We start from the raw sequence: 57,671 nt of genomic DNA, 5'->3' as shown, positions 1-57,671 counted from the left end.
TTGTAGGTGGACTTAAATATAAAAGGCAAAGCTTTAACGTTTACGATGCAAGGCATAATTCAGCTTTATTAATATTTGCTGTTGTCGTGGCCTTTGTTATTCCAGAGATCTTTTCAATGAAGATGGACGCTGGCAAGACGTATCAATTAAGTATAGGTGTTTCTATTATTATGATTATCATGTACATTGCTGCATTACTATTTAAGTTAGTTACGCACCGTGGTGTATATCAACATAAAAGTGACGAAGTAGCGCATGAAGAAGAGCCAGAGTGGTCGAAAGGGAAGGCACTCCTTATTTTAGCGATAGCAACACTGGCGGTAGCTTATGTATCAGAGGCGCTCGTGCATACTTTTGAAACTGTTGCAAAATCATTTGGTTGGTCAGAATTATTTATAGGGGTTATTATCGTTGCAATTGTTGGAAATGCAGCGGAACATGCATCTGCAATTATTATGGCTTATAAAAATAAAGTAAATATTGCAGTCGAAATTGCAATAGGTTCTACATTACAAATCGCCATGTTTGTTGCTCCTGTACTAGTATTGCTATCTATGTTCTTCGCGCAGAGGATGCCTTTAGTATTTACCATACCAGAACTTGTATCTATGATTACAGCCGTTTTCTTAACGATTGCGATTTCAAATGATGGAGATACAAACTGGTTTGAAGGCGGCACTTTACTAGCGGCGTATGTCATTATGGGAATTGGTTTTTATTTATTATGAAAAATAGGCATAACAATTGTGCTCAGAGAAAACAATAAACAAAGTAGTATATATACCTTTACATAGGAAGGAGCCAGACAGGTGAAACGAGTATACAGCATATGTCTTTCAACTATGGTCTCGTTTATTTTATTATTTCCTAACATGAGTTTTGCAAAGACAACAGTAGGAACAAAAATGCCTTCATCTGTTTTAAATATTTCAAAAGACAATACATTTCCAAATGATGCGCAAGATTTGCCACGTTTACAGCCAAGTAAGTTTGCTCAAGAACTATTGAAAACAGCTAATATTAAAATTGAAAATCCAGACTTAATTCGGATGTTTAATGAAACGACAATTTCAAATGCGCCGCTTGCAGTAGGGTACCGGGCAAAAATTTATTTAGGTCAATGGGCTTTACATTATGAATCAGTAGACACATCGATTAATTGGGAATATAAACAAGTGAATCGAAATGTGTATGATAATCGCGGAGGAGACCGTTTATATCCACTTCGCTATAAGCAAGAAACACAAAAGACGGTTGAAGGCGATTTAACAGCAGATATGAAAGATGCTGCAGATGTGAAAAAAATGATGCTTCTCAAAGCGCTTGAAAAAGTACAATTGCCCCTTTCGTTTAAAACAACTATTGGTTATGGTACTGGACATGAGCGTGTGTATAATATTAGTCCGAGTCAACTCGGATATTTATACGCTTATACACCAGCAGTAAATGAAAAGGGAAAAGTAACATTTGGAGAAGTGTATCTTGTATTAAAGGGAAATCAAAAAAGACTTGTTGTGAAAAATATTACTTCTCAAGGAATTGGAGCGGCGATTCCAATTCATGATCATTTATTTTTTAAATTCATTTCTTCTTCCCACTCGCAATAACATAAAAAAACGTCAGCTTATAAGCTGACGTTTTTTTATAATGTAATGTTTGCTGTTTTTGATAAGAAATCTTCTGTCGGATAGTAGCTGTTTTTTACAAGAACATTTGGTCCAAGACATTTTACTGCAGGACAGTGACAGCTTAATGATTTTGCTGTTTTTGAAGCACTCCATTTGTCATATGCTTCTTGTAATGTGTTTGTTTGTATGTTTCCTAGAAGTGGAACATCACCAAAGTCCGTCACAATAATATTTCCATCGAAAATATTTACATTTAAACGAGAACGGCCATCTGGATCGTTACGAACGGTTACATTTTTGCTCTCTTGTAATTTTTTAAATGTGGCAATGTCTCGCTCGTCATCGCTACAAGCATAGAAAGGTAAAGTTCCAAATAACATCCATACATTTTCATCGCGAATTTCTAGTAAATGCTCAATCGCATCACGAATTTCAGCTTTTGTTAAAATCTCTAGATTACTCGCGAAGTCACTTGGATACATTGGGTGAACTTCATGACGTTTACAGCCCATCTCTTCGACGATTTGGCGGTGAATATGTTCAATATGTGGTAGAGTTCTTTTGTTTAACATTGTTTCGGCAGATACAAGTACACCTGCATCTGATAGAGCCTTACTATTTGTAATCATTCTTTCGAATAATTTTGCACGTTGTTCGTAAGTAGGTTTACGCTCCATCATTGCAAATCCGCCTTCAACGAAGTCATCAATTGTTCCCCAGTTATGAGAGATATGCAACACGTCTAAATAAGGAATAATTTGTTCGTAACGTGCTAAATCTATAGTTAAGTTAGAGTTGATTTGAGTGCGAACGCCTCGTTCATGGGCGTATTTTAAGAGTGGTGTTACATAGTTGTCGACGGATTTTTTTGAAAGCATAGGTTCTCCGCCAGTAATACTTAAAGAACGTAAATGAGGAATCTCATCTAATCGTTTTAATAAAAGATCCATCGGAAGCGGATTTGGGTCTTTCGGCTGTAACGTGTAACCAACAGCGCAATGCTCACAGCGCATATTGCATAACGTCGTCGTTGTAAATTCAACATTTGTTAATAGTAGTTTGCCGTACTCTTCAAGGTCCATATACGCTTCCCATGGATCGTAAGAAGGAGTAATCGGCTTCATTTTTTGTGATATCGTCATATGAAATACTCCTTTGACTATTGAAATAACAATTTGTCCATTCTCTATAATAGAAGAATATGTGCTTTTTATAAAGTGAAACTTTTTAGCATGAAAAGAGAGAGGGCTTACATTATAGTGGATGACTGTGACAAAATTGGTGAAATTTCATGCCCATAGCAATCATTTTTGCGGTATAATAAAAGCAACTCGAATTAAAAGGAGAGTGCCTTCATGGGAAAAGCAATTCAAGATAAAGATACACAATTAGTATATTTAAAAGAGCGTTTAAATATGTTCATTGAAGTAATTGATACAATTGAACCTGAAGAAGTAGAATTAGAAGATGTAGATCGTCTTCTTGCAATGTTAGATGAATTAGAATTAAAATGTGAGCAATTTAAAAAAGACGAATAATATATTAAAAAGGCTGCCAATTCCAATTTGGTAGCCTTTTTCTGTGCGGATAATAGAAGGACGATAGAAAAAGAGGTATAATCAAGTTGTGAAAAATTTCATTTATGCTTTAATAGCGTGAAACAAATAAAAAGCTAAAGAGCATAACAATGGAATTTTCAGCTCATAACGTTTTGGTAGCGTTCACAATTGAGGGGGAAGTAACAATGGAAAAGCTTCAAGAAAGCATGTATCAACTAATTGTTGAAACGTCAACGAACTTACCGAAAGATGTTCGTCGTGCGATTCAACAAGCGAAAGAGCGAGAAAATGCAGGGACTCGTTCTGCGATGGCACTTGGCACAATTACAAATAATATTAAAATGGCTGATGATAACATCTCACCGATTTGCCAAGATACAGGGATGCCAACGTTTAAAATTTATACACCAGTTGGTGTGAATCAATTAAAGTTGAAGGAAGCTATCTATAATGCGCTTGAGCGGGCGACAAAAGATGGTAAACTTCGTCCAAATTCTGTTGACTCTCTTTTTGGAGACAATAGTGGAAATAATTTAGGACCAGGTACACCGGTTATTAAGTTTGAACAATGGGAAAAAGATTATATTGATGCACGTTTAATCCTAAAAGGTGGTGGCTGTGAGAATAAAAATATTCAATATAGCTTACCGTGTGAACTAGAAGGACTTGGACGAGCTGGCCGTGATTTAGAAGGAATTCGTAAATGCCTTCTTCATGCAGTATACCAAGCACAAGGTCAAGGATGTAGTGCTGGTGTAATTGGTGTTGGTATCGGGGGAGACCGCACATCAGGTTATGAATTAGCAAAAAATCAATTATTCCGTACATTAGATGATGTCAATCCAGTACCAGAGTTACAACAACTTGAAGAGTACGTATTAGAAAATGCGAATAAGCTTGGCATTGGTACGATGGGATTTGGTGGAGAAACAACTTTACTGGGCTGTAAAATTGGCGTGTATAACCGCCTGCCAGCTAGCTTCTACGTATCTGTGGCGTATAATTGCTGGGCATATCGCCGCCTAGGTGTAACAATCCATCCTGAAACAGGTGAAATTATGGATTGGTTATATCAAGAAGGTGAAGATACACTTCAGCATGAAGCACAAGAAAAAACAGAGCAACGTGAGATTGTATTACAAGCACCAATTACAGAAGAGCAAATTCGTGGACTTCGCGTTGGTGATGTTGTAACAATTAATGGCATGATGTATACAGGTCGTGACGCAATCCATAAGCATTTAATGGATAATGATTGTCCAGTAGATTTAAACGGACAAATTATTTACCACTGTGGTCCAGTTGTTGTGAAAGATGACAATGACAATTGGCAAATTAAAGCGGCAGGTCCAACGACAAGTATTCGTGAAGAACCGTACCAAGGCGATATTATGAAGAAATTTGGTATTCGCGCTGTTATTGGAAAAGGCGGTATGGGTGCGAAAACATTAGCGGCTTTAGAAGAACACGGTGGCGTGTACTTAAACGCAATCGGCGGTGCCGCGCAATATTATGCTGAATGTATTAAAGAAGTGGAAGATGTTGATTTCTTACAATTTGGTATTCCAGAAGCAATGTGGCATTTACGCATTGAAGGTTTTAAAGCAGTTGTAACGATGGACTCTCATGGTAATAGTTTACATGCAGATGTTGATAAAACATCACTTGAAAAATTAGCGAGCTTTAAAGAGCCGGTATTTAAATAAACAAAAATGCATCTCGAATCTTTCGAGATGCATTTTTTGGTATATATAGAAAAACATGCACAGCATGAAAGTAAGTAAGGAAACAGAAACTACAGGTACGATTATATATGGAAAGGAGACTATTTATGAAATATAAATGGTTATATATCGGTCTCATTTTTTCAATTATGATGGCACTTGTTCCAGTTTCAACATTGGCTTATACAAATACTCCACATAACTGGGGAATCCCGCGTCCTAAAAATGAAACAGTACCAGATGCAGGAAAGTTATATACGGATTTACTGCAAAAAAATGGCGGGTTTTATTTAGGAGATACGAAGAAAAAAGATATTTATTTAACATTTGATAATGGATATGAGAATGGATACACAGGGAAAATTTTAGATGTATTAAAAGAGAAAAAAGTACCAGCAACTTTCTTTGTAACGGGGCATTACATTAAAACACAAAAAGATTTATTGTTAAGAATGAAGGATGAAGGACACATTATTGGAAATCATTCTTGGAGTCATCCTGATTTTACAGCGGTAAATGATGAGAAGCTTCGTGAAGAATTAACGAGTGTAACGGAAGAAATTAAAAAAGTAACTGGGCAAAAAGAAGTGAAATATGTACGTCCTCCGCGCGGCGTATTTAGTGAAAGAACGTTAGCTCTTACGAAAGAAATGGGCTACTATAATGTATTTTGGTCACTTGCATTTTTGGATTGGAAAGTGGATCAGCAAAGAGGATGGCAATATGCGCATAATAATGTTATGACGATGATTCACCCAGGATCTATTTTATTACTTCATGCAATATCAAAAGATAATGCAGAAGCACTTGCGAAAATCATTGATGATTTGCGCGAGAAAGGGTATCATTTTAAAAGTCTAGATGACTTAGTAAAAAGCAATCAACCGTAAGCATGTATGCTTACGGTTTTCTCATGCTATAATGATGTGTAAAAAGGATGGGGAAACGTATGTGGAGCGAACATGTTACGTTAGAGTATCCGTATCATTTTGAAGAAGTATTAAAACGTTTATCTTTTGATCCTCTTAACGTCATTCAATTAGATGAGAAAGTCATTTATATCCCGCTTTGCATAGAAGAGGAACAGGTTGTTGTTCGCTTACAAGGGATTGGTACTGTTCAAAATCCACAGTTTTGGATTTCTAGTCAGACAGGAGATCCGGAGAAAGTCATGAAACGAATGAGGGCCATTTTTCATTGGAATGAACCGTTTCAAGATATACAAAATCATTTTTTAAACACATCATTACGTCCACTATTTGAAACATATGCTTATACTCCAATTATTTTAGAATTTGATTATTTTGCTTGTCTTCTTCGCTGTATCATTCACCAACAAATAAATTTGAAATTTGCTACTGTGTTAACAGAACAATTTGTGAAACGGTATGGAACAGAGAAGAACGGTGTATTCTTTTTCCCCACTCCGGAAATAGTAGCAAATATTTCAATAGAAGAATTGAGAGAGCAGAAGTTTAGTCAGCGAAAGGCTGAATATATAGTAGGATTAGGTCGAAGTATTGTCAGTGGTACATTAAATTTAGCGAGTATAGAAACTGGGACGGAAGAAGAAGTTTCAGCACAATTGTTGCCAATTAGGGGAATTGGTGCATGGACAGTGCAAAACTTTTTAATGTTTGGGATTGGACGGAAAAATATGTTTCCGAAAGCGGACATTGGGATTCAGCGTGCAGTGCAAGGTATATTTCAATTAGATGATAAACCTGATGATGCATTTTTAGAAAAAGTGAAACAAGAGTGTGAACCATACTGCAGTTATGCAGCGTTATATTTATGGAAAAGTATAGAGTAGAGGTGTAATAATGATACAAAAGCAACATGAGAGTAAGTTGGAAGTTGGTCAAACGTTTCCTGTGACAATTAAACGTCTTGGGATTAACGGAGAAGGCGTTGGTTATTTTAAGAGACAAGTTGTTTTCATTCCAGGGGCATTACCAGGAGAAGAAGTTGTTGCAGAAACAACGAAAATTCAGCGTGGCTTCGCTGAAGCGAAAGTGAAAAAAGTTCGTAAAGCTTCACCGCATCGTGTGAAAGCACCGTGTCCAGTATATGAGGAGTGTGGCGGTTGTCAGCTGCAACATTTAGATTATAAAGAACAATTGAATCAAAAGCGTGATATCGTTGTACAAGCATTTGAGAAGTACATGAAAAACAGTATGGAAGAGAAAATTCGTCCAACGCTTGGCATGGAAAATCCATGGCATTACCGTAATAAGAGTCAATTACAAGTGGGGCGTAAAGACGAAAAGGTTATTACAGGGCTATATAAACAAAACTCACATCAGTTAATTGATATTGCTCACTGTATGATTCAACATAAAGCAACGAATGAAGCGACAAAAGTTGTAAGACGTATTTTAGAAAAATTAAATGTTTCTATTTACAATGAGAAAAAACAAAAAGGTTTAGTACGCACAATTGTAACACGTACTGCAGTTCAAACAGGGGAAGTACAAGTTACACTTATTACAACAAAAGAAGAATTACCAAATAAAGAACAATTTGTTGCAGAAGTACAAAAACAGATGCCAGCGGTTAAATCAATTATGCAAAATGTAAACTGGCGTAAAACATCTGTTATTTTTGGAGATAAAACATTTAAATTAGCTGGAAAAGAAGTAATTCAAGAAACACTTGGCGATTTATCATTTGAATTATCAGCACGTGCATTCTTCCAGTTGAATCCAGAACAAACAATTGTTTTATATGATGAAGCGAAAAAAGCAGCTGCGTTAACAGGCGATGAGAAAATTGTAGATGCGTATTGTGGTGTTGGTACAATCGGACTTTGGCTTGCGAACGATGCAGCGGAAGTACGTGGTATGGATGTAATTCCAGAAGCGATTGCAGATGCAAGAAAAAATGCGAAGCGTCACGGATTTACAAATACGAAATATGAAGCAGGTAAAGCTGAACAATGGTTACCGAAATGGGTAAAAGAAGGATGGCGTCCAGATGTAATTGTTGTCGATCCACCACGTACAGGTTGCGATGATAAATTACTGGAAACGATTTTAAAGGTGAAACCGAAACAAGTTGTGTACGTGTCTTGTAATCCTTCTTCATTAGCACGTGATGTACAAGCATTAATGAAGAGTTATGAAGTGGAGTATGTGCAACCAGTTGATATGTTCCCGCATACTGCGCATGTAGAAAATGTAGTTAGATTAAAGTTGAAATAAGAAGGATTAAAAATGTTGATGTAGTTAACTACATCAACATTTTTTGTTATGCTGGCAGCTAAATCACGTTACGTAATCAATATACATACTTTCTGTATGAAGTATATGAAATTATTTTCTGCATTTGAAAAGAATTTGTAAAAATATACAGTATTCAGATTGTATAGACCACTTTGTATTAATAAATTACAATATGGATGTAACATAGCAATTTTGCTATAGAAAATAAGCTGAAAGGGAGAAGATTTATGAAAAAATGGTTGGCATTGTTTGTTTTTGGGATGGTTTCTTTATTTGCAACTTCTGCACATGCGGAATCATATGAAACAACAAAAACATTAAAAGTATATGAAAGTCGTAGTTTTAATTCGCCTGTGAAAAAAGAACTGCAGCCAGGAGAAAGGGTTTATGTTACAAATCAACATCCTAGTGGATGGTGGAAGATAAGTGGTGGATTTATCGCACCAGAGGGCGCTAAAGTAGAAATTAATCGAACTTTTGAAGCTTTTGATTGGATTAATATGGACAGTGCGAAGTACGTATTTGGTCCTCAAACTGTTATTGCACGTGATGGTACACTAAGAGGTGAAATTTTGATTGATACATATTTGGGGCAGAAGTGGACAAGTGTAAATGGAATGCCACAAATAATGAAGCAGAATTTTGCAGCATACAGTAGCCCTGAAGCTAAAAATCCAGATGCTTGGTTCGCTCCACAAACGGTTAATATTTTGCAGACAAAAGAAAACGGTTGGTCTTTAATTAACACGTATTTAGGGCCAAAGTGGATTGTTCGTTATCCACACGTGGAACATATTAATCGTGATTTTTATGCATACAATGAACCTAAGTACATGCATCACGGTGTGAAATTCTCAGCCCAATCTGTAAGAGTACTTCAACAAGGAGAAAATGGTTGGAAGAAAATTAAGGTTGAGGTTGGAGAAAAATGGATTGCACCACAAGGATCTTATTACCATGTCCCAAATGTATTTACGGCATTTGATCAACCTTTCGGTAGAGCAATCGGTACTTTTGCACCACAAACTGTATTTGTAGTTGAAGAATCTACAACATCATTTGGTTGGTTAAAAATTAGAACATACTTAGGAGATTCCTGGATTCGAACGAATCGTAATTAGTAAATAGATTACTTTATTCCTTTTAGAATGAAGTAACAATATGTTATAGTTCCCTCATATGGAAAAGCTGTATGAGGGATTATATTTTTAGCCCATTAAGACAAGGAGAATACGATGAATAATTATAAATTAACGATTCAGTACGATGGTGCACGTTTTAAAGGATGGCAACGTCTTGGTAATAACGATAATACGATTCAAGGAAAAATCGAAAGTGTCATATCTGAAATGATCGGAAAAGAAATTGAAATTATCGGTTGTAGTAGAACAGACGCTGGTGTACATGCTTTGAATCAAGTTGCTAACTTTCAAAGTGATGAGAAGTTAGTGGAACATAAAGTGAAAAAATATTTAAATCAATATTTACCTAATGATATTAGCATTACGAATGTGGAAGAAGTACATGATCGTTTCCATGCTCGTTACAATTCTAAAGCAAAAACATATCTGTATAAAATTTGGAATGAAGAGCATACAAATCCATTTATGCGTAAATACAGCATGCATGTGAATAAAAAATTAAATGTGAAAAGCATGAAAGCAGCTGCAAAACATTTAGTTGGTTCACATGACTTTACTGCTTTTTCAAATGCGAAATCAAAGAAAAAATCTATGGTTCGAGAAGTATATACACTTGATGTGATGGAAGAGGCAGGATTTGTACAAATTAGAGTAAGTGGGAACGGATTCCTTCATAACATGGTAAGAAAAATTGTTGGGGCATTAATTGAAGTTGGATTAGGACAATTAGATGCTGAAGCAATTCCAAACATTTTAGAAGAAAAGCAGCGCAATCAAATTAATTGTCTTGCTGAGGCAAGTGGGTTGTATTTAGAGAATGTTGAGTTTTAATGGCAAATAAAAAAATCGGGCTAAGTAGCTCGATTTTTTTAGTATTACGAAGATTTCTCGTTTTTTATATGTAGCTTCAAATTCCAAAAAGCAGCAAGCATAATAGCTGCAAAGGAGCCCGAAATTGTTCCTAATAGCTTTGCATAAGGAGAGCTGCTTACATCGGAATTAATGAATAACATCATACAGAGCATGGCAGGGAAAAAGTATAAGTATTGTAATAACTTTAATTTTTTATCATTACTCATATATATAGCCCCTTTCTAGCATGTTATATGTTCATTGTAACATATTTTACCAAATTATTTTTTGCATTTGGAGAAATGTTCATTTCATATGTGTAAATGCAGTTTTTTAATTCGATATTGTAAATTTTGTCTACTTAATCCTAAAAATTTTGCAGCTTGTGAGATGTTACCGTGATTCTCTTTAAGAATTTGATTGATGTAGTTTTTTTCCATTTTTTCTATTGTGTGTTTTAAAGTTTTAGGTGCATCAGTATTGTGATTAGTTAGTGTATGCTGTATGTTGAATTCTTTTTTTATTTGTTCGCGAAAGCGAGTAGGAAGATGAAAAGCTGTAATGATGGTTTCATCTTCTATCAAGTTCATGGAACCTTCAATTATATGTTCCAATTCCCGTACGTTTCCAGGCCAATCGTATGCATAGAAAAATTCACTTACATTTACATCTACATCGGTTACGTTGAGCACGAATTGAGTATTATATTTTTTAATAAAGTGCTGAACAAGAGCTGGAATATCTTCTTTTCTTTCCCGTAAAGGCGGAAGACATAAAGTAACGACGCTTAATCGGTAATATAAGTCTTCTCTTAATCGATCATGTGCGATGGCTTCGAAGGGATCTTCATTAATAGTTGCTATAATACGAACATCAATTTCTTTTTCGTGTGTACCTCCGATTCTTCTTATTGTTTTTTCTTGTATAGCCCGTAGCAACTTAGCTTGAAGAATTGGGCTTAATGAATTGATTTCATCTAATAACAAAGTTCCTCCGTTTGATTCTTCGAATAAACCTGGTTTATCTATTGCTCCTGTAAAGGCACCTCGATTTGTACCAAATAATAGGCTTTCCATTAAGGTATCAGGTATAGCGGCACAGTTTTGTGAAATAAAAGGTTTTGTTGAACGCTGACTTTCATTATGGATGCTTTGTGCAAATAGTTCCTTACCAGTACCTGTTTCTCCTACGAGAAGTATGGAGGAAGATGTACGAATTACTCTTTTTCCTTCTGTAATAATGGATTGAATTGCTTCAGAATCACCAATTATGTGATCAAAGGTAAATTTAGTGCTTTGTTTTCGAGAAGGGCCTATTCTTATTGTTTGCTTTAAGTGACTGATCTCTTTTGATATTTCAATGGCACCTTTAATTTTTCCATTTTCTATTATAGGGAAAGTATCGTTAATCGTTGTAATTTCTTGTCCTTTATTGTTAAAATACGTTTGTTTTATATTTTTCTTTGTTTTTCCAAATTTTAATGCCTCTATAAGAGTACTATTTTTATTTTCTTCAAATGCAAATACCTCTAAAGGACTTTTATATAGCACATCTAAGCGATCCATTGATTCAATTTCCATCATTTTGCGGTTATAGACAATCGTTTTACTTTCCTCATTAATAATATGAATCCCGATATCGAGTTCATTGAGTAAAGTTTCATATAGCATATTCATTTCAATGATCTGTTTAAAATTAATGTCTTCTGTACGCATAGATTATCTTCTCCTCATTTCACCCTATGAAGACTGACTTTTTATAATTTTATTAAAATTCTTATAAAACCGCAAAATTTTTTTGCTATTTTCCTTTTAAAACTTCTCAAATGATAGAAAAATTTTGCGGTTGTGCACGCTTTTTTGTGTGAAACTCTCATTTAATATATGAATCAGAGACTTGGTACGTATTTTGCATAAATAATATTCGAAATCTCTAGAGGGGAGAATATGAATTTTTATAGGATATACAACGTTGCGGTGTCAATTAATAAGAGGGGGAATTTATAAAGTGAAGACAGTTATAGAAGGTGTGTATAGTCCTTGTTATGGAAAAGTAGAGAAGTTATTTGTTACGGAAAGTTCTTACGTATACGAGTGGGAGAAATTAGCGTTAATTGAAACAATAGATAAACAGAAAGTAGAAATTAAGATAGGGATCAGTGGTTATATTGAATCATTAGAAGTAGTAGAAGGACAAGCTATTGCTGATCAAAAGTTATTAATAACAGTAAGGGATGACCTTTTAGTAACAGGCAGTGATTAATGTAAGTGACGTGTAATTTTGCTCTTTTAACTCATTATTTTTACGGTGAATAATTTTAAAAACGCTTACATTAAATGGGTTGGCAAAGTGAAAAGGGGGATTTATATGATGGATCAAAACCAAGGATTAAAAAGAGAATTGAAAAGCAGGCACATATTTATGATTGCACTCGGTGGAGTTATTGGTACAGGACTTTTTTTAGGGTCAGGTTATACGATTCATGAAGCTGGACCTGGAGGAGCAATTGTAGCGTATCTTGTCGGTGGATTTGTAATGTATTTAACGATGCTCTGTTTAGGAGAATTAGCTGTTGCGATGCCTGACGCAGGGTCTTATCAAACGTATGCGACAAAGCACATTTCCCCTGCAGCGGGTTATGTAGTGGGATGGATGTCGTGGTTAAACTGGTCTGCTACGATAGGCATTGAATTAATTGCAGTTAGTATTTTGATGAAACGCTGGTTTCCCGATGTACCGTCATGGATTTGGTGTGTAGTGTTCGCAGTACTGCTCTTTGCTATTAATGCGTTATCTTCAAGAAGTTTTGCGGAAGTGGAATTTTGGTTTGCAAGTATTAAAGTAATTACAATTATTGCATTTATTATTTTGGGCGGGGCAGCAATGTTTGGTTTTCTAGATATGAAAGGAAATGAACCAGCGCCAATGTTCTCTAGCTTTACTGATTATGGTGGATTGTTTCCAAATGGATTATCAGCCATTTTAATTACAATGATTGCAGTTAATTTTTCTTTCCAAGGAACAGAATTAGTTGGTATTGCAGCAGGTGAGAGTGAAAATCCAGAGAAAACGATCCCGAAGGCAATTAACAATACAGTTTGGCGTATACTTGTTTTCTTTGTACTATCTATTTTTATTCTTGCTGGACTATTCCCTTGGCAGCAAGCAGGAGTAATAGAAAGTCCATTCGTAGTTGTATTTGATAAAATTGGTATTCCTTATGCAGCAGATATTATAAATTTCGTTATTATTACAGCAGTACTATCCGTTGCGAATTCAGGATTATATGCAACTTCGCGTATGCTATGGTCTATGTCTAATCAAGGAATGATTAGTCCAATTTTTGGCAAGTTATCTAAAAACGGTGTTCCTATTTATGCATTAATCGTAAGCACAATTGTAGGGTGTCTCTCACTACTATCAGGTATTTATGCGGAAGATACAGTTTATTTATGGCTGCTTTCTATCGCTGGGTTCGGAGCGATACTAGTTTGGGCATCTATTGCTTTATCAAATTTATTAGCTAGAAGGTCATACATGAAGCGGGGCGGGGATGTTAAGGACTTGAAATTTAAAACACCATTGTATCCATTTGTACCACTTCTTGCGTTAGTATTAAATTTAACAGTAATCGTTGGCATGGCCTTTATTCCAGAACAAAGAATGGCATTGTATTGTGGTATTCCATTTATGATTGTTTGTTTACTGTTTTATCGTGCTACAAGAAATAAGGGAAGTAATGTGGAGCATATTGAAAAGACAAATACAACGGAAGTAGAGAATTTATAATAGTGATTAATTAGGAGACTGTAAAATTGTAAACAGTCTCTTTTTTTGTGAAAATAAAGCTGGAAACATACTATGTATGCAAAGGGGAATTAGCGATGAATCCAGAAGTTTCGCAGTTGTTAAAACAAATAGATTCAAGGAAAGAGGAATTACTAGAACTTACAAAAACTTTAATTCGTTTTGAAACACCAGCACCACCAGCGAGAAATACAAATGAAGCGCAAGAATTTATTGCAGAGTTTTTAAGAAAACGAAATTTTAGTATTGATAAATGGGATGTATATCGGAATGATCCGAACGTTGTTGGAGTAAAAAAAGGAATAAAAAGTGACTCATATAAAAGTCTTATTATTAATGGGCATATGGATGTAGCTGAAGTTTCAGCAGATGAGGCGTGGGAAACAAATCCATTTAATCCATTTATAAAAGATGGCCGGTTAGTTGGACGTGGCGCAGCAGATATGAAAGGTGGGTTGGCTGGAGCGCTATTTGCCATTCAACTTTTACAAGAAGCTGGTATTGAATTACCTGGAGATTTAACTTTTCAATCAGTAATTGGAGAAGAAGTTGGAGAAGCAGGTACACTTCAATGCTGCAAAAGGGGTTACGATGCTGATTTTGCAGTCGTAGTGGATACGAGTGATTTACATATGCAAGGGCAAGGCGGTGTCATTACTGGATGGATTACAGTGAAAAGTCCGCAAACGTTTCATGATGCAACGCGTAGACAAATGATCCATGCTGGAGGACGTTTATTTGGAGCGAGTGCGATTGAAAAAATGATGAAAATTGTGCAAAGCTTACAAGAATTAGAGCGCCACTGGGCAGTCATGAAAACATATGAAGGCTATCCATCTGGAACAACAACAATTAATCCAGCTGTTATTGAGGGAGGAAGGCATGCGGCGTTCATTGCGGATGAGTGCCGATTGTGGATAACAGTGCACTTCTATCCGAATGAAACACATGAACAAATAATAAACGAAATTGAAGAGTATATTGGAAAGGTGGCAGCTGCCGATCCATGGTTAAGTGAAAATCCGCCACAATTTAAGTGGGGCGGAGAATCAATGATTGTAGATCGTGGTGAAATTTTTCCTTCTTTAGAAATAGATAGTGAACATACAGCTGTAAAAACGCTTAGCTCAGTACATGAATCAATTCTTTCTAAAAACGCAATTTTAGATATGTCTGCAACGGTAACGGATGGTGGTTGGTTTAGTGAATTTCATATTCCGGCTGTTATTTACGGACCAGGCACATTAGAGGAAGCTCATTCAATAAATGAGAAAGTAGAAGTAGAGCAGTTAATTGAATTTACAAAAGTAATAACAGCATTTATATATGAATGGTGTCATATGAAAAAATAGATTAGTATGTTGAAATAGTACAGGTATGTATACTTGTACTATTTTTTAGTGAACTATTTCAGAGTTAAATAGAAACAACTGAAATAGTTCTTTATTTTGCTATGTCTTTCGTTTCATTTCAAGTAATTTCTCTTTTGCTAATTCAACGGCAATCGCATCATCTAAATAGCCAATTGGAAAGAGATAGTCGGGAATAATATCTGTCGATAAAATGAAATAAAGTAATGCGCTCCCAAGAACTGCACGTTCTTCTTTTGAAATGGTTTCATTGCAAAATTGTTGATACATATCTGTTAATTGTTCAATAAAAGGACCAGCACTATCAATTTGCTCTAATTTGCTTGCGAAACTGTCACGAATACGATTTTCGCCTTCTGTTGTCTGGGCATAGCGTTCGTAATTTTCGAGTTCTTGTTTTACGCGAGTTGTAGTGTAATCGAAATCGAATAAGTTAGAGGATTGTAAAGTTTGCTGAATGGTATCAAGAGATGTGTACATATCCGTTTTTTCTTTATTTATGTGAGGAGAATCAGGGTACATTTCATCAAATAACAATTGGGGTGGAACTTGAAGACATTCTGCAAATTTTTGTAGATGTTTTTGTTTCGGCGGTTGTTTGCCATTAATAATTCTTGAGACCGTTGCAGGATCAATATTTGTAAGTATTCCTAGTTGGCGCATAGATAGGGCGCGTTCTTTTAAAAGTTTTTTTATTAATTTACCAAGCCGATCATTCGGGTTTTCATTAGCCATAGTGTAGGCACTCCTTTTTTAGTGTTGAAAAAATGTTGAGCATTTATTACAAGTATATGAAACAGACAGGCACAGTTGCTCAACATTTTCATAATATGCATTGAAAAGTGAGAAAAAGGGGTGACTATTTATGAGTACGGCAGGCTTATTTTCAATTTTTTTAATCGGGATCGCTTCTAATTTAGATAATGCAGGTGTTGGAATTGCGTATGGCATTCGTAAAATTCGTATTTCGTGGTTTAACAATTTTATCATCGCATTCTTTGGATTTTTATTTACTTTATTAGCGGGATTTTTTGGGAACTGGATTGCGTTATTTATTTCAGAGTTTACAGCAAACTTGATTGGAGCAATCGTTTTAGGGATAATCGGGGTGTTTATTTTATGCCAGCCTTTCTTGAGTCAAAAAAATACAGCAGGTTCTAAAGATGATAATGTACTTATGGGAATTTTACGTGATCCAGAAAAAGCAGATTTCGATGGATCTAAAACAATTAGTTTTTCTGAAGCACTTGTTTTAGGGGTTGCATTGTCTATTAATAATATCGCAGGTGGGTTCGATGCTGGAGTAACAAATTTAAACCTTTGGCTTACAGCGACTATTTCTGGGGTGTTTAGTTTTATTTGCATAAGTGGTTTTGGGTATGTAGGAAAACGATATTTAGCAGAATACTTAGGGAAATGGGCGACGGTTATTGCAGGAGTGTTATTAATTCTTATTGGGATCGATCAGTTGTTGTAAGGAGAGTAGAAAACAAGGTTCGAGTATTTCCTTGGAAATACAGCAAGGGATTGCATATATCGACGTACTTTTCTCCATACTAATACGGATTTCTTTTAAGAAAGGGGGATTTGTATGGGACGCGGGAAAGCATTTGATCATAAGAAAAAAGGGCATGATCATCAACCACCTAAAGGTGCGTTCATTCATAAAGATGTAAATGAACATACTTTGGAAGAGGAAGAGCTACCAGTAAATATTGAGGCGTATAAAAATAGTTTAAAAAAACATTAAAAGCACCTACATAGGTGCTTTTTTTACCGTATATCTTCAATTAATTGTTCGGATTCTTCATGCATACTGTACTCACTTAATACTTGAATGCAAAGCCACTTTAATTCTTCGATCGTATGCTCAAGTTCTTCAGGAAGCACATGGTGAATGTCTTCAAGTCCCATTCCGAAATGAATAAGTTCAAGTACTTGATCATCGATGTTCCGGTCCATTAATAGTTCAAGTACTTCTAAATTGAATATGTATCGGTGAGCTTCGTCGAGTGAAACAACTTTTAGCTTTAAGCTTTCTACAATACTCAATATAAAAAGAAGAATTGTTTTTTCAAGAACAGGTTGTTTTCCCATTTGAAATATTAGTTTCATCTTTCACACCTCCACATATAGCGCTAGGTTGTACTATATTATTCGGGAGGGGGGAGCAAATATGCATAATAAAGAGAAACTTTCAATACCGTTTTTGTATGGATATTGATAACAGATCAAATAAAAAAATCCCGCTATACTAGCAGGATAACTTTCCATTAAAAAATACTCCAGCCTTCTTGAGCAGAAAGAAGTTCAAGAATTTTAAAACCAGCGATACTATTTCCGTTTGCATCTAAAGCTGGCCCGAAAATACCGATTCCCATTTCACCTTTTACGCAGCCGAAAATGCCACCGGCTACACCACTTTTTGCAGGGATACCAACACGGATTGCAAATTCACCAGATTCGTTATACATACCACATGTGACCATAAATGTTTTGCAAATTTTTGTAATATGTTTAGGGATAATCTGTTTCTTTTTATATGGATCATATCCATCCATTGCAAAAATTAAGCCAATACGTGCTAAATCAATACAGTTTACTTCAACTGCACATTGACGAGTGTATAAATCCATAAGTTCTTCGATGTCACAATCGATAATTCCGTTTTGTTTCATATAGTAACAAAGTGAACGATTTAAGTAAGCTGTCTCTAATTCTGAATTGGCAACTTTAGAAGAATAATTAATAGTAGGATTATCTGTTATTTCACGTACAAAATGAAGGATACGCTCCATTTTTTCCTCGTTATCTTTTCCTGCTAACATGCTTGTAATAGCTAATGCTCCTGCATTAATCATTGGATTAAGGGGTTTGGACGGACTTGTCGTTTCTAACTTAATAATAGAATTAAATGGGTCACCCGTTGGTTCCATTCCAACTTTAGAAAATACATATTCTTCGCCACGGTCTAAAAGGGCAAGGGCAAGTGTAATTACTTTGGAAATACTTTGAAGAGTAAATAGTGTTTGTGAGTTGCCTGCATGGATATATTCTGATTCTTTATGGAAAATGGCAATCCCTAAATCGTCTGGATTTGCATTTCCTAGTTCGGGGATATAAGTAGCAAGTTTTCCTTTTTTTGTATATGGTTTTACTTGTTCTAACAACTGTTGTAAGTTGTTTGTTTCAATGCACTGCATAGTACCAACGCTCCTATTTCGAATTAACTAAGTTTACTTTTCCCGATATGCTCGGAAATAAATAATAACATGAAAAAGTGGAATGATAAAACGAAAGTTACATGTTCTATAGTAGGTCGTTCGTTTCGCGTCCTCTGTATTAAAAAAGGAGAATTTCCCTTTTATATAACAGTTTGGAAATAGGAGATTTATCCATAAAAAATCCAAAAATAAAAACTACACATCTATACAACTATATGTTATTATGGTTATGTAAATAGAAAGCGTTTTCTAAGGCGTACTTATAATGATAACGATTTCATAAATTGAATTAGGGGGAATTAAAATGTTGCAGTTTTTACAACGTATTGGTAAAGCTTTAATGCTTCCGATCGCAGTACTACCAGCAGCAGGATTATTGCTTCGTCTAGGACAAGAAGACGTATTAAACATTCCTGTTATGGCACAGGCCGGTGCAGCAATTTTTGATAATTTAGCACTTATTTTTGCAATTGGTGTTGCAATCGGCTTATCTGTTGACGGTAGTGGTGCAGCTGGTCTTGCAGGTGCAATTGGTTATTTAGTTATGAAGAATACAACTAATGCTTTAAGTGTTACTTACTCAACAGCAGAATTAAATGATAAATTAAAAAGTGTTCAAGATTTAGTCGGTTCAGTAGATCCAACTAAATTAGCAGATACGATGAATAAAGTTTCTAAAGCAGCAGCTTTGACACCAAAAATAAATATGGCTATACTCGGTGGTATTATTGCCGGGGTTATCGCTGGATTACTATACAACAAATTCCATAAGATTAAACTACCAGAATGGTTAGGATTCTTCGCTGGAAAACGTTTCGTACCGATCATTACGTCTATTGTAATGCTTCTTTTAGGATTATTATTTGGTCAAATTTGGCCAACAATCCAAACTGGTATTGATGCAGTGTCACACGGTATTGTAAACCTAGGTTCAATCGGTGCAGGGTTATTCGGATTATTAAACCGTTTATTAATTCCAATCGGTTTACATCACGTAATGAACACTTATTTCTGGTTTGTACTTGGTGACTTTACAAATGCAGCTGGTGATCTTGTTCATGGTGATATTGCTCGTTTCTTTGCAAAAGATCCATCAGCAGGTATGTTTATGACTGGTTTCTTCCCAGTTATGATGTTTGGTTTACCAGCAGCGTGTTTCGCAATGATTGCGGCTGCTAAACCAGAAAAACGCAAAGCAGTTACTGGTATGTTAGCTGGTTTAGCATTAACTTCATTCTTAACTGGTATTACAGAGCCAATCGAATTCTCATTCATGTTCTTATCACCAGTATTATATGGTGTGCATGCAGTATTAACAGGTCTTTCTTTATTCATAACAACATCACTTGGCATTCGTGATGGTTTCACATTTAGCGCAGGTGCTATTGATTATGTTATTAACTTTGGTATTGCAACAAAACCTGTATTATTAGCAGGTATCGGTTTAATTTATGCAGCAATTTACTTTGCAGTATTCTACTTCTTAATTAAGAAGTTCAACTTAAAAACTCCAGGTCGTGAAGATGACGATGAGTTAGTTGAAGATGTGGATGCACCAGTTGCAGGTTCAATTGGTGAAACTTACGTAGCAGCTCTAGGTGGAAAAGAAAACTTAACAGTTATTGATAACTGTGCAACACGTCTACGCTTACAAGTAAAAGATGCTAGTCAAGTAAACGAAGCAGCATTAAAACGTGCCGGTGCAAAAGGCGTTATGAAATTAAGTGACACAAGTGTACAAGTTATCGTAGGTACAAATGTTGAATCTGTTGCCGATGATATGAAAAAACACGTATAAATAATGAGATAAGAGGATGTCCAAAAAGATTGATAACATCAATTTTTTACAGGATATCCTCTTTTTTTTTAATAATTTAAAGGGAATCTTACTTTTGTAAATTTTCTTTTTCTTTTTTGTACATATGGGTTGGTAATATCTGCAGTGCGTGATAAAGTAGGGATGATATAGAATGGATTATCCATAATCTACTAAAATAAATCTTTAGTAGAGGAATTAAATTATTGGTGAGTAAGGGGAAAAAAGCAATTATGGATCAGGAAAAAAATAATGCGAATGGGAAAGCACATCGGCCGATTGTATACATAAAAAGGACAATCATTCTCGTCTTACTATTATCACTTGTATATTTCATGTATACAAAAATTGTTGAGCATAATAAGAAAGAAGAAACTTTAAAAGCGGCAGCAGAAATGAAGAAACAAGAAGAGCTAAAAAAGAAAGAAGAAGAAAAAAAGAAGCAAGAAGAACAAAAACAAAAAGAGCAGGAAGAACAAGTGAAGCAAGCGCAAGCTGCGGAACAGCCTACTGAAGGACCACCTCAAGAAATTAATGAAAACGCTCAATTGGACCAGTATTTACAAAACGCAGGATTTAGCGGGACAGCTGTTATTGTGAAGAACGGAAAAGTTCTTCTGAATAAAGGGTACGGTATGGCAAATAAAGAGCAGCAAGTACCCAATAATTCAGAGACGACTTTTTATATTGGTTCTATTTCAAAGGCGTTTGTAGCAACCGCTATTATGCAGTTGAAAGATCAAAAAAAATTACAAGTAGAAGATACTGTTGCGAAGTATATTCCAGATTTTCCACAAGGTAATAGTATTCAGCTAAAACATCTATTAACACATACATCAGGGATTCCAGAATATGAGCAGGGAAAAGAAGATATTTCTCATGAAGAACTGATAAAGCGAATAGGAAATCAAAAGCGTATTGGTGGTCCAGGAGAGAAGTGGAAGTATTCCGATTCGAACTACTCTATACTTGCATACATTGCCGAGAAGGTAAGTGGACAGCCGCTCGAAGAATATATTAAACAACATATTTTTGCTACTGTGGGTATGAAACATTCTGGTTTTGGCACAGAATTAGAACAAACAAGATTCCCATCAACGGGTTATAAAATAGTAAATAACAATATGACAACACCTAATATTCCGAGCATGTCACAACTATATGGTTGTGGTGATATATATACGAGTGCACATGATTTATATTTATTTAACGAAGCACTCTTCTCTGGAAAGTTAATTTCAAAAGAGAGCTATGATCAAATGTTTACAGGCGGAAAAAAAGATTACGGATTTGGATGGTACGTAGACCCAGGAAGTTATTCGAATCACGGTGTAATGCCAGGATGGAATTGCTTAAATGGATTTAGTAAAAGCGGAAGTGTGTATGTCGTTTTATTATCTAACATCCAAAACAACATTAAATCGTTTGGTAAAGTGAATAACGACATTTATACAATGTTGCGGAATATTGAAGTGTAAGAAACTATCCTTTTGGATAGTTTTTTTTATGCCCTTAAACAAATATTTCTTTTAGAAAATGTATGTCTTACCTATCACAAAAATATCTGTTTTGTATACATTAAGATGTATGGATGTAAAATTTTTTAATCTAAAAATAATAGGAGGAGAAGTGTATGTGTCTGTTCGGAAAATATTGGCATAAGTTATCAAGATTATTTAATAGACAATTAGGCTATTTTTTAGATGACAAATTATTGCCTGCTGTGGAACGACTTTTATTTTCGCAAAACTTTGCAAGGTTTATTCAAAGAAACTCTAAGCAAGCTACGGAAGAATTTATAAAATCAAGCCAATTTCAATCTATTATTTGTAATATTTTAAAAGAATGCAATACATCACCTTTTAAAGAAATTGCAAAGCAGTATTTAGGTAAAAACGTAGAAATTACGGTGACGGTTGGACAATTAACAGGCGTTATTGTAGCAGTTGGTGATGATTTCTTAACATTGCAAGAAGGAATAGGAACTGAAGTTTTATTACCATTTACAAGCATTATATCAATTAAAGAAGTGTAAGAAAGGAGAGTTATATATGTTATTTACTGATGAATTACGTAACCATGTTGGTGAGCTAGTGCAAGTTGTGACAGCTGTAGAAATTGTTACAGGCATTCTTTTATCTGTGACAGATGGGGCGATAATTGTGCGTACTTCTCCTTCTTATGGACCACCGGAAGATGTAATTGTGCGTACTCCTATTATTGCTTATGTTCGATTGGAAGGGTAAGCGTGATACAAGTATGAGAGTATCAGTTGTTATTCCAGCGCACAATGAAGCGAGTACTTTATCGCAAGTTTTAGTAGAAGTGGAGAAGCTCGAGCCTTACGAAATTATCGTGGTAGATAATGGGTCAACAGATGGGACGAAAAAAATAGCGTTACAACATCATTGTCACATGATTTATTATAAACATTCTCTTGGCAATGATGTTGGACGGGCTATTGGAGCTAGAGAAGCAAAAGGTGAAATTGTCTTGTTTTTAGATGGTGATATTGTTATTGATAGTAAAGAGTTACAACGTTTCGTGAAAGGGATTCAACAAGGGCATCAAATTGTTGTGAATAATTTAACATGGTCGGTTTATTTAAAGATGAGACCACATTATACGACAGTTGGAAAGTTCATGTTGAATCGTTATTTGAATAAAAAGGAGCTTGTTGTTGGATCTTTAATCGCAATTCCACATGCGATGAACAGGAAAGTTATCGAGAAACTTGGGTGGTGGAATTTAGCAGATCCAGCACTATTTCAAGCGATGGCGATGTCTAGAGGAGTAGATATTGTTGATACGGCTTCGGTCGATGTAATTCACACAAATAAGGTTCGTCCTGTGCATACGGGAACATCACCTGGTTCTCCTTATCCGAAAGCGACTAGCCGTATTATGGGTGATCATTTACGTGCTTTACAATACGTAATCGAAACATATGGTAAACGCGGCGGTTTTTCGGAGGGAAACAGGGATAGAGAGTTTATAGGGAACTATAAACCCGTTGTATTAAAGAAGGAAAAAGCGAAATATAGTGCGATTATACCAGTGTCAGAAGAAAAAATGACGATAAGATCTGTTATACAAGAAGTGAAAAAAGCAGGGGTAGATGAAATTATTGTTGTCGCGAATGGCGCAGATTTTGAGACTGTTAAACACGCAAAGCTAGAAAATGTTATTGTTGTTGAATTTACGAAGGCGCTTGGACATAATGTAGCACGAGCGATAGGTGCCATGCATGCTACGGCAGATATTTGTTTATTCGTTGATGGTGATTTTGTTATTCCAGCAAAAAAACTCACTCCATTTTTGCAAGCTGTTGAAGATGGAAGTGACGTGGTTTTAAATGATTTACAATGCTTATTAGATATGTTTCATCCTGCAGATCCAATTAGTATGGGGAAATATTTTGTGAATTTAGTAGCGAAAAGACCGGATTTATGGAATAACTCATTAACGGCAGTACCACATGCTATGCATAAAAGGGTAATAGAGAAAATAGGATATGACTCGCTTGTTATTCCGCCATTAGCCCAAATGAAAGCTATTTTGGAGGTTTTTTCTATTACAGCAGTAGAATTTGTAGATGTTATAAAAACCAATCGGGTACGCCCGGAGCAACATGGGTTTGTAAATGGACGTATTCCGGCATTTGACCGTATTTTCGGTGATCAACTTGAGGCGATTGCTTATCTATTACAATATACAGACGAACGTGGGAGTTTTACGGATGGAGATCGCGATAGAGACATTATTCAACAATTGAGAAAGGAAGAAAAGAATACAGATGAATGCTAGTAGTAAAGTAGCTATTATTGGATTAGGGTATGTTGGTCTTCCTTTAGCAGTCCATTTTGCAGAAAGAGGATATACCGTACTAGGATTAGATAAAGATACTAGAAAAATAGAATCGATTATAAAAGGAGAAAGTTATATTCCAGATGTTTCTTCTAAAGTGTTACAAAGTTTATTGACTAAAAATAAATTAATAGTAAATACACCAGATAAAGGTATTACTGATTTCCAAAATAGTGATTATGTTATTGTTACTGTTCCAACTCCAATTAATGAACGAAGAGAACCAGATTTAAGTGCCCTCATTTCAGCTTCGCATTATATACAACAAAATCTCCAAAAAGGACAAACCTTCATTTTTGAAAGTTCCACATACCCAGGCACACTTGAGGAAGTTATTATTCCTATTATTTCTCAAGCCGGCAAAAAGGTAGGAGAAGATTTCTATATTGGATATTCTCCTGAGAGAATTGATCCAGCAAATAGTCAATATTCAGTTCAAGCTATTCCAAAAGTTATTAGTGGACAAACAGAAAAGTGCAAACAAAAAGTACAGGATTTATATAGTAGCATTTTTGACGTAGTTGTACCTGTTAGCTCTCCGAAAGTAGCAGAGATGTGTAAGCTATTTGAAAATATTCAGCGCTTAGTTAACATTTCTTTAGTAAATGAGTTAAACACACTATGTGAAAGTTTAGGGATTGATTTTTATGAGGTTATTGAAGCGGCATCTACAAAACCGTTTGGATTTACTCCGTATTGGCCAGGACCAGGGATAGGGGGGCACTGTATTCCCGTAGATCCTTTATATTTTCAATGGAGAATAAAAAAGAATGGGGCAATTAGTCAATTAATTGAGGCGGCACATGTAATTAATGAAGAAATGCCAGAGAAAATTGTCCGGAAAGTAAAGGGCATGGTGCAATCACCCGGACTAGTTTTAATTGTAGGAATCGCGTATAAGAAAGATGTAAATGATTTGAGGGAATCACCGGCTTTGCCAATTATTCAATTACTAATAAAAGAAGGATACAAGATAAAATACCATGATTCATATATTTCTTCTGCAGAAATTGGAGATAAGGTGTATCAATCCGTTGCCTTGGATGAACAAACAGTTAAAGAGGCAGGTTGTATTTTAATTTTAACTGATCATTCTAATATCGATTGGAAGCTTTTTAAAGGAATGAACCGAGTAATAGATACAAGGGGAATTATAAAGAAGGTGAGTGTATGAGTAAGAAATGTTTAATTACAGGTGGGGCCGGATTTATTGGATCTCATTTAGCTGAAGAGTTGGTGAGAAGGGGTTATGAAGTCACGATTGTGGATAACTTCTATAAAGGGAAAAATAAGTATCATAATGAGCTAATGAGAGAGATGCGGGTTATTCCAATAAGTGTTTTAGACAAAAATTCTATTTATGAGTTAGTAAATCAACATGATGTAGTGTTTCATTTAGCAGCAATTTTAGGTGTTAAAACGACAATGGAAAAAAGTATAGAGCTCATTGAAACGAATTTTGATGGAACGAGAAACATTTTACAAGCAGCATTAAAAGGAAAGAAGAAAGTAGTTTTTGCATCTACTTCCGAAGTATATGGCAAGGGCAAACCGCCTTTCTCAGAAGAAGGGGACCGATTGTACGGGGCAACTTCTAAAATACGTTGGAGTTATGCAGTGTGTAAAACATTAGAAGAAACATTATGTTTAGGCTACGCATTAGAAGGTTTACCGGTAACAATTGTTCGTTATTTTAATATTTATGGTCCAAGAGCGAAAGATGGTCCGTATGCAGGGGTAATCCCGCGATTTATCAGTGCGGCCCTGCAAGGAGAAGATATTCTCGTATATGGAGATGGAAAGCAGACACGTTGCTTTACGTATGTAAGTGATGCGGTAGAGGCAACGATTCGAGCAATGGATGAGAAGGTAAATGGTGAGATTATTAATATAGGTTCCGAGAACGAAAAGAGTATAAAAGAAGTAGCAGAAACAATTAAAAAACTAACGAAATCTTCTTCAAAAATTATACAAGTTCCTTTTGAGGAAGTATATCCACATGGCTTTGAAGAAATTCCAAATAGAAGGCCGAACGTAACGAAGTTAAGAGAGCTTGTTCAATTTCAAGCGACAGTAACGTGGGAACAAGGATTGAAAGAAACTATTAAGTGGTTTCATGAAGAAAACAATGGCTAAGTCGCTATCAGTTATTATTCCTGCAAGTAATGAAGTGGATACAATTTCAGACGTTATTCAATCGGTAAAACCGTTAAATCCAGTAGAGATTATTGTAATAGCAAATGGTTGTAATGATGGTACAGAAGAGGTTGCTAATCGGTTAGGATGTAAAGTAATCAGGCATACAGAACTATTAGGAAACGATGTTGGACGTGCAGTTGGCGCAAAATATGCGATAGGTGATGTATTACTATTTATAGATGGGGACTTTGCTATTCCAACTTCAAAATTACAATTGTTTCTTAATCCGATTTTACATGATCAGACTGACATCGTTTTAAATAATTTGGACGCATTGTTTTTAAAGAAACAAAAACCCCATTCTGTTACAGTGTGGCGTCAAATATTAAATGCAATGTTAGAGCGTGAAGAATTAAAAATAGATTCTTTATTATCTGTACCTCATGCGTTGACGAAAGAAGTCGTCCAGAGTATTGGATACGAATGTTTAGTTAATCCTATTGTAGCTCATTTACGTATAGCACAAAGTAAATGGAGAATTAGCCGTCATTGTGCTATTGATGTTATTACGCCGAATAAATTTCGACCGGTTGAACATGCTGCATATGGCACGAGCCTTTCTCAATCTGAAAGAAGAATGATAGGTGATCATATAGAAGCTGTTGCGGAACGGATAGTAAGCAGTGATACACGCGGGGGATATTATGATGGAAATAGGAAAAGGAATAGCGTCTATCATACTTTAAATTTCGAAGATTTTTATCAAGGATGGGGCGTTACATCCAATTTGTATAAAGGAAAGCAACTATCGGTTGTTATTCCTGTACAAGATGAAGAGAAAACAATTGGAAACGTTATAGAAGAGCTTCGTAAAATTGAACCTTTTGAAATCATCGTCGTCGTAAATGGTTCGTCAGATAAAACAGCAACGATTGCAAAAGACAAGGGCGCAACGACAATTGTATATAAAGAAGCCCTTGGAAACGATGTAGGGCGTTCACTTGGAACTTATTTTGCAAAAGGAGAAATTGTGTTATTTATAGATGGTGATTTTGTTATTCCAGCTAGGGAGCTATATCCTTTTGCAAAAGCTATTGCAGATGGAAAGGACGTCGCATTAAATGATTTAAATCATTATTTAGATCTAAGAGTACCACTTCATCTTGTAACTGCGTTTAAGTATGCACTAAATTTAGCTTGTGATAGAAAGGATTTAGGGGTAGGATCACTTATTGCGGTACCTAATGCATTTAGCCACAAGTGTTTGAAAGCAATTGGGTATAAATCTTTATTGTCACCTTGTGTAGCACAAGTGAAGGCTCTTCTTTCTGGATTTGAAATTGCGTGTGTATATCGTGTTGAGGTTGATAAGATGAACCGTATTCGTCCCAGTGAACATTTTGCAAAAATAGGTCATCCTCCAGCTGTACTTCGAATTATAGGTGATCATATAGAGGGACTAGAGCAAATAATTGCATTAACAGACAATCGTGGCGGATTCTATGATGGCAATAGAAAAAGAGATGTTTTATAGAAGTAACAAAAAAGTGTACAACATGTGTACACTTTTTTGTTCTGTTATAAAAACTATAACAGATTAGGAGATAAGAGTATTACAGCTCTACAATGGGTATTGTTCTTATATTACAAAATAGGACTCGTATATAAGAATACCAAAAAAATACAATTAAGGAAAGGGTTAATTTTAAAGACTTTTAAATGAAGTTACCACTATATATATAGTGGTTTGCTCAACTTTTCACAAACATGTCACAACTATTTCGTTCACTTTCTTAAAAAAGTAGTATTCTAAGTGTGTAAGCTGTTATATAAAAAATCTTAGTCCTGTACTAATCAAAAATGGAGGAGATTAGGATGACTCAAGTATTAGAAAATGTTAAAAACGCATGGGAAAACTTTAAAGGTGAAAAATGGAAAGCAGAGATTGATGTTCGCGATTTCATTTTAAATAATGTAAACGTTTTCGAAGGAGACGAATCTTTCTTAGCAGAAGCAACTGAAGCAACGAAACAACTTTGGGATCAAGTAATGGATTTAACAACAAAAGAACGTGAAAACGGTGGCGTTCTTGATATGGATACAAAAATTGTTTCTTCTATTACATCACATGACCCAGGATACTTAAATAAAGATATTGAAAAGGTAGTCGGTTTCCAAACTGATAAACCATTTAAACGTTCTTTACAACCATATGGTGGTATTCGTATGGCGGAGCAAGCTTGTGAATCTTATGGATACGAAATGGACAAAGAACTTAGTCGTATTTTTAGAGATTGGAGAAAAACTCATAACCAAGGTGTATTCGATGCCTATACACCAGAAATGAGAAATGCACGTAAATCAGGCGTTATTACTGGTCTTCCAGATGCATACGGTCGTGGACGCATTATCGGTGACTATCGACGCGTAGCATTATATGGTATTGATCATTTAATTGAAGCGAAAAAAGCTGATTTGAATTTAACTGGTGGTGTAATGAGCGAAGATACAATGCGTTTACGCGAAGAATTATCTGAGCAAATGCGTGCACTTCAAGAACTAAAACAAATGGCTGCTTCTCATGGTTTCGATATTTCTAAACCAGCAACAAATGCACAAGAAGCGTTCCAATGGTTATACTTCGCATATCTTGCGGCGATTAAAGAGCAAAACGGAGCTGCAATGAGTCTTGGACGTACTTCTACATTCTTAGATATTTACATTGAAAGAGATTTAGCAAATGGTACTTTAACAGAAGAAGAAGTACAAGAAATTGTAGATCACTTCATTATGAAATTACGTCTTGTGAAATTCGCAAGAACACCTGATTATAATGAATTATTCTCTGGTGACCCAACTTGGGTAACTGAATCTATCGGTGGTATTGCATTAGATGGTCGTCCATTAGTAACAAAGAACTCATTCCGTTTCTTGCATACATTAGATAATTTAGGACCAGCTCCAGAACCGAATTTAACAGTTCTTTGGTCTAAACAATTACCAGAGAACTTTAAAAACTACTGTGCGAAAATGTCCATCAAAACATCAGCAATTCAATATGAAAATGATGACATTATGCGTGCTGATTACGGCGATGATTACGGAATTGCTTGTTGTGTATCTGCAATGAGAATCGGTAAGCAAATGCAGTTCTTCGGAGCTCGTGCAAACTTAGCGAAAGCATTATTATATGCGATTAACGGTGGTAAAGATGAAAAATCAAAAGCACAAGTTGGTCCTGAGTACGCACCAATTACTTCTGAAGTATTAAATTACGAAGAAGTTATGCATAAGTTTGATATGACAATGGAATGGTTAGCGGGTCTATATTTAAACACACTAAATGTTATCCATTACATGCATGATAAATATAGCTATGAACGTATTGAAATGGCACTTCATGATACGAATGTTCTTCGTACAATGGCAACAGGTATCGCGGGTCTATCTGTAGTAGCAGACTCATTAAGTGCAATTAAATACGCACAAGTAAAACCAATCCGTGATGAAAACGGTATTGCAGTGGACTTCGAAATTGAAGGAGACTTCCCTAAATACGGTAACAATGATGATCGTGTAGATGAAATCGCTGTAAATCTCGTGAAAACATTTATGAATAAACTTCGTAAACATAAAACATATCGTAATTCCGTTCATACAATGTCAATTTTAACTATTACATCTAACGTTGTATACGGTAAGAAAACTGGTAACACTCCAGATGGACGCCGTACTGGAGAACCATTTGCACCAGGTGCAAATCCAATGCACGGACGTGATACAAAAGGTGCATTAGCTTCATTATTATCTGTAGCTAAATTACCATATGAAGATGCACAAGATGGTATTTCTAATACATTCTCTATTATTCCAAAAGCACTTGGTAAAGAAGATGATGTACAAGTACGTAACTTAGTATCTATGCTTGATGGCTATGCAGTAAAAGAAGGCCATCACTTAAATATTAACGTATTTAATCGTGAAACATTAATGGATGCAATGGAACATCCTGAGAAATATCCACAATTAACAATTCGCGTATCTGGTTACGCTGTAAACTTTATTAAATTAACTCGTGAACAACAAATTGATGTAATTAACCGTACAATGCATGAAAGCATGTAAATGAAAAAAGTGTCCCTTCGCTCTTAATATATAGCGAAGGGAGGCTGTTTCAATAAAGGAGGAAGTAACATGGTAAAAGGAAGAATACATTCTGTAGAGTCTTGTGGTACTGTTGATGGCCCAGGGATTCGTTATGTCATATTTACACAAGGGTGTTTATTACGTTGTCAATATTGTCATAATGCTGATACTTGGGAAATCGGTAAAGGTAAAGAAATAACAGTTGAAGAAGTGATGCAGGATGTGACATGTTACCTTCCATTTATTGAAGCCTCCGGAGGCGGTATAACAGTTAGCGGTGGAGAGCCATTATTACAGCTAGACTTTTTAATTGAGTTGTTTAAAAAGTGTAAAGAGGCTGGTATCCATACAACAATCGACTCTTCTGGTGGTTGTTATTCTGAGGAACCAGAATTCCAAAGTAAGCTAGATATTTTAATGGATTATACAGATTTAGTTTTATTGGATTTGAAACATATCGATTCCAAAAAGCATCGTAAATTAACAGGGAAACCAAATGAACATATTTTACAATTCGCTCGTTATTTATCGAATAAGGATAAACCGATTTGGGTACGACACGTATTAGTTCCTGGTGTTACGGATAATGAAGAGGATCTACAAAAACTATCTAGCTTTATTCAAAGTCTGTCTAATGTTCAAAAAGTTGAAGTGTTACCATATCACAAGCTTGGTGTATATAAATGGGAGGCGCTTGGACATAAGTATCCACTCGCAAATGTAGAACCACCTACTGAGAAAAATGTAGAACATGCTAAACATATTTTACAAGCGGTCTAATCCAAATATTGGATTAGGCTTTTTGCTTTCTTTACAATAAAATCTAGAGTATATATTGATAAAAGAGTATACTGAAAGTAGAATATCCATAATTTTGTACGGAATAAGTGGAGAAATTTACATAATTGTAAAGGGAAATCAAAATAGTAAAAAGAATTAAGAAGTAAAAGAGTGAGTATCATGGAATAGAGAACATTTGTAAGTTATTGCGAAAGCTCTTATAGGAAAGTATAATGTAAAGATATGAGCACAGATAGGATTAAGGGGTCAATCTTATATGCTTTGCATATCCACGACAGGTACATAGCTGAAAAGGGAATTATTAGAATCTGTTTATGTAATTTTTAAGGAAAATGTTTTTCCTATTGTCGTATATGCAATATGGAGAAACAAAAAGCTAGGAGTGGATTTGTTTGATAAAAAACCCCAAGGTTTTAATATTAACTGCACATTACGGTAATGGTCATGTGCAAGTAGCAAAAACATTAGAACAAACATTTCGCCAAAAAGGAATTGAAGATGTTATTGTATGCGACTTGTTTGGAGAATCACATCCATTTATAACTGACATTACAAAATATCTATATTTAAAAAGTTATACAATAGGAAAAGAATTATATCGTTTGTTTTATTACGGGGTAGAAAAAATTTATGATAAGAAAATAGCATCTTGGTATGCGAACTTTGGAAGAAAACGTTTGAAAACACTGTTACAGGTGGAGAAACCAGATATTGTAATTAATACATTTCCAATTATCGCTGTACCAGAATTGAAGAAACAAACAGGGATTTCAATTCCTGTCTATAACGTATTAACTGATTTTTGCGTGCACAAAATATGGATTCATCGAGAAGTAGATCGTTATTTTGTTGCAACGGATCACGTGAAAGAATTGATGGTTGATATCGGTGTACCTGCGGAACAAATTGTTGAAACAGGAATTCCAATTCGGAGTAGTTTTGAGTTAAAGGTAAATCCAGACATCATATATAATAAATATCAGTTATGTAAGAATAAAAAGATTTTACTAATTGTAGCAGGTGCTCATGGGGTATTAGGAAATGTAAAAGAACTATGCCAATCATTTATGTCAGTGCCTAATTTACAAGTAGTTGTCGTTTGTGGGAAAAATGAAGCTTTAAAACAGGATTTATTAAGTTTACAGAATCAAAATTCCGATGCATTAAAAGTGTTTGGGTATGTTGAAAATATTGATGAATTATTCCGAGTTACTTCGTGTATGATTACGAAGCCAGGCGGAATAACATTAAGTGAAGCAGCAGCGTTGCAAGTACCTGTCATTTTATATAAACCTGTTCCAGGACAAGAAAATGAAAATGCGATGTACTTTGAAAAAAAAGGAGCAGCAGTTGTCATTCGCGATGATAGTGAGGTTTTTGCAAAAACAGAGGCATTATTACAAGATGATGTGAAGCTTCTTCAAATGAAAGAAGCAATGAAAAGCATCTATCTTCCAGAGCCAGCTGGTCATATTGTAGATGCAATTTTGGCAGAAAATCATGCAGAACCGCGGCATATACCTATTAAATCACCTGCTCTTGCACAATCTTTTACTTAATATGAAACCCTCTTTGTATATGTAAAGAGGGTTCTTTATTATTTTCAAAGAAAATTCAGCTAGTTATCCACAAAAGGATTGCGCTTTCATTAAACAGTAAAGTCGGAATATTAACAACTATATCCACATTGTCCACAATTTTTAGAAAAATATCCACAATTAAAACAGCTGATATATACTTTAATATAGAAAAATATTAAATGTTTTTGAAAATTACTAACAATTTCGTTGGTTTTGTGGATAAAGTTGTCCACAGCAAAAAGGACCCTTATGTATAAGGGTCCTTTTTGCTTACTTCTATCAGTCGAGAAAATTATGTAATGAAAATGAATAATTAGGGGGGAAACTTCTAATTATTCATTTTCACTTTAAATGCTTTTCGAGCGATATCCTGCTGCACGATCTGCTTTTTGAAATTCTCGTTGATAGAGAACTTCTTGTGTACTAGATAATGTATTTTTTGCTTTATCACGTTTCTTTTTATCCATTACAAATCACCTCGTGTCTTAAAGTTACTATTTATCGTTTCCAAAGACATGAGGGGATATACGCATATGGAAAATGTTAATGATTGATTATCATTTCAGAAAATTTAGATTATGCTTCTTTTAATTGATGAGCATCTTGGAAGGTTGTATCTCGCATTGTAGCAAGTGTGTATTGATCTTTTGGAATTTCATATAAGTTATATACTTCTTCGTTTGCGTTAATTTCATCATATACGGCTTTTCTTGTTTCGTTTGCTAGATTTACATATTGCAGTTTTTCTGCAGCTTTAATAGAACGAATATTTATTTTACGAATACGCATGAAGATTGTTTCAATATCTAATTCATAGAAAAGTTCACTAAAAAATGAATCTTTTGCTAATTTATTATAGCCTTTTCCATGATATGGTTTGCCGAGCCATGTCCCGAGAAACCCAGCTTTTTCTTGCACATCAAATAAAGTAATTGTTCCGATGGGGTTACCCCATTCATCTAAAATTGTGCGTGAAATTAATTCACCACGCTCTTCAGCTTCAATTGTTTGTTTCGTTAAGAATAAATATTCTTCATAAGAATAAGCCTTTTGACGCACAAAAGGGAAGACAGCTGGATCCACCATTAACTCGTATAGAACGTGGCTGTCGTGTAAGTCGCGTTTTTTCAACATACTAACTCCTCCTCACACGAGGGTAGCATGACGAAAAAACACCCCACCCTCGAAATTTTTATATCAATCTTTAAAAAATTTCGGGGTGGGAATCGAACCCACTAGAACCAGTTTCTAACGCTGGTGGCGCACCATTTGCCTTCCCCATTCATCAATTTGAAAATGATAATCACGACACAAATTGATTATGGTTTCATTCAGTTTATAATCGTATAATACTTTATCTAGTCAAAAAAATAAACTAGTTTTTTTTATTTTTTTTGTAAATTATTTTTCCATCAATCATAGTTAGTACAGGCTTGGCTAAATAATGAAAAGGATGATGAGTCCATAACACGAGATCGGCGTCTTTTCCAACCTCGATACTTCCAATTCTATCCTCTAAACGCAAATTTCGCGCTGGGAATATGGTGATTCCTTCTAGTGCTGTTTTCTCATCTAACCCTTCTCTTACTGCAACAGCAGCACAAATATTTAAATATTGAATGGGTGTATAAGGATGGTCTGTCGTTATAGAAACTTCCACACCATTTTTGGATAATATATGGTAAGTATCCCATGTCTTGTTTTTTAGTTCGATTTTAGAACGGCGTGTCAGAGTGGGACCAACTGAAACCTTCAAATTGTGTTTCGAAAGCTCTTCAACAAGAAAGTGTCCTTCTGTACAATGTTCAATACGTAGATCGAGGTTGAATTCCGTTGCAAAGCGTAGCGCAGAACTAATATCATCTGCTCGGTGAGCGTGGATACGTACGGGTATTTCACGACGTAATGCTTTTAAAATAGGAAGCATTCGAAAATCAGCTTCGTGCCCGTAGTGTTGTGCTTCATAGAATGATTCCCGTAGTAACCCCATAATCCCCATACGTGTTATGGATTCTTTCGTTCCATTACTATGGACCTTTTTAGGATTTTCTCCAAAGGCAATCTTTAAACCAGCAGGTTCTTGAATAATCATATGATCAATACAAGTTCCAGCTGTTTTTATTACACAAGTAGTACCCCCGATAATATTTTGACTACCAGGCATAACGTGAACGGTTGTAATTCCATTTTGCACAGCGTCTTGAAAGGCAATATCGAAAGGGTGGATACCATCTAAAGAACGAATATGTGGTGTTGAAACTTCAGATGTTTCATTGGCATCATTTCCAGCCCAACCAGTACCTTCATCATAGAGACCAAGGTGAGTATGGACATCAATAAAGCCAGGTAAGAGATGGAGTGCCCGTGCATCTATAACGGTCATATCTTGAGTAGGTTGAATAAAAGGTTTGACCTCGGTAATTCGCTCTTCTGTAACGAGTACATCGCCTTGAAACTTTGGAGATGTAATAGGGTATACAATGGCTTGTTTGAGCAATATTTTCATAGGTACCTCATTTCTGTTACTTTATAATGCTAATGGAAGTTAAGGGAAAGTAACTGAAAGGTTATTTGTATGGTAATGCTTCGGATCCTAGAAAATGAAAGTTTTAAAAGGGCCCATGTAAAATTTTGTTTTAGAAGTACTACATTGTATGCGAAAGTATATTTTGTAATGCATGGTCTATTGCCGGAAATGTGTATTGGTATCCATGTTTAATTGCTTTACTAGGTAATACATGTTGCCCTTCTAGTACAAGTATGCTCATCTCACCTAATAAGGCGTGAAGCATAAATGAAGGGACAGGCAGCCAATGTGGTTTTCTCGTTGCGGCAGCGATGGTTTTTCCAAATTCCTTCATTCTTATAGGTGTTGGTGCTGTCATATTAAGAGGGCCATCAATTTCTTTTTTGTGTATGATGAAATCCATCATACGAACGACATCGTCTATATGAATCCATGATAACCATTGCTTCCCAGAACCAATGGTGCCGCCGATATAGAATTGATAGGGAAGTAACATCTTTGGCAAGGCTCCGCCATCTGCACCTAATACAACGCCAAATCTTGTGTAAATTGTTCTTATTCCGAGAGAACATGCTTTAGCTGCTTCTTGCTCCCATAAAAATACTGTTTCTGCTAAAAAATCATTTCCGGGAGTTTCTTGTTGCTCAGTAAAAGACTCTATTTCAGATGTTCCGTAGTATCCAATAGCACTTGCATTAATAAATGTATGTGGTTTTGTTTCCATTACTTGTAGTTGTTGAATAAGTCCTTTTGTTGTTTGAATTCTACTGTTTAATATTGTTTCTTTTTGTTTTTTTGTCCATCTACTATTGATAGATTCTCCAGCTAGATTAATGACTACATCGATAGAGGAGAGTGGAAAGGTAGATAAATCTGGTGTCCAGTGTACGTATTGAAGGTTATGGTTTGAGGTTCTAGTAGTTTTCTTTCGAGTAAGAATGTAGACCATATATCCTTTTTGAATAAAAAAAGTAGAGAGGTATTTACCAATAAAACCAGTGCCACCAGAAATTGCGATTTTCATAATCATTTCCTCCTCATTATATATATTCTTGAAAAGAAAAAATGTTCCTCGACTATGTTAAAATAATAGGGAGGTGAGAGTATGGCTGTCATTACAAAAATAGAAGTACAAAAGCGATCGAAAGAACGATTTAATATTTATATTGATAAAGGCCAAGGTGAAGAGTACGGGTTTAGTGTGGATCAAGTAATCTTAATGAAACATGGATTACAAAAAGGCTTAGAAATTGATGAAATAGAGTTAGGAAATATTTTGTACAATGAAGAGGTACAAAAAGCATATTTACAAGCAATCTCCTATTTATCCTATCAAATGAGAACAAAACAAGAAATAGAAGATTTTTTACGAAAAAAAGAAGTGGGACAGGCCATCATCTCTGAAGTCGTTTCGAAATTATTACATGACCGATATATTAATGATAAAGAGTACGCGGTTTTATATACGCGAACGCAAAGTAATGTGAATCGAAAAGGTCCAACTGTTATTAAAAGAGAGTTGTTAAATAAAGGTGTTCAGGATTTAATTATTATGCATAGTTTACAAGAATATCCGAAGGAAAAGCAAATTGAGAATGCCTTGTTTCTCATAGAAAAGAAAAAAAAATCTTATCAAAAGCATTCTTTTTTACAAATGAAGCTAAAGTTGGATGAGATGCTTGTTCGAAAAGGGTATTCTAGAGAAGTAATTCAAATTTGTTTGGAAGAATTGAAAGACGAAAGAGATGACGAAAAGCAACAAGAAGCGTTACACTATCATGGGAATAAGTATTATGAGAAATATAAGAAGTATGATGGATGGACATTTGAAAACAAGATGAAACAAGCGTTATATCGAAAAGGATTCTCTATTGATGAGATAGAGATATTTTTACAAATGAAACGTGAAGAGGGATGAGGGGAATAATGAGATGAATATGCCAAAACGCTACAGTGAAATGACACCACATGAGCTTAGAGAAGAAATTGGGGATTTGAAGGAGCAAGCAATAAAGGCTGAACAGCTTGGAATTGTAAATGAGTTCGATGTATTAATGAGAAAGATGGCAATGGCTCGCGCTTATATGACTGATATAAACAAATTCCATATTGGTGAAACATATGAATTAATAGAAGAACCTGGTATATTATTTAAAATTACTTACTTCAATGGGGTATTCGCTTGGGGTTATAAACAAAATGATAATGAAGAGATTGGAATACCAATTTCCTTATTGCAAGAAAAATAAAAACCAGAGAGCAAATATCTCTCTGGTTTTCATCTTTGGTAGGCGTTAAAGGAGATAGGAGATTCTAAAATTGGCGTTTTTTACATTCGTTGGCCAATATAATGAGAGACTGGGTTTGCTGCGTCTGTCCGTTAACTTGCGCTTTCGCATGTTTCGGACGAGTCCACGTATGGTTAAATAATTCAGAACGACTATCTAAACGATCACGGTAGCTCATCTTTATCACCTCGTGTAGGAAGTTAATTTTTTAGGTTGTAACTGTATTACTCTTCCTGCTGATTTGCAGCACGCATACGTTCTTGTGGGTGCGTGTTAATTGTGCCGTTAGGTCGCTTCGAAGCGAAGCGTGATTTCGCTTTCGGCTGACCGTCGATTTTGCTGTTGTTTTTTGACTCAGACCAAAATTCGGCTTGTTTACCCATTGCGAACGCCCTCCTCATCATCAGTTGATACCTCTTTAAGAAGTATCACTTATAGAATGTGCAAAACAGAAGAAACTATCCTTTAGAAATGAAGGGATAAATAGGGAAAAGGAGATTAGAACATGAATGATATTTATGAAGCATTAACGAAAGAATTATTAGATAAGAATGACAAGCTTTCTTACGGACAAGCACGTGCGTGGGTTGAATTACTTTGGGAAGATTTTCAAACAACTTATGCAAAATCAGGGCGTTATCAAGGTGAGGAAATGACTGAGCAAGTGGTACGATCATGGATTAATAATCATGGTGTACGCCTTCATGAAATGCGTACAAATAATCCGAAGTATAGCCATTTAATTAATCAAGAAGATCATTTGAAACATTAAAAAAAGCGACTTAAGTCGCTTTTTTTAATGTGGAAGTAATTCCAGCTTTTTTCGAAGTTTTTCTTCACTAAAAATCCATCCTGTATAGGAACTAATAATATTTAAATTATGGTCGAGCTGAACAATCGCGACAAATGGATAATAATCTTTACTGCGATACCGTAAATCAATGAATCGTACTTCATAATAATGATCATGATCAAAAATATCCCAGCGATATACAGGAGAGAAAGATAGGAAGGCCGAGATGTTTTCATCTTGTTTAGCTGCTCGCATAATATCATTTTCTGGGAACGGTACCCGATCGAATTTGTCATATATCATGATGTTACCACGGTGCCATCTCGCAACGTAGTAATAATCAGCTGTAACGACTGCTAAATGATAATGATAAAATCGGTAAGAAGGAGAAATGATAATCTTTTCGACATTTTTGAAACGTTTGTGTACAACGCTTCTTATATTTCGGTGCATCATAACCCGTCCGATATAGTAAATAATCATTAATATATATGCTGCTAAGGCTGTGTATCCTTTATGAGAACCGACGAGCATGCAAGCAATTGCAAGTATATGGATAAAGAAAATTACGGTATCAAATGTATTAATCACGCCGAGTGCGACCCATTTTTTTGTGAAAGGCCGTAATGCTTGTGTACCATAGGCGTTAAAAATATCGACAAAGACGTGAAGGAAGACTGCAATAAATGACCAAAGTAGTAGATGAAGATATGGAGCGTCTGAAAAGAAGGCGAAAGAGATGCCACTTATAAGAAATGACCAAAGAATTACCGCGGGAATGGAATGAGTAACTCCGCGATGATTTCTTATATATTTAGCGTTATTACGCAATTTTAAAACTGTGTCAATGTCAGGAATGTTGGAACCAGCAATTGTAGCAAGCATAACAGCTTGTGGGCCAATATCACTTTGTGCTATGGCTGGATCTAATGTTGCTAAGCTACCTAAAGTGATACCCATAACAAGGTGAGTGGCTGTGTCCATAAAAATCCACCTCCGTTTTTTATTAATGTAACTCTTTTTATTCGATACCTCAAGTCCTTTGCCTTCAATTTCCTATGTCATCTTACTTAAATTTTTTCCTAAAATCTTTATAATAGTACTTATATGCAAAAAAATGAGGGGGATCAAGTTTGACACTTGAAATACTAAAAAAATTTAATATAGAGCAGTTTCAAAATGATTTAATTGGTTGGTTTGAAGAGGAGCAGCGCGACTTACCATGGAGAAAAAATAAAGATCCATACCGCGTTTGGGTTTCTGAGATTATGTTACAGCAAACAAGAGTAGAAGCCGTAAAACCATATTACGCAAATTTTATGGGGAAGTTTCCTACACTTGAAGCGTTAGCGAACGCAGATGATGAAGAAGTATTAAAAGCATGGGAAGGTTTAGGATATTATTCTAGAGCACGTAATTTACATGCGGCAGTAAAAGAGGTAAAAGAAGTATACGGCGGGGTTGTACCAAGTGATGTAAAGAAAATTGAAAAGTTAAAAGGAGTCGGACCATATACAAAAGGTGCTATTTTAAGTATTGCATATGGTATACCAGAGCCGGCAGTTGATGGAAATGTTATGCGTGTATTATCTCGCATTTTATCAGTATGGGATGATATTGCAAAACCGAAGACTCGAAAAGTTTTTGAAGAGATTGTGCGTGAAATTATTTCAGTAGAAAACCCATCTTATTTTAATCAGGGATTGATGGAATTAGGTGCACTGATTTGTATTCCTAAAAATCCATCGTGCTTACTTTGTCCTGTACGTGAGCATTGCAGAGGATATGCTGAAGGTGTTCAAAAAGAATTACCAGTAAAAAGTAAAGCGAAAGCTCCTAAAATGGTACCTATTGTTGCAGGAGTACTTCAAACTGAAGACGGTCGTTACGTTATTAATAAACGTCCAAGTACAGGTTTGTTAGCTAATATGTGGGAGTTTCCTAATGCTGAACTTGGAGAAGGTATTCGAAATCAGAAGGAACAGCTTATAGATTATATGAAAGAAAAATTTGAACTCGCGGTTTCTATTGATGAATATGCAATGAATGTACAACATACGTTTACACATCGTACTTGGGATATATTTGTATTTTATGGAAAGGTAACTGGCAATATTGTTGATACAGATACATTGAAATTTGTATCGAAAGAAGCATTTGAGCAATTACCTTTTTCGAAATCGCATCGTACTATTTACGAAAATTGCGTGGAGAAAATTACAATACAATAAATAAAAAAGTGTTCCCAATCTAGGGAACACTTTTTTAGTCGTAAGAAATTTTTGTCCCATGAGTCCAACTAGCTTCACCTTCTTGTAAGCCGCCTCTTGATTCAATTTCTACTACAATTTCTTTGTAAATACTTTGACCTTCTGCATTTAAATAAGGCAGAATCTGTTGTAGTGAGTGATGAAAATAAGCTAATTCATCTTCTTTCCATTCATGTTTTGAAACCATTGTTAGTTCAGTCATATCGCGTCCTATATACATATTTCCACCTCCATTTCTTATAGTTTGAATAAGTAACAAAAGATATATGCGGAAATTATTCAAAATAAAATTACGGATAGCCTCTAAGTGAATTGGTTACATTATTGGTTGTGGAGGTGAGAAAGATGAGTAAAAAACAACAAGGTTATAACAAGGCAACTTCTGGTGCTAGCATTCAAAGTACAAATGCTAGTTATGGTACAGAGTTTGCGACTGAAACAAATGTACAAGCAGTAAAACAAGCAAACGCACAATCAGAAGCAAAGAAAGCACAAGCTTCTGGTGCACAAAGTGCAAACGCTAGCTATGGTACAGAATTTGCAACTGAAACAGACGTGCATGCTGTGAAAAAACAAAATGCTAAGTCAGCTGCAAAACAATCACAATCTTCTAGTTCAAACGAGTAATGAAAGAAAAACACTTCTCCAATTCGAGAGAAGTGTTTTCTTTGTGTGTGGATCTTTGTAATGAAAAGAAAATGAACGACATAACTTCTAATAAGTCAACAAATGTAGTCAAAGGAAAAGGAAGTTAACAATTAGAAATATGTAATTAGGAATAATAACTGATGAATAAGTCCAAAGGGGGTAAGTAATGAACGATTTTGATAAGTTGGTAGGGGAGCAATTAGAAACGATGGATGAGTTGTTAAAGTTACAAGCACATCTAGAGAAGTATCAACAAATTGAAATGAATGAAAAAGATATGTGCGATAAAAAGGAACTGCATTTTATCCGTCAGGAAATATATAGAACAGAAGTAGCGTTGAAGATGTTACATGAGAAATTTGAAGAACAAACAAATAGTGTAATCCAATCTTTTGCAACTGAAAAAATGATTTCAAATTTAGGATAAGATATATCATTGTCTCAGGTGAAAAGTCCTTCAAATAGAGAAGGGCTTTTTTTATTACATGTCCTCGTTTATCCCGCTATTTGCCGGGCAATAAGACCCCCACCTCAAAATTCAGCGAAAGCAAAGAAGTTAGGTGGGGGGCGGGCTGCCCGTAAAAGCCCGATTGGTGAGGGCTGATTAAAGTTTCACTTTATAAATAATACAATACAATCCTTGTTTCCTGAGAAGATTGGGGATTATTGTATTCAACGATAAACCTCCTGCATATTCAGTGTGGAAAATAGAGTCTTATCCCTTTAGTTTTAAAATTTTGACAAAAAAGTTATAATAGAAAAAAAGTGAATGCCGTTCAAAGGGCATTTGCAGTTGAAAGAAGGGAGCATATATGGGATTTCCCAAAGAAGGAGAAAAAGTACAAATACATAGTTATAAACATAATGGCTCCATTCATAGAATGTGGGAAGAAACAACAATTTTAAAAGGGACACAGAGTCTTGTGATCGGAGCGAATGATCGTACAGTAGTTACAGAATCAGATGGTCGAACATGGATTACGCGCGAACCAGCAATTTGTTATTTTCATGCTAACTATTGGTTTAATGTGATTGGGATGCTTAGGGAGGATGGCGTATATTATTATTGCAATTTAAGCTCACCTTTTGCGTATGATTCTGAAGCATTAAAGTATATTGATTATGATTTAGATATTAAAGTGTATCCAGATATGACATATACGCTTCTAGATGAAGATGAGTATGAAAAACATAGTCAAATTATGCAGTATCCACCTGTTATAGATACAATTTTAAAACGAAATGTAGCACATTTAACACAGTGGATTCATCAAAGAAAAGGTCCATTCGCACCAGATTTCGTAGATATGTGGTATGAACGATATTTAATGTACAGAAATTAAAACAAACCTGCAGGGAATTTCCCGGCAGGTTTGTCCTATTAGAGGGGGGGATTATGTGCAGGGCATAAAAAGATATTTACAATTTGTTAAACCATATCGATGGCTTATTGCTATTACAATTATTATTGGACTAGTTAAGTTCGGTATTCCACTTATTATGCCGTGGTTATTAAAGTATATTATCGATGATGTAATTCAAGGGGCGGGTTCACTTCAAGATAAAACATCTCAATTAATAACAGCGATTGGAATTGCTTTTTTTATTTTTGCGGTATTAAGACCACCGATTGAATATTATCGTCAATATTTCGCGCAACGTATCGCAAATACAATACTGTATGATTTGCGGAAGCATATTTTCGGTCACTTACAAAAGTTAAGCTTACGTTATTATTCGAATACGAAAACAGGGGAGATTATTTCACGGGTCATCCATGATGTAGAACAAACGAAAGATTTTGTAATTACAGGTTTGATGAACGTCTGGTTAGATACTGCAACAATTGCTATCGCTATCATTGTTATGTTTTCTATGAATATAAAATTAACATTTGTTGCGTTATTGATTTTACCTATTTATGTAATAGCAGTGAAATATTTTTTCGGACGTCTTCGGAAATTGACGAAAGAGCGTTCACAAGCGTTAGCGACGATGCAAGGGTATTTGCATGAACGTATTCAAGGAATGCAAGTGACACGTAGCTTTGCGTTAGAAGAGTATGAGGGGAAGCAGTTTGAAAAAAGAAATAATGAATTTTTAACGAAAGCATTAAACCATACAAGTTGGACGGCGAGAACATTTTCGGCAGTAAATACGTTAACCGATTTAGGTCCGTTACTTGTGATTGGTTTTGCAGCATATGAAGTAATTCAGGGGCAGTTAACGCTAGGGACGATGGTAGCCTTTGTTGGATATATGGATAGTTTATATAGTCCGCTTCGCCGCCTTGTTAATTCATCTACAACATTGACACAATCTTTTGCATCGATGGATCGTGTGTTTGAACTGTTAGATGAAAAATACGATATTGTTAATGTGCCAAATGCGATACAAACGGAAAAATTAAATGGAGAAATTGTATTTGATAATGTTTCTTTTCGTTATAATGCAGATGAAAAAGAGATATTACACAACTTGTCATTAACTATGCAGTCTGGAGAGAAAGTAGCGCTTGTAGGAGCGAGTGGAGGAGGGAAGTCATCTCTTGCTAGTTTGATCCCGCGTTTCTATGATGTTTCTGAAGGCACGGTTTATGTAGATGGCATAGATGTAAGGAAGTATAATATGAGAAATTTACGTAGTAATATTGGAATTGTACTGCAAGATAATTTATTGTTTAGCGATACAATTGAAGCTAATATTTTATATGGAAATCCGAAAGCTACAGAGAAAGAAGTGATTGCAGCTGCCAAAGCTGCGCAAATTCATGATTTTATTATAGATTTACCAGATGGTTATAATACTGTCGTTGGAGAACGTGGTGTGAAGCTATCGGGTGGGCAAAGGCAACGCGTGGCAATTGCACGCGTATTTCTAAAGAATCCGTCGGTACTTATATTGGATGAAGCAACTTCGGCTTTAGATTTAGAAAATGAAAGGTATATTCAAGAGGCGCTTCAGACGTTAGCTGCTGACCGGACAACGATTATAATTGCACATCGATTAGCGACAATTACGCATGTTGATACGATCATTTACATTGAAGACGGTCAGATTAAAGAAACCGGTTCTCATGAAGAGTTAATGCGAAAAAGAGGATTTTATTATAATTTATATCAACTTCAACATATAACAGAAACAGCTCCTTTAGCATAAAAGGAGCTGCTTTTTTATTCGTCTTCTTTTTTATCATCGATTTGGAGTTCTTTTTCTGGTTTATGGTATGTGTAGAAGCTATCTACAAGTAAATCTAAATGCTCTACTTCTTCACTATAGTTAATGATGGAAGAAATAAGAGGGAAGAGATGTAACCATGTTTTATATGCTTCTTCATCGTCCTTGTTTTGATATTCCATAAAGATATCAATTAATTCTTGTTTACCTGTTTCAACTTCATCAAGCATTTCAACTGATTGTTGTTTTTTTGCTTTACCAATGAATTTTAATAAAACTTGTTCATGATAATGCGTTAATGAATCAAGTTCGTTTTGGATAGATTCCTGAAATTCTTCCGGCATGTAGCGTAGTTCATTTTCAGTACGGTGTAATGATTTTAACGTACTTAAAGCACGGCTTGTTGTCGCTAACATTTGTCTGAATAAAACGAGCTTACGAATTTTTGCGAACTTTACTTTTTTCGTGTAGCTTCTTTCTTCTTTATACAGCAAATAGTAATGATTTAGTTTGATCATTTTTTCTTTCATACGATCAATATCAGTTTTTAGCGTTGTAAAATCAGAAGCCTGCCTGCTATTCATTCGAATCCATTTTACAATTTCTTCTGTATTATCAACGATACGATGATAAAGTTTTGTTTCATATTTCGGCGGCATAAATACTAAATTTACAAGTGAAGCCGCAATAATACCAATCATAATTGTCGCAAATCGAAGTAAGGCAAAACTAAAGAAGTCTTCGCCTTGATACTCCATAATGGCGATAACTGTTACTAAAGCAATTGATATTGTGTTTTCTAATCGTAATTGCAGTGTAAGAGCAATTACTAATATACATGTTAATCCAATAATAAAAGGATTATGTCCAAAAGCAGTAGCAAATGCGATAGCAAATATCGCACCGATTACATTTGCTTGAATCTGTTCAAGTGCGGTTAAATAAGAACGGTATACAGACGGTTGAACAGCAAAGATAGCTGAAATTCCCGCAAATACCGGACTCGGTAATTGAAGTAAAATACAAGCAAATAAAGCTAACGTGATGGCAATACCCGTTTTTAAAATGCGAGCACCAAGTTTCATACCCTTAATAAGATCCTTTCTCTTGTCATAATGAATGTACAACATGATACTATACATTCATTACAATATGTTAGCAAGTGATATTTTAGTGACGTTAAAAGAAATTAGTATTCATTTTATCCGGCTAATTGTGAACAGTAAGATTCCCGCCTCTAAATTCAGTAGCTGGATGCCGGTAAACGCTCAATTGCTGTAGGCTAATTAAAGTTTCACTTTATAATTTTTCCTAATTTCTTTTAAACATCAGTTTTTAGTAAAAAGACCTGCTGAATTTCAGCAGGTCTCAAATTGTTACTATAGATTACTATGAGAAGTGTACTTCGTCAATTTTTTCTTAATAATGAAAATTACTCATGTTACTCTGTTGAGATAGATGGATCTGCCTGTTCTTTTTTTGGGATAATTTCAAAAAACTGGTTCTGTATATCATCTAATAATGGGGTTAACAAAGCAACTTCCTCATATTGCTCATGCTCGTTTAGTACACGAATATAGTCTAGCAATAATTCAGTTACATCTTTCAAACCATTTTTACTAATTGATTGTAATGTAACATTTGCCCCTTTTGCAATTCTTCTTTTTAAGGCCTGTTCTGTTAAGCCTAAGTTTGAATCATGACGCAAATAAACAACACCGCCAGTCATGCCAGCGCAAATCCATGGACCAGGGTCACCTAAAACAAGCGCTCGCCCATTTGTCATATATTCAAAAGCAAAACCTTTAATATTGGAGTATGCACCTATATTTCCTTGCTCTTTTTCACGGAGTGGTTTTGTTATTCTACCTCCAATGATCATGTCTGCCCCAGAAAGGCGAATGCCAGCACGAGCATCAGCGTTCCCTTGCACGTATAGTGCCCCTTTTTGTGCCCCATATCCAAATCCTTTTCCGACAGAACCGTTATAATATACTCCGTCTTTTCCTTTTGATTTCGTTATATAAATACCACCACCAAAGGAAGTTTTACCAATGCCATCTTGTGCGCCGCCATTTACGTGTATAAATAAATTTTCACTATTGTAAGCACCTAACCCATTTCCAGGGATAGAACCATTCGTATACTTTAATGTAAGTGGTTCAAGTTGAGTAGCTTCATATAGTTTACTGCGAACGCGATAACATGATTCTAGACCGCCCATAACGCGTTGCTCTACACCAACGCCTACTAATTCTTTTGAGTCAGCGGAATGAACTGTTTTAAATTGTTTTTCTGGTACGTCTTTTGTTGTTGTAACAGATGGATGTTCTATTATTTGTAGTAAATTACATAAGTTTAATAAATTTTCGCCCCGAACTTGCTCTAATAAATCAGAACGCCCGACAATTGCTTGTAAATTTGTATACCCAAGCTGTCCTGTTAATCGTTTTAGTTCTACACCGAAAGAGGTGAATAAATTTAGCAGGCCAGCAACTGCGCTTTCTAATTCGCGTGGGACGAAGCGGCGTAATCCATGTTCTTTTGCCTGTGCTTCAGACTCAATTTGTGTCGCAATTCCAACATGGCAAGTATCTAGATGGCACCCACGGCAAGTAGTACAGCCGATTGCAATCATTGACAGTGTGCCAAATCCAATACGGTTTGCTCCGAGGAGCATGATTTTCAAGGCATCATTTACACTTCGAATACCACCATCTGCCCAAATCTCTACTTTATGTCTCATGCTCGCTTCTAATAAAGCGTTGTGAGCGGCTTTAACACCAATTTCTACAGGAAGACCTACATGTTGCAAGGCGTGAATACGTGCAGCACCTGTTCCACCATCGAATCCGCTAATGTTAATAAAATCAGCACCAGCTTTGGCGATACCGACAGCAATTGTTCCGATATTAGGAACAACAGGGACTTTCACGGCTACTTTGGCAAGTTGATTAGCTGTTTTAATTTCCGTAATCATTTGAGCTAAATCTTCAATTGAATAAATATCATGGTTGTTAGAAGGTGAAATTAAATCTGAGCCGATTGTCGCATTACGTGCTTCAGCGATTTTGGCTGTCACTTTTGAACCAGGTAAATGCCCACCTTCACCAGGCTTTGCGCCTTGACCGATTTTGATTTCAATTAAATTCGATGAGTTTAGTAGTTCGGCATTTACTCCAAATCGCCCAGATGCCACTTGTTGTCCGCGTGTATGTGGGTATTTCCCGATCATATCTTTAATTTCGCCGCCTTCACCGTTCAAGCTAATCATATTTAGCTGATCGGCCGCTTCTGCATATGCGCGAAAGGCAATTTCGTTTTGAGAACCAAATGACATAGAACTAATAATAAATGGTAAATTATGATTTTGAATGCCGATAGATACTTCTTCAGTTGGAACGACATGTTTTGTTTGTTTCGTTTGAACAAGGTGTCTGATTGCGATTGGATTATTCTCTTCTAGTTCACTTAACTTGTCACGGTAGTCATCATAAGGATTTCCTTTTGCAACATCGCCGATTGCTTTCCAAATTCGCGGGAATATATGAAATGATTTTCGCATTCTAATTTTAGGATTGTTATAATCCTCTGCTCGTATTTTTGCATCTTCAGCAAGTGATTCAAGTGAAAAAGCTAAATCATTTGAACCGAAGAAATTTGTGATTTGTAATATATTTGCAATTTCCTCATGTAACCCAATAGATGAATAGAGACGTCCGTAACCACGTAACTCATGAATTCCAATTGTTGAAATGACTTTTTCTAATCCTTTATTAAGTGCATTATACAGATTCGTAATTGGTATTTTTGTTCCATCACTTACAGTCGCGAATAATAAATATGGATTAATACTATCTGCTCCTAATCCATATAGCGTGACAATGTCATGTAAGGAGCGAAGGGCACCAGAACGTATAACGAGAGAACAATTGCGGCGTAATTTATTTTCACTTAATTCTTGATGTACTTTCGCGGTAACTAAATGTGGATCAATCCACAAGCGTTCATTTAGATGGGCTTTTGCGTCATCTAATACTAGTAGGGAAGCACCATTGTTAACAGCAGCTATCGCTTCAGAACTAATGCGGCTTAATGCACATTGCAGGGTTTCTGACGAGCTGAATGTAGCAGAGATTGTGGCAATAGAGTTATGAGTCCTAAATAACGCTGTGAGTTGTTCGTACGTAATTGTGTGTAATTCCTCTGCAATAGGTTGTGCCACGCTGCCTTCTAAAATAATTGGTGAAAGCATTTCAACTACAAATGGCCGTTTTGCGCCGCTTAATAAACTTGGACGCTCTCCAAGTACAGTACGTGTAGAGAAGTGTTCAATTTCACGGTCACGGTCAATTGCTGGGTTTGTAACAACAGCTACACTTTCTTTAATAAAGTCAGCGATATTTCGTCTATCAGTATCAAGTGCGGCAAGTGGTGAGTCATGCCCAAGTGAGCGTATTGGTTCAACACCTTTTGTTGCCATCTGTTCAAGAAGCTGAATATGTTCTCGGTCCCATCCGAAAGCGACGTATTGTTTCGTTTCAACTTGAACAAAATCACATAGCCCTTGGATTTTTTGCGTTTCAGGGATAGATAAATTTAAATGATAATTGGTAGTATCAATTCGCTTTTTAAAACGGTTATATACTTGGATTTGATATTTGTCATATTCATAAAGAACAAGTTCATCTTGTTCATTCCATTTTAATCCGACCTTTTCTCCAGGGGCGAGTGGCTTTGGTTCTGCTACATATTTAGTTGGTGATACAACTCCAGGTTCAGAAGAGAAAATATAAGAGCTTTCTGTCTCTACTTTCCATACTGGGCGTAATCCAAGGGAATCAACGCTGAAAACAGCTTCATCTTTAAAACGGGAAATGATGCCAGCTGGTCCTTGTGCAAAATGTCCCCATGCTTCACGTATATACGTATATAAATCTTGTAAAGGTGTTTCATAAAGTTTAATTTCATTAATAATTGGTGGAAATAGTATTTCCATTGCTTCAAATAAACTGTAGTCGTATTGAACAAGTAGGGTTTCTAAGGTGCGGTTTAAATCTTGAGAGTCACTGCCTCCAGCAGTAAGTGGTACATCAATCATTTCAGCTTGATCGCGTAATTTTGCGATTGTGTTAATTTCACCATTATGTCCGAGAATACTAAATGGTTGTACACGAAAAAAATTAGATAATGTATTAGTAGAGTAGCGGTTATGTCCTAATGTCATAGTTGAAGCGATAAGTGGATGTTGTAAATCATTATAGTAGGCAACAAGTGTATCACCAGCACCTAGAACTTTATATACAACATGATCACGACTTAATGAAGCAACATGAATTGCTTCGTTTTCCTCTATTTTTATTGTGACAGAAAATAATGTTTGCTCAATATTTGTAATTTCATTTTCTGCGATAAGGGCAACTTGCCAAAATAAAGGTTCTTCTTGTTTACCGAGTGGACCGAGCGCATCTGAGTTTGTTACATCATCACTTTCGAAAATGATAGTAAAGTTTTTGTTGTTTAATTGCGTACGAATATAATCTTTTAAGGCAGTAATGTTTTCTTTTTTATTTAGAAAAAAATGTCCAACGATAAAGTGGGGATGATCCACAATCGTTGGATTATATCCACTACTTTTTAGTTTTTCATTCCAAAGCGTTTTTGGTACATCAATGTGAATGCCGATGCCATCGCCCTCGCCATTAATGAAACCAGCTCTATGATTCATTTTGACGAGTGATTGTATGCAAAGGTCAATGTTTTCTTTTGTAGGAATTTTTCGTTTCTCCATAACGGAAACGATTCCACACGCATCATGTTCTGCATTTCTATAATCTCGAAATAAAGACGGTGTCCATGTATTTGTTTTATTGAGCATCCGTCAATCCCCCCTCTTGTAAAAGTTAGAATAATCTTACTATTTAAGGTGTGAATCACCTTGTACACAGAGATAGTAATGATGTAAAAGAATATAAAACAGATAATTATGAATAATTATACTATTAATGTGGGATTTATGAAATAGAAAAAAGGAAAAAAGAAAGATGTGCTTTCTTTTTTCCTTTTAATGACGAGATTATTTGCTATCTGCTAAAGCAGCAAATGCTCTGCCTACAGCTTCAATTGTATATTCAATATCTTCTTTTGTATGTTCTGTCGTTAAGAACCATGCCTCGTATTTTGAAGGTGCTAAGTTAACTCCTTCTTGAAGCATTAGCTTGAAGAATTTACCGAACATTTCACCGTCTGTATCTTGTGCTGCATCGTAATCTTCAATTGTATTTGTTGTGAAGTATACAGTTAAAGCGCCTTTTAGGCGGTTTAATGTAATATCGATATTATGTTTTGCAGCTTGCTCTAAAATTCCTTTTTCAAGCATGGCACCAAGTTCATCTAATTTCTCATAAAGTCCTTCTTGTTGAAGAACTTCTAGACAAGCAATACCAGATGCCATAGAAGCAGGATTTCCTGCCATTGTACCTGCTTGATATGCAGGGCCAAGCGGAGCAACTTGTTCCATAATTTCTTTCTTACCACCGTAAGCACCGATTGGAAGTCCGCCGCCAATAACTTTACCAAGAGCTGTTAAGTCTGGTGTTACGCCAAGTAAATCTTGAGCACCACCGTACATGAAGCGGAAAGCGGTAATAACTTCATCATAAATTACTAGTGCGCCAGCTTCATGAACAAGTTCATTCACTTTCTCAAGGAATCCAGGTTTTGGCTCTACAATACCGAAGTTTCCAACAATCGGTTCTACAAGAATAGCCGCTACTTCATGTCCCCATTTATCTAACGCTTCTTTTAAAGTTTCTACATTATTAAATGGAACAGTAATAACTTCTTGAGCGATACTTTGTGGTACGCCGGCTGAGTCAGGTGTTCCTAGTGTAGAAGGACCAGATCCAGCTGCTACAAGTACTAAATCAGAATGACCGTGGTAACAACCAGCAAATTTCATGATTTTTGTGCGGCCTGTGTAAGCACGAGCAACACGAATTGTCGTCATTACTGCTTCAGTACCAGAGTTTACAAAGCGTACTTTATCTAAAGCAGGCATTGCCTCTTTTAACATTTTTGCAAATTTTACTTCTAGCGCTGTTGGTGTTCCGTAAAGTACACCATTTTCAGCAGCTGTTGTAATTGCTTTTGTGATGTGCGGGTGAGCATGTCCAGTAATAATAGGACCGTATGCTGCTAAATAATCGATATATTTATTTCCGTCTACATCCCAGAAATAAGCACCTTTTCCACGTTCCATAGCAACAGGAGCGCCACCGCCAACTGCTTTAAAAGAACGAGAAGGACTATTAACGCCGCCAACGATATGTTCTAAAGCTTCTTTATGTAATGCTTCTGATTTTGTGAATTTCACTACCATTCATCTCCTTACAAAAATCTATGTATTATTCTAACATGTTTTTCGAAAAGACGTATTGTTTGTGATAGAGAAGGCAGTTGGGTAAACTATTCGTTGTGACATTTAGGAGGGGGGTCCGATTATGAAATCGGTAATTGAGGTACAAGGGTTACGTAAAGAATTTACAGCCTATTCAAGTCGTCTGGGTTTAAAGGGTGCATTTCGCGATTTATTAAATCGTAATTATAAAATAGTACCAGCAGTAAATGATGTATCTTTTACTGTAAAACAAGGTGAGATGGTTGGTTATATCGGTGAGAACGGTGCTGGTAAATCAACAACAATTAAAATGCTTACGGGGATTTTGACTCCGACATCAGGAGAGATTTTAGTAAATGGGATGAACCCACATAAGCAGAGAGAAGAATTTGTAAGAACCATTGGTGTTGTTTTCGGTCAACGTTCACAACTTTGGTGGGATATTGCTGTACAAGAATCTTTTCGTTTATTAAAAAAAGTGTACGGTGTATCAGACGCTCAGTATAAAGAGCATATGGAACACGTGATTGAAACGTTAGATATTGGTCCTTTATTAGATAAGCCAGTTCGAAAGTTATCTCTAGGTCAAAGAATGCGTTGTGAATTAGCGGCAGCATTAATTCATAACCCACCGTTATTATTTTTAGATGAACCAACAATTGGGCTAGATGTACTTGTGAAATTGAAAATACGTGAATTTTTAAAAGAAATGAATGAACGTTATAAAACAACAATTTTATTAACAACCCATGATATTACTGATATTGAAGCATTATGTGAGCGTGTTATCATGCTGGATGAAGGAAATATTATGTATGACGGTTCTTTAAATAATCTTCGTACGCAGTGGGGAGCAGAGAAGGAAATACATTTTCAGTTTATTGCACCAGTTTCCTATCAGGCTTTATCAATGGTTATGCCAGATAGTCATGTCGTTTGGTCGAAAGCGAAAGAGGAAAACGCGTGGGTTGCAAAAATACCGAATGAAGAAGTTATTATTTCAATGCTTATTTCTAAAGTAGTACAAGCCTTTCAAATTAAAGATTTAAAAATTAATGAAGTGTCTACAGAGGAAATTATTCGTAACATTTATGAAGAAGGTATTAAACATGGGTAAGTATATTGAAATGATTCGAATTCGCTTTTTAATGATGCTTGCGTATCGCACAAATTATTATAGCGGGATTTTAATTTATACGATTAATATCGGTGCGTATTATTTTTTATGGCAAGCAATTTATAGCGGAAAAGAGAACATTGAAAGTTTATCTATTTCGCAAATGACTACGTATATCGCAATTGCGTGGATGGCACGTGCCTTTTATTTTAATAATATAGATAGGGAAATTGCGATGGAGATTCAAGAAGGACGTGTAGCGGTAGAACTGATTCGTCCATATAATTATTTAGGGATGAAAGTGATGCAAGGTCTTGGGGAAGGGATATTTCGTTTTGCATTTTTTTCAATTCCAGGTATGGTTATCGTTACGTTATTATTTTCATTGCAAATTACAACGAATTTTCAAACGTGGTTATATTTCTTCTTGTCTCTAATATTTAGTTTTATTATTAATACACAAATTAATTTAATGACGGGAATGCTCACGTTCTTCCTATTTAATAATAGTGGAATTATGTATGCAAAACGCGTTGTTATTGATTTATTTTCTGGTCTATTATTACCGATTAGTTTTTATCCGTTATGGGCCCAAAAGGCAATGATGTTTTTACCGTTTCAAGCCATTAGTTATATTCCGAGTATGATTTTTTCAGAAGGTATACAAGGAAATAAATTGTATGAGGCATTATTATTCCAAGTAATTTGGGCGATTGTCCTTATTATTCCAATTGTACTTATGTGGAGAACGGCGAGAAAACGTCTAATTGTACAAGGGGGATGATGAGATGATATATATAAAACTATTTTTGCAATATGCAAGCCAATATATAAAAACAAAATTGGAGTATCGGGGCGATTTTATCGTTGGATTACTTTCTGATTTATCACTACAGGCTGTTAATTTAATCTTTATTCTCGTTGTGTTTGGGCATACACAAGCATTAAAAGGCTGGAGTAGAGAAGAAGTAATCTTTATTTATGGTTTCTTTTTAGTGCCGTTTGCCATTTTCTCAGCTTTCTTTAACATATGGGACTTTAATGATCGTTACATTATTAAAGGGGAGATGGATCGTATATTAACGAGACCGATTCATAGCTTGTTTCAAATTATATTAGAAAGAATGGAACTTGAGTCTTTAATTGGGGCCATTACAGGAATGATTGTAATGGGATATGCAGCTGTAGAGTTACAATTATCTTTTTACTGGTATGATTTCTTCTTATTTATATTGATGGTAGGAGGAGGCGCACTTGTATATGGAGGGATATTTGTTACGCTTGCGAGCCTTGGTTTTTGGTCAGATGCGAAAAGTTCAATTATGCCCCTTATGTATAACATAGGTAATTACGGGCGCTATCCTGTTAATATTTATAATCGTGTAATTCGTTTCATTTTAACGTTTGTTTTACCGTTTGCGTTTGTTGGAGTATATCCAGCAGCATACTTTTTAAGAAAAACAGAATGGAATAGTTATGCATTCGCGACGCCAATTGTTGGTGTTATCTGTTTTACGATTGCAATCACTCTTTGGAATCAAGGGGTAAAAAGGTACCGTGGTGCTGGGAATTAATTATAGAAGCTTGTTTGTTTCTAAGGGATAAATCCAATGGTCGTCTCATACATATAAAATGAGGTGGAGGACATGTTATGGGGATTTATTCTATTACTTGCAGCAATCGCTATTTTGAAAAGTGTCCAATTATTATGGAGTTCCTATTCAGATTCAACGCGTTTTTTTTCGCTGTATAATTTGGCCACATTATTTTTAATCTATACAACAGTACTGATCGCGTTTGGATTAAGTTACGTTGTATTAGAGGAAATGGGTTTCGCAGTTTTGAAAGAGGACGGAGAAAGTTTGAACGCTCATTCTTTTCAACTCGTTGAAGTTTGTTTATATTTTAGCGCAGTTACTTTATTGTCTGTTGGATATGGTGACATATCTCCGATTGGAATTGGGCGATGGATTGCAATTGCAGAAGCGCTAATTGGATATACACTCCCTTTTGCTTTTGTGATGAGGTCTGTAATAGACAATGAAAAATAAGGAAGCATTTGTTATAGTAAAGGAAAAGAGTAGGAGTGATAACTATGATTACAGTAGGAGAAATGGCACCAGAATTCACATTAGAGGGAAGTAACGGAGAAGAAGTTAGCCTAGCTGATTTCCGCGGTAAAAATGTAGTTCTCTATTTTTACCCGAAAGATATGACGCCAGGATGTACAACTGAAGCATGTGATTTTCGTGATGCGTATGGAGTATTTCAAGAGAAGGATACGGTTATTCTTGGAGTAAGTCCTGATTCAGCGAATAGACATTTGAAATTCATTGAGAAACATGAATTGCCATTTACACTTTTAGTAGATGAAGATCATAAAGTAGCAGAGTTATATGATGTTTGGAAGCTGAAAAAGAACTTTGGGAAAGAGTATATGGGAATCGAGCGTTCTACATTCCTTATTAATAAAGATGGTGAACTTGTGAAAGAGTGGCGTAAAGTGAAAGTGAAAGGACATATTGAGGATGTTCTTTCTTATATAAAATAAATCTATAGTGGAGATAAAATATGCAGAAACAAGGCAAGTGTCTATACATATTTTACTGCCTTACATAAAGTGGAAGTGTAGGGCATACCTCCTCAGATGATAGTATTCCAAGTGCGATTATGTCGCACTTTTTTCTATGTAATATATGAAGAAAAAGGGAAAGATACATAAAAACAAGCCCTGAATATAAAAATAAACCACATACTTATAGTAGAAATATTGACGATTTATAAGAAAAGGAGTACACTCTTTATAAGAATTATAAAATAATAATCCGTATAGAATCGGGGTGCATGACGGTGGTCAAAGAAGAATTAAAAGAAGCGCTAGAAATGCTGAAAAATACGGGTGTACGCATTACTCCACAGCGTCATGCTATTTTAGAGTACCTTGTGGAATCAATGACGCACCCAACAGCGGATGACATTTATAAAGCATTAGAAGGTAAGTTTCCAAATATGAGTGTTGCAACTGTCTATAATAACTTACGTGTATTTAAAGAGGTTGGACTTGTAAAGGAATTAACTTATGGAGACGCTTCAAGTAGATTTGATTATGTTACAAGTCAACATTATCATGTGATTTGTGAAAAATGTGGTAAGATTGTTGATTTTCCTTATGGAGGTTTGGAACAACTTGAAGAGGAAGCTGCAAAAACGACAGGCTTCGTTATTAATAGTCATCGCTTAGAAATTTATGGCGTTTGTCCAGAGTGTCATAAGGCGTAATATATAATAAAGAAAGAGGCTGACGGCTATACGTCAGCCTCTTTCTTTATTATATAAGGATTAGCGTGAGGTTAATCGGGATTTACAGTGCTAAGTTAGTAAGAAGGGTTAGATAAAAGTTTGTCGAATTTACTTTGTATTGGTGGAAATGAATTCTTGGAGGGGACATTTTGAAGAAATATGAGATTAAAAGTGACATTCCAACATTGGAAGAATATAAATATTTATGTGATTCTGTGGGATGGACTAATTATATGAACTTTGAGGTGGCGGAAATATCACTTCAAAATTCGATTTACTGTATAACAGTCAAGGATAATAATCAAATCATCGGCATGGGGAGAATTGTTGGTGATGGGGCTATCTATTTCTATATTCAAGATATAGTGGTTCATCCAGAGTATCAAAAGAATGGTATTGGAAAGAAAATAATGAATACTTTAGTAGAATACTTAAATCAGAATGCTCCAGATAAAGCATTCATTGGTTTGTTTGCGTCGCAAGGTAAAACGTCATTCTACGAAAAATATGATTTTAAAGATTATTCGCCTAACATGACAGGGATGTTTACTGTTATTTCGAAAAAATAGGTGTAATAAATTTAATAAAACAATTAAAAAGTTGATTTCTTAAGAAATCAACTTTTTAATGAGTTGAAACGTTTGTAGTGTTGCAAACTCGTATTTCCCTTGATACTTATGATTTATAACTCTTCTTATTATACTTTTCATCAAATTCTTTTCCTTCTAGATCTCGATCTAGTGTTAAAGGTTGATTGCAGTGCATACATGCATCGACACGGCCGAGCATTTTTGTTGGCTTATCACAGCTTGGACAAATAATTTGGATAGTCTTAGTAGATAACATACCAATCCAAAAGTAAACGACAGTGCTAGCGATAACAGCTAAAAAGCCAACCATCATAAACGTTGTCATAACAATAATGTTTTCGCGGAAAAAGACACCTAAGTATGCAATGAAGAGGCCGATAAATACTAAACTTAATGCAAAGGTCCGGATTTTATTGATTTTGTTTGAATACTTAATGCTCATTCTCACCACACTCCTATAATAATAATATAACATAAAATTTAGAATTTTCACTCTCGTGTAAATTGATAAAGGGATAAGATATGAAATGGATAGGAGGGGAGCCATGAAGAATGAATGGGTGCTATAATGATTTTTACAGCGATTTTTAAGTTTTTAACGGGATGTGAAATTTTTTTGTAAAAAGTATTGACCCTGTATATACTGCATGATATATTAATAACCGTCGCTGATGCGGAAACGC

At 35.5% G+C, this 57,671-nt stretch carries 59 protein-coding genes and 1 pseudogene (1 of these 60 running past the window's edge); 42 read left to right on the top strand and 18 right to left on the bottom strand.

What is annotated here, in order from left to right; genetic code table 11:
- Positions 1-728, top strand: partial view of a calcium/proton exchanger gene (cax, locus tag DN403_RS15050; RefSeq protein ID WP_000482131.1) — the 3' portion only. It extends 328 nt beyond the left edge of the window; the window shows 728 of its 1,056 coding nt (coding positions 329-1,056); its start codon lies off the left edge, out of view; its stop codon occupies positions 726-728.
- Positions 729-809: 81 nt separating this feature from the next.
- A complete protein-coding gene (locus tag DN403_RS15045) occupies positions 810-1,607 on the top strand; it encodes a YfkD famly protein (protein ID WP_002083605.1) in 798 nt (265 codons plus the stop codon).
- Between the two features lie 35 nt (positions 1,608-1,642).
- Here DN403_RS15045 and yfkAB read toward each other — a convergent pair whose 3' ends face one another.
- Positions 1,643-2,770: a radical SAM/CxCxxxxC motif protein YfkAB gene (gene yfkAB, locus DN403_RS15040; protein ID WP_000156022.1), complete on the bottom strand. Its 1,128-nt coding sequence runs from the start codon at positions 2,768-2,770 to the stop codon at positions 1,643-1,645.
- A 213-nt stretch (positions 2,771-2,983) separates the two neighbouring features.
- On the opposite strand from yfkAB, the gene DN403_RS15035 reads away from it, so the two are divergent.
- The 7 genes from DN403_RS15035 (at position 2,984) to truA (ending at position 10,108) form a co-directional block, all read left to right on the top strand.
- Positions 2,984-3,166, top strand: coding sequence for an SE1561 family protein (locus DN403_RS15035; protein WP_000513558.1), 183 nt, complete (start codon positions 2,984-2,986; stop codon positions 3,164-3,166).
- Positions 3,167-3,372: 206 nt separating this feature from the next.
- The gene (gene fumA / locus DN403_RS15030) at positions 3,373-4,893 is read left to right on the top strand and encodes a class I fumarate hydratase (RefSeq protein ID WP_000413529.1); all 1,521 of its coding nucleotides are present in this window, start codon (positions 3,373-3,375) and stop codon (positions 4,891-4,893) included.
- Between the two features lie 125 nt (positions 4,894-5,018).
- Positions 5,019-5,801, top strand: coding sequence for a delta-lactam-biosynthetic de-N-acetylase (gene pdaA / locus DN403_RS15025; RefSeq protein WP_000875970.1), 783 nt, complete (start codon positions 5,019-5,021; stop codon positions 5,799-5,801).
- A gap of 59 nt (positions 5,802-5,860) precedes the next feature.
- Positions 5,861-6,724, top strand: coding sequence for a DNA-3-methyladenine glycosylase family protein (locus tag DN403_RS15020; RefSeq protein ID WP_000269427.1), 864 nt, complete (start codon positions 5,861-5,863; stop codon positions 6,722-6,724).
- Between the two features lie 10 nt (positions 6,725-6,734).
- Positions 6,735-8,114: a 23S rRNA (uracil(1939)-C(5))-methyltransferase RlmD gene (gene rlmD / locus DN403_RS15015; protein WP_000615212.1), complete on the top strand. Its 1,380-nt coding sequence runs from the start codon at positions 6,735-6,737 to the stop codon at positions 8,112-8,114.
- 248 nt (positions 8,115-8,362) lie between these two features.
- Entirely contained in the window at positions 8,363-9,256 is an 894-nt protein-coding gene (locus DN403_RS15005; RefSeq protein ID WP_000758929.1) for a hypothetical protein, read from the top strand.
- Positions 9,257-9,370: 114 nt separating this feature from the next.
- Positions 9,371-10,108: a tRNA pseudouridine(38-40) synthase TruA gene (gene truA / locus DN403_RS15000; RefSeq protein ID WP_001067298.1), complete on the top strand. Its 738-nt coding sequence runs from the start codon at positions 9,371-9,373 to the stop codon at positions 10,106-10,108.
- 44 nt (positions 10,109-10,152) lie between these two features.
- Here truA and DN403_RS14995 read toward each other — a convergent pair whose 3' ends face one another.
- Positions 10,153-10,356 carry a hypothetical protein gene (locus DN403_RS14995; RefSeq protein WP_000063865.1) on the bottom strand — a complete coding sequence of 68 codons (204 nt, stop codon included), beginning with the start codon at positions 10,354-10,356 and terminating at the stop codon, positions 10,153-10,155.
- 84 nt (positions 10,357-10,440) lie between these two features.
- Positions 10,441-11,844 (bottom strand): sigma-54 interaction domain-containing protein, encoded by a 1,404-nt coding sequence (locus DN403_RS14990; RefSeq protein WP_149185558.1) that lies wholly within the window; start codon positions 11,842-11,844, stop codon positions 10,441-10,443.
- Positions 11,845-12,136: 292 nt separating this feature from the next.
- Between DN403_RS14990 and DN403_RS14985 the strand changes: the two genes are divergently transcribed.
- The 3 genes from DN403_RS14985 to DN403_RS14975 all read left to right on the top strand — a co-directional run bounded on the left by DN403_RS14985 (position 12,137) and on the right by DN403_RS14975 (position 15,288).
- Positions 12,137-12,391, top strand: coding sequence for a biotin/lipoyl attachment domain-containing protein (locus DN403_RS14985; protein WP_000859489.1), 255 nt, complete (start codon positions 12,137-12,139; stop codon positions 12,389-12,391).
- A gap of 105 nt (positions 12,392-12,496) precedes the next feature.
- Positions 12,497-13,918 carry an amino acid permease gene (locus tag DN403_RS14980; protein WP_000969252.1) on the top strand — a complete coding sequence of 474 codons (1,422 nt, stop codon included), beginning with the start codon at positions 12,497-12,499 and terminating at the stop codon, positions 13,916-13,918.
- A gap of 95 nt (positions 13,919-14,013) precedes the next feature.
- Positions 14,014-15,288 carry an acetylornithine deacetylase gene (locus DN403_RS14975; RefSeq protein WP_218948239.1) on the top strand — a complete coding sequence of 425 codons (1,275 nt, stop codon included), beginning with the start codon at positions 14,014-14,016 and terminating at the stop codon, positions 15,286-15,288.
- Between the two features lie 99 nt (positions 15,289-15,387).
- On the opposite strand, the gene DN403_RS14970 is transcribed toward DN403_RS14975, so the two are convergent.
- Positions 15,388-16,041, bottom strand: a complete 654-nt coding sequence (locus tag DN403_RS14970; RefSeq protein ID WP_001262777.1) for a DUF1232 domain-containing protein — start codon at positions 16,039-16,041, stop codon at positions 15,388-15,390.
- 130 nt (positions 16,042-16,171) lie between these two features.
- Here DN403_RS14970 and ytaF point away from each other — a divergent pair, with 130 nt between their 5' ends.
- Both ytaF and DN403_RS31175 read left to right on the top strand, forming a co-directional pair.
- A complete protein-coding gene (gene ytaF / locus DN403_RS14965; RefSeq protein WP_000100730.1) occupies positions 16,172-16,783 on the top strand; it encodes a sporulation membrane protein YtaF in 612 nt (203 codons plus the stop codon).
- A 114-nt stretch (positions 16,784-16,897) separates the two neighbouring features.
- Positions 16,898-17,056, top strand: coding sequence for a hypothetical protein (locus DN403_RS31175; RefSeq protein ID WP_000532409.1), 159 nt, complete (start codon positions 16,898-16,900; stop codon positions 17,054-17,056).
- Positions 17,057-17,079: 23 nt separating this feature from the next.
- Here DN403_RS31175 and DN403_RS14960 read toward each other — a convergent pair whose 3' ends face one another.
- Both DN403_RS14960 and glsA read right to left on the bottom strand, forming a co-directional pair.
- A complete protein-coding gene (locus tag DN403_RS14960; protein ID WP_000766603.1) occupies positions 17,080-17,421 on the bottom strand; it encodes a DUF3969 family protein in 342 nt (113 codons plus the stop codon).
- A gap of 158 nt (positions 17,422-17,579) precedes the next feature.
- Positions 17,580-18,509 carry a glutaminase A gene (gene glsA, locus DN403_RS14955; protein WP_001149844.1) on the bottom strand — a complete coding sequence of 310 codons (930 nt, stop codon included), beginning with the start codon at positions 18,507-18,509 and terminating at the stop codon, positions 17,580-17,582.
- 69 nt (positions 18,510-18,578) lie between these two features.
- Between glsA and DN403_RS32200 the strand changes: the two genes are divergently transcribed.
- The 13 genes and pseudogenes from DN403_RS32200 (at position 18,579) to DN403_RS14890 (ending at position 32,858) form a co-directional block, all read left to right on the top strand.
- Positions 18,579-18,692, top strand: coding sequence for a hypothetical protein (locus DN403_RS32200; RefSeq protein ID WP_003276512.1), 114 nt, complete (start codon positions 18,579-18,581; stop codon positions 18,690-18,692).
- A gap of 142 nt (positions 18,693-18,834) precedes the next feature.
- Positions 18,835-20,328: an N-acetylglucosamine-specific PTS transporter subunit IIBC gene (gene nagE, locus DN403_RS14945; protein ID WP_000938888.1), complete on the top strand. Its 1,494-nt coding sequence runs from the start codon at positions 18,835-18,837 to the stop codon at positions 20,326-20,328.
- 251 nt (positions 20,329-20,579) lie between these two features.
- Positions 20,580-21,824 (top strand): serine hydrolase domain-containing protein, encoded by a 1,245-nt coding sequence (locus DN403_RS14940; protein WP_000371815.1) that lies wholly within the window; start codon positions 20,580-20,582, stop codon positions 21,822-21,824.
- Between the two features lie 155 nt (positions 21,825-21,979).
- Complete coding sequence (locus tag DN403_RS14935) at positions 21,980-22,381, top strand: LSm family protein (protein ID WP_000335512.1); 402 nt, start codon at positions 21,980-21,982, stop codon at positions 22,379-22,381.
- Between the two features lie 16 nt (positions 22,382-22,397).
- Positions 22,398-22,592 (top strand): LSm family protein, encoded by a 195-nt coding sequence (locus DN403_RS14930; RefSeq protein WP_000899475.1) that lies wholly within the window; start codon positions 22,398-22,400, stop codon positions 22,590-22,592.
- A gap of 13 nt (positions 22,593-22,605) precedes the next feature.
- The gene (locus tag DN403_RS14925; RefSeq protein WP_012614730.1) at positions 22,606-24,153 is read left to right on the top strand and encodes a glycosyltransferase family 2 protein; all 1,548 of its coding nucleotides are present in this window, start codon (positions 22,606-22,608) and stop codon (positions 24,151-24,153) included.
- Positions 24,143-25,387 (top strand): nucleotide sugar dehydrogenase, encoded by a 1,245-nt coding sequence (locus DN403_RS14920; protein ID WP_000994266.1) that lies wholly within the window; start codon positions 24,143-24,145, stop codon positions 25,385-25,387. The genes DN403_RS14925 and DN403_RS14920 overlap by 11 nt, the downstream gene beginning before the upstream one ends.
- Positions 25,384-26,349 carry an NAD-dependent epimerase/dehydratase family protein gene (locus DN403_RS14915; protein WP_000037052.1) on the top strand — a complete coding sequence of 322 codons (966 nt, stop codon included), beginning with the start codon at positions 25,384-25,386 and terminating at the stop codon, positions 26,347-26,349. The genes DN403_RS14920 and DN403_RS14915 overlap by 4 nt, the downstream gene beginning before the upstream one ends.
- Entirely contained in the window at positions 26,342-27,886 is a 1,545-nt protein-coding gene (locus DN403_RS14910) for a glycosyltransferase family 2 protein (RefSeq protein WP_012614731.1), read from the top strand. Before DN403_RS14915 ends, DN403_RS14910 begins: the two co-directional genes overlap by 8 nt.
- Positions 27,855-28,075 (top strand): annotated as a pseudogene (locus tag DN403_RS14905) (hypothetical protein). Before DN403_RS14910 ends, DN403_RS14905 begins: the two are co-directional and overlap by 32 nt.
- Before the next feature lie 152 nt (positions 28,076-28,227).
- The gene (gene pflB / locus DN403_RS14900) at positions 28,228-30,477 is read left to right on the top strand and encodes a formate C-acetyltransferase (RefSeq protein ID WP_000195467.1); all 2,250 of its coding nucleotides are present in this window, start codon (positions 28,228-28,230) and stop codon (positions 30,475-30,477) included.
- A 69-nt stretch (positions 30,478-30,546) separates the two neighbouring features.
- Complete coding sequence (gene pflA, locus DN403_RS14895) at positions 30,547-31,278, top strand: pyruvate formate-lyase-activating protein (protein ID WP_000238468.1); 732 nt, start codon at positions 30,547-30,549, stop codon at positions 31,276-31,278.
- A 413-nt stretch (positions 31,279-31,691) separates the two neighbouring features.
- Complete coding sequence (locus DN403_RS14890) at positions 31,692-32,858, top strand: diglucosyl diacylglycerol synthase (protein ID WP_000594686.1); 1,167 nt, start codon at positions 31,692-31,694, stop codon at positions 32,856-32,858.
- Between the two features lie 368 nt (positions 32,859-33,226).
- Here the strand turns inward: DN403_RS14890 and DN403_RS14885 are convergent, their stop codons facing one another.
- The 4 genes from DN403_RS14885 to DN403_RS14870 all read right to left on the bottom strand — a co-directional run bounded on the left by DN403_RS14885 (position 33,227) and on the right by DN403_RS14870 (position 36,430).
- Positions 33,227-33,346, bottom strand: coding sequence for a YfhE family protein (locus tag DN403_RS14885; protein ID WP_000358482.1), 120 nt, complete (start codon positions 33,344-33,346; stop codon positions 33,227-33,229).
- A gap of 109 nt (positions 33,347-33,455) precedes the next feature.
- Positions 33,456-34,013 (bottom strand): GNAT family N-acetyltransferase, encoded by a 558-nt coding sequence (locus DN403_RS14880; protein WP_000914737.1) that lies wholly within the window; start codon positions 34,011-34,013, stop codon positions 33,456-33,458.
- A gap of 241 nt (positions 34,014-34,254) precedes the next feature.
- On the bottom strand, positions 34,255-35,385 hold the full coding sequence (locus DN403_RS14875) for an amidohydrolase (protein WP_000698293.1): 1,131 nt from the start codon (positions 35,383-35,385) through the stop codon (positions 34,255-34,257).
- 139 nt (positions 35,386-35,524) lie between these two features.
- The gene (locus DN403_RS14870; RefSeq protein WP_000684386.1) at positions 35,525-36,430 is read right to left on the bottom strand and encodes a TIGR01777 family oxidoreductase; all 906 of its coding nucleotides are present in this window, start codon (positions 36,428-36,430) and stop codon (positions 35,525-35,527) included.
- A gap of 81 nt (positions 36,431-36,511) precedes the next feature.
- Between DN403_RS14870 and recX the strand changes: the two genes are divergently transcribed.
- Entirely contained in the window at positions 36,512-37,324 is an 813-nt protein-coding gene (gene recX, locus DN403_RS14865; RefSeq protein WP_000268512.1) for a recombination regulator RecX, read from the top strand.
- A gap of 13 nt (positions 37,325-37,337) precedes the next feature.
- Complete coding sequence (locus DN403_RS14860; protein WP_001057028.1) at positions 37,338-37,655, top strand: YfhH family protein; 318 nt, start codon at positions 37,338-37,340, stop codon at positions 37,653-37,655.
- A gap of 64 nt (positions 37,656-37,719) precedes the next feature.
- Here the strand turns inward: DN403_RS14860 and DN403_RS14855 are convergent, their stop codons facing one another.
- The gene (locus DN403_RS14855; RefSeq protein WP_000122093.1) at positions 37,720-37,872 is read right to left on the bottom strand and encodes a YpzG family protein; all 153 of its coding nucleotides are present in this window, start codon (positions 37,870-37,872) and stop codon (positions 37,720-37,722) included.
- Between the two features lie 46 nt (positions 37,873-37,918).
- Positions 37,919-38,077, bottom strand: a complete 159-nt coding sequence (locus DN403_RS14850) for a small, acid-soluble spore protein K (protein WP_000517891.1) — start codon at positions 38,075-38,077, stop codon at positions 37,919-37,921.
- Between the two features lie 122 nt (positions 38,078-38,199).
- On the opposite strand from DN403_RS14850, the gene DN403_RS14845 reads away from it, so the two are divergent.
- A complete protein-coding gene (locus tag DN403_RS14845) occupies positions 38,200-38,466 on the top strand; it encodes a YfhJ family protein (protein ID WP_000998159.1) in 267 nt (88 codons plus the stop codon).
- A 24-nt stretch (positions 38,467-38,490) separates the two neighbouring features.
- On the opposite strand, the gene DN403_RS14840 is transcribed toward DN403_RS14845, so the two are convergent.
- A complete protein-coding gene (locus DN403_RS14840) occupies positions 38,491-39,471 on the bottom strand; it encodes a metal-dependent hydrolase (RefSeq protein WP_000379114.1) in 981 nt (326 codons plus the stop codon).
- Positions 39,472-39,620: 149 nt separating this feature from the next.
- Here DN403_RS14840 and mutY point away from each other — a divergent pair, with 149 nt between their 5' ends.
- The gene (mutY, locus tag DN403_RS14835) at positions 39,621-40,718 is read left to right on the top strand and encodes an A/G-specific adenine glycosylase (RefSeq protein ID WP_000171380.1); all 1,098 of its coding nucleotides are present in this window, start codon (positions 39,621-39,623) and stop codon (positions 40,716-40,718) included.
- Between the two features lie 34 nt (positions 40,719-40,752).
- Here the strand turns inward: mutY and DN403_RS14830 are convergent, their stop codons facing one another.
- Positions 40,753-40,977, bottom strand: a complete 225-nt coding sequence (locus DN403_RS14830; protein WP_000275441.1) for a hypothetical protein — start codon at positions 40,975-40,977, stop codon at positions 40,753-40,755.
- 125 nt (positions 40,978-41,102) lie between these two features.
- Between DN403_RS14830 and DN403_RS14825 the strand changes: the two genes are divergently transcribed.
- The 4 genes from DN403_RS14825 (at position 41,103) to DN403_RS14810 (ending at position 44,564) form a co-directional block, all read left to right on the top strand.
- Complete coding sequence (locus DN403_RS14825) at positions 41,103-41,384, top strand: gamma-type small acid-soluble spore protein (protein ID WP_000039034.1); 282 nt, start codon at positions 41,103-41,105, stop codon at positions 41,382-41,384.
- A gap of 187 nt (positions 41,385-41,571) precedes the next feature.
- Positions 41,572-41,832, top strand: coding sequence for a YgaB family protein (locus DN403_RS14820; protein WP_000997574.1), 261 nt, complete (start codon positions 41,572-41,574; stop codon positions 41,830-41,832).
- Between the two features lie 385 nt (positions 41,833-42,217).
- Complete coding sequence (gene ntdP, locus DN403_RS14815) at positions 42,218-42,748, top strand: nucleoside tri-diphosphate phosphatase (protein WP_000506625.1); 531 nt, start codon at positions 42,218-42,220, stop codon at positions 42,746-42,748.
- A gap of 55 nt (positions 42,749-42,803) precedes the next feature.
- The gene (locus DN403_RS14810; protein ID WP_001161591.1) at positions 42,804-44,564 is read left to right on the top strand and encodes an ABC transporter ATP-binding protein; all 1,761 of its coding nucleotides are present in this window, start codon (positions 42,804-42,806) and stop codon (positions 44,562-44,564) included.
- 14 nt (positions 44,565-44,578) lie between these two features.
- Here the strand turns inward: DN403_RS14810 and DN403_RS14805 are convergent, their stop codons facing one another.
- The 3 genes from DN403_RS14805 to hemL all read right to left on the bottom strand — a co-directional run bounded on the left by DN403_RS14805 (position 44,579) and on the right by hemL (position 51,963).
- Positions 44,579-45,667 carry an aromatic acid exporter family protein gene (locus tag DN403_RS14805; RefSeq protein ID WP_000765787.1) on the bottom strand — a complete coding sequence of 363 codons (1,089 nt, stop codon included), beginning with the start codon at positions 45,665-45,667 and terminating at the stop codon, positions 44,579-44,581.
- 356 nt (positions 45,668-46,023) lie between these two features.
- Complete coding sequence (locus DN403_RS14800) at positions 46,024-50,460, bottom strand: glutamate synthase-related protein (protein ID WP_098437571.1); 4,437 nt, start codon at positions 50,458-50,460, stop codon at positions 46,024-46,026.
- A 198-nt stretch (positions 50,461-50,658) separates the two neighbouring features.
- Complete coding sequence (gene hemL, locus DN403_RS14795) at positions 50,659-51,963, bottom strand: glutamate-1-semialdehyde-2,1-aminomutase (protein ID WP_000260533.1); 1,305 nt, start codon at positions 51,961-51,963, stop codon at positions 50,659-50,661.
- Between the two features lie 121 nt (positions 51,964-52,084).
- Between hemL and DN403_RS14790 the strand changes: the two genes are divergently transcribed.
- From DN403_RS14790 to DN403_RS14760, 7 genes are all read left to right on the top strand, one after another.
- Entirely contained in the window at positions 52,085-53,098 is a 1,014-nt protein-coding gene (locus DN403_RS14790) for an ABC transporter ATP-binding protein (RefSeq protein WP_149185556.1), read from the top strand.
- A complete protein-coding gene (locus DN403_RS14785) occupies positions 53,091-53,882 on the top strand; it encodes an ABC transporter permease (protein WP_000521515.1) in 792 nt (263 codons plus the stop codon). Before DN403_RS14790 ends, DN403_RS14785 begins: the two co-directional genes overlap by 8 nt.
- 4 nt (positions 53,883-53,886) lie before the next feature.
- Positions 53,887-54,672: an ABC transporter permease gene (locus DN403_RS14780; protein ID WP_000639350.1), complete on the top strand. Its 786-nt coding sequence runs from the start codon at positions 53,887-53,889 to the stop codon at positions 54,670-54,672.
- 72 nt (positions 54,673-54,744) lie between these two features.
- Positions 54,745-55,149 (top strand): potassium channel family protein, encoded by a 405-nt coding sequence (locus DN403_RS14775; RefSeq protein ID WP_000964360.1) that lies wholly within the window; start codon positions 54,745-54,747, stop codon positions 55,147-55,149.
- Positions 55,150-55,193: 44 nt separating this feature from the next.
- On the top strand, positions 55,194-55,649 hold the full coding sequence (bcp, locus tag DN403_RS14770; RefSeq protein WP_000633711.1) for a thioredoxin-dependent thiol peroxidase: 456 nt from the start codon (positions 55,194-55,196) through the stop codon (positions 55,647-55,649).
- Positions 55,650-55,948: 299 nt separating this feature from the next.
- Complete coding sequence (gene perR, locus DN403_RS14765; protein WP_000237831.1) at positions 55,949-56,377, top strand: peroxide-responsive transcriptional repressor PerR; 429 nt, start codon at positions 55,949-55,951, stop codon at positions 56,375-56,377.
- Positions 56,378-56,547: 170 nt separating this feature from the next.
- A complete protein-coding gene (locus tag DN403_RS14760; protein ID WP_000759743.1) occupies positions 56,548-56,967 on the top strand; it encodes a GNAT family N-acetyltransferase in 420 nt (139 codons plus the stop codon).
- Between the two features lie 106 nt (positions 56,968-57,073).
- Here DN403_RS14760 and DN403_RS14755 read toward each other — a convergent pair whose 3' ends face one another.
- Positions 57,074-57,430, bottom strand: a complete 357-nt coding sequence (locus DN403_RS14755; protein WP_000025067.1) for a YgzB family protein — start codon at positions 57,428-57,430, stop codon at positions 57,074-57,076.
- Between the last annotated feature and the right edge of the window lie 241 nt (positions 57,431-57,671).

Source organism: Bacillus sp. AY2-1 (assembly GCF_008368965.1).
GTDB lineage: Bacteria > Bacillota > Bacilli > Bacillales > Bacillaceae_G > Bacillus_A > Bacillus_A thuringiensis_S.
Note: the sequence above shows the minus strand (reverse complement) of the source record. Positions and strands in the feature narration are given on the sequence as shown.

Excerpts from the sequence above, each read along its gene's own strand:
- DN403_RS14755 (WP_000025067.1), bottom strand. The coding sequence starts at position 57,430 with ATGAGCATTAAGTATTCAAACAAAATCAATAAAATCCGGACCTTTGCA.
- DN403_RS14790 (WP_149185556.1), top strand. The coding sequence starts at position 52,085 with ATGAAATCGGTAATTGAGGTACAAGGGTTACGTAAAGAATTTACAGCC.
- recX (WP_000268512.1), top strand. The coding sequence starts at position 36,512 with ATGGCTGTCATTACAAAAATAGAAGTACAAAAGCGATCGAAAGAACGA.
- DN403_RS14930 (WP_000899475.1), top strand. The coding sequence starts at position 22,398 with ATGTTATTTACTGATGAATTACGTAACCATGTTGGTGAGCTAGTGCAA.
- DN403_RS14845 (WP_000998159.1), top strand. The coding sequence starts at position 38,200 with ATGAATGATATTTATGAAGCATTAACGAAAGAATTATTAGATAAGAAT.
- pflA (WP_000238468.1), top strand. The coding sequence starts at position 30,547 with ATGGTAAAAGGAAGAATACATTCTGTAGAGTCTTGTGGTACTGTTGAT.
- DN403_RS14855 (WP_000122093.1), bottom strand. The coding sequence starts at position 37,872 with ATGAGCTACCGTGATCGTTTAGATAGTCGTTCTGAATTATTTAACCAT.
- ytaF (WP_000100730.1), top strand. The coding sequence starts at position 16,172 with ATGAGTACGGCAGGCTTATTTTCAATTTTTTTAATCGGGATCGCTTCT.
- yfkAB (WP_000156022.1), bottom strand. The coding sequence starts at position 2,770 with ATGACGATATCACAAAAAATGAAGCCGATTACTCCTTCTTACGATCCA.
- nagE (WP_000938888.1), top strand. The coding sequence starts at position 18,835 with ATGTTGCAGTTTTTACAACGTATTGGTAAAGCTTTAATGCTTCCGATC.
- DN403_RS14870 (WP_000684386.1), bottom strand. The coding sequence starts at position 36,430 with ATGAAAATCGCAATTTCTGGTGGCACTGGTTTTATTGGTAAATACCTC.
- DN403_RS14970 (WP_001262777.1), bottom strand. The coding sequence starts at position 16,041 with ATGGCTAATGAAAACCCGAATGATCGGCTTGGTAAATTAATAAAAAAA.
- DN403_RS14975 (WP_218948239.1), top strand. The coding sequence starts at position 14,014 with ATGAATCCAGAAGTTTCGCAGTTGTTAAAACAAATAGATTCAAGGAAA.
- glsA (WP_001149844.1), bottom strand. The coding sequence starts at position 18,509 with ATGCAGTGCATTGAAACAAACAACTTACAACAGTTGTTAGAACAAGTA.
- DN403_RS31175 (WP_000532409.1), top strand. The coding sequence starts at position 16,898 with ATGGGACGCGGGAAAGCATTTGATCATAAGAAAAAAGGGCATGATCAT.
- DN403_RS14820 (WP_000997574.1), top strand. The coding sequence starts at position 41,572 with ATGAACGATTTTGATAAGTTGGTAGGGGAGCAATTAGAAACGATGGAT.
- DN403_RS14925 (WP_012614730.1), top strand. The coding sequence starts at position 22,606 with ATGAGAGTATCAGTTGTTATTCCAGCGCACAATGAAGCGAGTACTTTA.
- DN403_RS14840 (WP_000379114.1), bottom strand. The coding sequence starts at position 39,471 with ATGGACACAGCCACTCACCTTGTTATGGGTATCACTTTAGGTAGCTTA.
- pdaA (WP_000875970.1), top strand. The coding sequence starts at position 5,019 with ATGAAATATAAATGGTTATATATCGGTCTCATTTTTTCAATTATGATG.
- DN403_RS14995 (WP_000063865.1), bottom strand. The coding sequence starts at position 10,356 with ATGAGTAATGATAAAAAATTAAAGTTATTACAATACTTATACTTTTTC.
- DN403_RS14830 (WP_000275441.1), bottom strand. The coding sequence starts at position 40,977 with ATGTATATAGGACGCGATATGACTGAACTAACAATGGTTTCAAAACAT.
- DN403_RS14825 (WP_000039034.1), top strand. The coding sequence starts at position 41,103 with ATGAGTAAAAAACAACAAGGTTATAACAAGGCAACTTCTGGTGCTAGC.
- DN403_RS14910 (WP_012614731.1), top strand. The coding sequence starts at position 26,342 with ATGGCTAAGTCGCTATCAGTTATTATTCCTGCAAGTAATGAAGTGGAT.
- DN403_RS14935 (WP_000335512.1), top strand. The coding sequence starts at position 21,980 with ATGTGTCTGTTCGGAAAATATTGGCATAAGTTATCAAGATTATTTAAT.
- DN403_RS32200 (WP_003276512.1), top strand. The coding sequence starts at position 18,579 with ATGAAAAAGTGGAATGATAAAACGAAAGTTACATGTTCTATAGTAGGT.
- DN403_RS14990 (WP_149185558.1), bottom strand. The coding sequence starts at position 11,844 with ATGCGTACAGAAGACATTAATTTTAAACAGATCATTGAAATGAATATG.
- DN403_RS15005 (WP_000758929.1), top strand. The coding sequence starts at position 8,363 with ATGAAAAAATGGTTGGCATTGTTTGTTTTTGGGATGGTTTCTTTATTT.
- DN403_RS14780 (WP_000639350.1), top strand. The coding sequence starts at position 53,887 with ATGATATATATAAAACTATTTTTGCAATATGCAAGCCAATATATAAAA.
- DN403_RS14805 (WP_000765787.1), bottom strand. The coding sequence starts at position 45,667 with ATGAAACTTGGTGCTCGCATTTTAAAAACGGGTATTGCCATCACGTTA.
- DN403_RS14785 (WP_000521515.1), top strand. The coding sequence starts at position 53,091 with ATGGGTAAGTATATTGAAATGATTCGAATTCGCTTTTTAATGATGCTT.
- fumA (WP_000413529.1), top strand. The coding sequence starts at position 3,373 with ATGGAAAAGCTTCAAGAAAGCATGTATCAACTAATTGTTGAAACGTCA.
- DN403_RS14875 (WP_000698293.1), bottom strand. The coding sequence starts at position 35,385 with ATGAAAATATTGCTCAAACAAGCCATTGTATACCCTATTACATCTCCA.
- DN403_RS15020 (WP_000269427.1), top strand. The coding sequence starts at position 5,861 with ATGTGGAGCGAACATGTTACGTTAGAGTATCCGTATCATTTTGAAGAA.
- rlmD (WP_000615212.1), top strand. The coding sequence starts at position 6,735 with ATGATACAAAAGCAACATGAGAGTAAGTTGGAAGTTGGTCAAACGTTT.
- DN403_RS15035 (WP_000513558.1), top strand. The coding sequence starts at position 2,984 with ATGGGAAAAGCAATTCAAGATAAAGATACACAATTAGTATATTTAAAA.
- pflB (WP_000195467.1), top strand. The coding sequence starts at position 28,228 with ATGACTCAAGTATTAGAAAATGTTAAAAACGCATGGGAAAACTTTAAA.
- DN403_RS14850 (WP_000517891.1), bottom strand. The coding sequence starts at position 38,077 with ATGGGTAAACAAGCCGAATTTTGGTCTGAGTCAAAAAACAACAGCAAA.
- DN403_RS14915 (WP_000037052.1), top strand. The coding sequence starts at position 25,384 with ATGAGTAAGAAATGTTTAATTACAGGTGGGGCCGGATTTATTGGATCT.
- bcp (WP_000633711.1), top strand. The coding sequence starts at position 55,194 with ATGATTACAGTAGGAGAAATGGCACCAGAATTCACATTAGAGGGAAGT.
- DN403_RS14860 (WP_001057028.1), top strand. The coding sequence starts at position 37,338 with ATGAATATGCCAAAACGCTACAGTGAAATGACACCACATGAGCTTAGA.
- DN403_RS14800 (WP_098437571.1), bottom strand. The coding sequence starts at position 50,460 with ATGCTCAATAAAACAAATACATGGACACCGTCTTTATTTCGAGATTAT.
- DN403_RS14775 (WP_000964360.1), top strand. The coding sequence starts at position 54,745 with ATGTTATGGGGATTTATTCTATTACTTGCAGCAATCGCTATTTTGAAA.
- DN403_RS14940 (WP_000371815.1), top strand. The coding sequence starts at position 20,580 with ATGGATCAGGAAAAAAATAATGCGAATGGGAAAGCACATCGGCCGATT.
- truA (WP_001067298.1), top strand. The coding sequence starts at position 9,371 with ATGAATAATTATAAATTAACGATTCAGTACGATGGTGCACGTTTTAAA.
- DN403_RS14980 (WP_000969252.1), top strand. The coding sequence starts at position 12,497 with ATGATGGATCAAAACCAAGGATTAAAAAGAGAATTGAAAAGCAGGCAC.
- DN403_RS14960 (WP_000766603.1), bottom strand. The coding sequence starts at position 17,421 with ATGAAACTAATATTTCAAATGGGAAAACAACCTGTTCTTGAAAAAACA.
- DN403_RS14885 (WP_000358482.1), bottom strand. The coding sequence starts at position 33,346 with ATGGATAAAAAGAAACGTGATAAAGCAAAAAATACATTATCTAGTACA.
- hemL (WP_000260533.1), bottom strand. The coding sequence starts at position 51,963 with ATGGTAGTGAAATTCACAAAATCAGAAGCATTACATAAAGAAGCTTTA.
- DN403_RS14880 (WP_000914737.1), bottom strand. The coding sequence starts at position 34,013 with ATGTTGAAAAAACGCGACTTACACGACAGCCACGTTCTATACGAGTTA.
- ntdP (WP_000506625.1), top strand. The coding sequence starts at position 42,218 with ATGGGATTTCCCAAAGAAGGAGAAAAAGTACAAATACATAGTTATAAA.
- DN403_RS14920 (WP_000994266.1), top strand. The coding sequence starts at position 24,143 with ATGAATGCTAGTAGTAAAGTAGCTATTATTGGATTAGGGTATGTTGGT.